This window comes from Flavobacterium sp. C3NV, assembly GCF_046825355.2.
In the GTDB taxonomy this organism is placed as follows: domain Bacteria; phylum Bacteroidota; class Bacteroidia; order Flavobacteriales; family Flavobacteriaceae; genus Flavobacterium.
The window spans coordinates 57,672-115,342 of record NZ_JBKQBJ020000001.1 but is presented as its reverse complement, the minus strand read 5'-3'; the positions used below and the strand labels follow the sequence as shown (position 1 = coordinate 115,342).

Here is a 57,671-nt window from a genome sequence, read left to right as displayed (position 1 = left end):
CAACAATACCTAACGCACCTGCCCCACCTAATGGTCTGATATGTCTAATTGTACCATCGGCATTAACTTGATAAACAAGTCCAGTTTCTGTTTCTTCCCATTCCCTTGGCTCTAAAGAAAACCAAAGTTTAGATAAAAAACCTTTTTTTTCTTCTAAAACTTTTTTCCCTTTCGGCGGGTCTTGACTAGTATTTGCATCAGCACTACTATTCCCATCTACGGTATTTCCGTCATTATCGATAGTCTCACTTGTATTACTTGAAAAGGTACCATTACCATTATTAGTATATGTAGTACCACTAGCAGAATTAATTATTTTATCCATAAATCCTTGAGAAAGCATCCCGTCTGGGTCAAGAAAGTAAACTGGATTATTCATTGCATAATTGTAAGGAGACCATCTTCGCCCTTCCTCTGCCAATGGGTCAATATTCATCCAGCGACCAATTGCGGGGTCATAATTTCTTGCCACGTAGTCGTAGAAGTTAAGCCCCAGCTCGTCTTGGAGCTCGTTTTCGTTGTACTTATAATTAAAATTGTATGTTTCAAAAATTGTTGTCTACTCCATTGGTGGCAAAGAATAATAAGAATTAAAAATAAAGTTCTTCGATGTAACTTCCAGAACATTCCAAGTGAACAATCCATAAAAATAGATATTTGTTTCATAATTTTTGGTATCGTCTAAACTTCTCATTTTAATCTTATTTTTCCCAAAAGTAAGATTAACACTTTTAGAGTACGAAGTGGGAATGTTAACATTCAGCGTATCTATGTTATTTCCATTTAAACACAATACAAAATCACTTTTATATTTATTTAACTCCCCACCTCTCACTACTAAATGAGAATTAGCCTGAAAACTGATGAAATAATATCCCTCGTAGAATAATCCTAATAATATAATAGTATATATAAAATATTTGATTTTATTTTTCATTTGTATATTTTTCAATTTTATTTTCTTTTTTTTGCCCTACCATTGGTATTAGTCATCATCAATTCTTCTGAAGGAATAATCCCCGAATTTGGAAGTCCATAAATTGTTGCATTAGTGCCATAATTGAGCTTGCCAGCTTTATAACTTTTTATAATTGTTCCAAACTGTGTGTCTGTCAAATTTGTTCCAGCTCCACCACCTTGCATCAACCCCCCCATTTCATGTTCTAGTCCAAATAAGTGACCAAATTCGTGTGCTGCGGTTCTTTCTCCTTGGTTGCCAATATATTTATCATAAAAACCTGTGAAATAATCAGCATCAACAAAAGCCACTTTACCTCCAAAAAAATTACTTATTCCAAAAGGCTCGCCTGTCATTTGTCCATTTTTATCAAATTGGGGTTTTATTTTTTCAGTTAAAACCAGCAAATGGTCACTATCTTTGACATCATTCATAGAATTTGCGACAGAAAAATTTGCAGTTGCTTTGACTTTAGCATCACCAAAGGCTCCACTAAATGATTTTTCTAATGATGTTGTAATATCAGAAACAGCCTTATCCATATCAACATTATTATCTGAAAAATTTATTACTTTTCCAGTAATAGTAATATTTACATTTGTTAATGTTCTATTACCATCTTTATCTCTAATTTCCTTTCCATTCTTATCTTTTTTGTATATTAAGCTAATATCAATTTCTTTTCCATCAGGGTCAATAAAATAAACAGGATTATTAACAGCATAAGTGTAAGGGGAAAAATTAAAAGTTTTCTCAGCTAGAGGGTCAATGTTCATCCATCTTCCTAAAGCAGAGTCATAATTTCTTGCTCCATAGTCGTAAAAGTTAAGCCCCAGCTCGTCTTGAAGCTCCTTTCCATTGTACTTATACTTATTAGCAGCTGCATTTCCTAAAGAATTTACTACATTATTATTGTCAGTTTGTTTTAAACCAAAAGGATAGTAATTGTTTTCCTCTACAATGTTTAAGTTCTTGTTATAGCTTAAACGAACATTCCCCAAATGATCTTTATATTGGTAAATATACTCAAAAACTCCGTTATTATTGCTTACATATCCTTCTGGCTGAGGAAAAAACTGTAATAGATTGTTTTCGTACTGGAAACCGGTTGAATAATCAGTTGTAATGGTTCCGACAATTTTGCGTTGTTTTATCCCTGTAGCATCATACACATAACTAATTGTACCACCCGGAAGGGTTATTTGAGTCGGAAGATTTAAATAATTATAAGCTATATTTGTATTAATGCCTTTGTTTGCATCGGTTTTCATGTTACCATTATCATCATACGAATATTCAACAGGAAGATTGGCGCCATTTTTGAAACCTTCAGAAGAATCTGCACTGTCTTCTACCTTAATAAGCTTATTACCTTGGTCATAGGTATAAGTTAAATTATCTAAGATTTGCATCACTTTTTTAGATGATCCTGTATTTTTAGGTCTTATTCCTGTTCTATACATGCTCATTATGTTTCCATTTTTATCATATGATGCTAATTCTTGCTGATCATCTGACTCCCCAATTGCATATATTAATCTATTCAGTTCATCATAGCCATATGTATAGCTTTTTAAACTTGTATCGATATTTGCTGTTTTCCAAAATGTCTCGCTAATGTTTCCATTAAATAATGGAGTCGACACATCATTGTTAGTAATATTATTGTAATTAATTTGAAAGGCAAACAAATCGTTTCCTATTGCATTGATGTCGTTAATACTTTTAAGCCAACCTCGAATGTTATATTTATAATTAACTGTTTGTAGGCTTGCAACCGTACCACCAACATCTTTAATGTTTAACTGTCCAAGATTATCATAAGTGTTAGCAGAAATTGTTTCCTGAGTTTGCCCGTTTATTTTTTGTTTTTGCGAGATCAATCTGCCAGCATGGTCGTAGGCAAATGTATCAGTAATTATAATAGCACTTCCGGAACTTTTCTGATGTGTTGAAGTGGTCTCAAGTACTTTACCGACAAAATCAAGCTGTTTTTTGACTGTATTGATCGCAGTTAAGTAATTGTTTTTACTATATGTATATATTTCTCTTCCTTTATTGTCATAGTAATTTACATTAGTTGTCCAAAGTGATGTTTCTAAAATTCTAATTTTAGATGCAACGGTTAGCCCTTTAGCGTTAGTAATAGGTGTAATGTCATATGATACAGCTGTTGTACCTCCGTCTAGATCAATATTATTATAATCGTCATAATAAGTAATGGTAAATGGTGTGATACTACTTTTCGGAAAAGCATTATTAGTATAATTAATAGCAATGTCACCAATAGTTAACGACTGTACAGCACGATTTTCAAACAATGTTGATTCACTAGCCAACATCTGGATAGCCGCGCGGCTTGTTTCTGTAGTATTTACATATTCCCCGGTATAAACTGGTCTGCTAAAAGTATCATATTTTGTAAAAATCCATTTATTCTGCTCTCTCAAATTAGAATCCTGTGTAAGAACAGGTCTGTCAAGTTGATCATACACAATAAATTCCCATTCTTTACCGGGTATTTTTTTCTCTACTAATCTGTTTCTTGAGTCATATCTATATTGGTAACATAAATTACTTAAAACAGAAGCATCTATAGCGCCATCTGCTTTTGGGGGTAATACATAAGTTAAATTACCATAAATATCGTAAACATAGTAGGTGTCGTGAACCACACTCTCAGCATTGTTATTTACAATAGAAGTACCATATGTTCTTTTTAAAATTATACGACCATCTTTGTTTTTAAATTCTTCTGTTGTATTTTCATTTCTACTGATCCAGTTTTCATCTTTTGTAACTGTTTTGTATAATGTTCCTGCACCATAAAACGTAGTTCCTGTTGCATTTTCTAACTCAATTTGAAATATACCTCTTACAGAATCCCAAGTATTTATTGCTGTAAAAAACTTTACCTCATTAGCAACATTGGTTTGATAATCCATTTTTATTTCATGTCCTGAATTCAATGCCCAAGCACTTCCGGGAGCTGCTTGCAACATAATACGATTTAAAGGAGAATCATCAAACTTTTTTTGAGAATATGGGTTAGGAGTGGCACTGTTAATATCATTAGAATAATGAGTTACATAATAATTATTGGTATTTGTCTCTGCATCTGTTCTATAACTAGCTATAGCCCCAGTTTCAGCTAAATAGGGGAGATAGTCTTTGTCTTGCCTGCCAAAATCATCATAATCTATATGGGTTACAATATCCTGTTTAGATGGGGAAGCTTTTATAGCTATGTTTTGCATAGGTCTGCCCAGCCCATCAAAATAACTTATAGATTCATTTACATCGGCATTAGTGGCTATATCTGAAGGATTCGCCATTTCTTTTTGAAACGAGCGCGTAAAAATGTAATTCTGATTGCTCAGGGTTGTTGGAATATAGGCATCGGCACTTATTCTGGCGATAAAAGTACTTCCGGATTTTATCCATGTATTGGGTTTTAGTATAATACTTTGGGAGGCAACAAGGGTCTCTGATTGTGTTACAATGTAATCAAGATTAGGGCTTTCTGGTTTTGTTATTAGAGTCGGCGTTTGGGCAAATAAATTTGTACTTATAAAAACCAGAAATAAGGAAATATGTTTGAAGATATTTTTCATCGTATGATTTAATTTTTGTAGTGATATTGATTTTCAGAAAGAAGATTTCCTTTAGCGTCTTTAATAAATTGAAGCCTTCCAAAAGAATCATATGTATATCTTATTTGGTCTCCTTTAGGATCTGTAATAGTACTTACTCCAATAAGTGGAATATAAGTATATGTACTTACCATTGCATTTGTTAAGGAACTTCTCAATGCGTTTAAAGCATCGATCAAATCAACTTCAGTTCCTGTATTAGAACGATTTTGAAGGTTTTGCACATAAGAAGAAATCTGGTCATAAGTGGCATTTTCTATTTTCGCAATTGGATATTCATTATTATAGCCCCAAATATATACTATATGAGTGCCTGCCGAGGTAGATAATTCTTTCACTTTCCCATCCAAATAATAGCTATGATATTGAATACGATTTTCTAATGGGCTTATACTTTTTGCAGCTTGAATAAATTCCGGAAGAACAATATTATTTGTCCAGGTTTTAAAATTAGTTCTTTGTGTGTTTTTTAATGATTTAGATCCGTCAGGATTTCTTATAAATGTTTCTGTTTGGATAGGTATAGAAACAATGTTTTTGTCTATTAAGTTATTAATTGTTTGACTTTGAAAAGTATCTAAACCAGTTATTGATCCCTTATTATTGGGATAATATGTTTTAGTGGTTACAAGCTGGTTTTCACTATTAAGAGAACTGACTTCTGTTGGGTAGCCTGTCTGTTCATCATATATATATGAAGTAACATTTTCAGTAGTTCCATTTTTTTCTTTAGTAGTTGTACTATTATAATTTAACTGAAAATCTCTTGCTGTATGTTTTATTGATTGTATTGCAAAATCACTTGGTCTGCTAAATTTCAGGACAGTTCCATACTTATCCATAGCAATTGATTCCATTGGGTATCTTAAAATCTGGCAGTCAAAAACATAATTTGAAGGATTAATTTCTGTATCGTTGTATGCATATTCAAGTGTTTGTTTGCTAGTAAAAGCCCCGGAATTATTTTCTAGCAAGTTTTGCTTAAGAATTTTTCCCAATCTAAATTCAATATCAGGATAAAGATCTAAAAATGGTTGAAAAGATTGTTTAATGTAATTGGTATAGTAATTTTCTGTTTTACCAATACTTTCATCATTATTAATAATATCTACCTGAGAATAAAAAATATGACTTCCTAAAAAAGACAACGGAGTGATAGGTCTTAAATTAAAGGTAGTTTCATAGTGCGTTTGATAGGAAAATGCTCCACCATCATTTTGCATGAGTATATTTCCGTTAGGTAATTCCATAACGGTTGTGGCAACGTAAACATCTTTACGAATCATAGCACTTTTGAATCTTGGACTTGGTTCTACAAGAAAACCACTTGATATCAAAGGGTTTAAAGAATATGAGTTATCAATATATTGATACTTTTTAGTAACACAATTCCCAGATTCGTGATTAGGGCAATCTTTTGTCTGTGCTATTCTAATTCCTCCCACTTCAATATTTGAAGAGGAAGGATCATCTACATAAGGAGTCGTTCGGTATTCAATAGTTGTTTTCGCATTATGGTTACCGCTTTCTACACCTATCTCGCATAAGTGTGTTCTTAATCTATAGTTACCTGGTTCTAAATATCTAAAATATTCTTCGCTATAATATTTTGGTCCTGTATTTACTTCGTTATTTTGATATAATCTATAAAATTCCTGACCATTGCTATCTAGAAATGAGCTCGTGGCAGAACTTTTTCCTGCAGTTACATCAACTTCAAGTGTAATTTTGACTGTTTGACCGTACGGAATGTTTACAACTTTTTCGTTTTGGTCGCAGTCAAATCCATTGTTTTCAGAAGATAATGACACAAATTCTAATGCATTATATTTAGGATTTGAAGATTCGTAATCTCCTCCAACTCTCTTAATTTGATTAGGTTCATAAGTAATTTCTGTAGTTCCTTTGGTTGGATAGGTTATCTTTTTTAGTGCTCCTATTATTCCCTTACTAAATGAAGGGCTTAAAGAATAATTTACATTATATTCAGAGAAAGGGATTCCACTATAAAATCCCCATAAATCAGTCATATTATTTGTAATTTTATGAGTTGGTACCTCTTGTAAATTTTCGTAGTCAAAATTGTAGTAGTCAATTATACTACCATTACTATCTTCCTTTTTAATAGAGGTCAGGTAGTAGTAATAACCACTATCATAATAATCAAAGTTAAATTTTTCAATTAATTTGTTTTTTAAATTATACACACTAACAGATCGTAATTTGACCTGATAAGTGCCTTCTACACTTGTAGGATCAGGAAGTCCGGAATATGCAGGTCTGTAAAAAATATTTTGATCAAAAAGTATGTATCCATTCGGGAAATCAATTCGTTTTATGATTTTTGACTCTGTAGTTTCTAAACTAAAGTTAGATGAATAACCACCACCATTCGCAGGCGGTTCTATACCTAATTGTGTATGTACTGTTTTTGTATTAGTTGTATATCTATGAATGGAATTATAATTATCGTATTGAAAATTAAGCTCCTTATTGGAGTTGGGTAATGTTATTTTACTAAGCATAAAAGAACTCATATAATCAGTTTCATCACTGGACCATGTCCAGTCCATAATCATAGTATGTTCAAGATCGTTAAATTGGTATAAAATTCCCTTATCATCTTTAATACTGATGAATCCATTAAAAGTTGCTTTATAATTTTTCTGTTCTGAAAATACAGATGTTTTATCATATTTGAATCTGAAACTTCCATTAATGGTTGCTGTGTTTAATATAAATTTGTCCGGACGCGTATCATGACCATAATCAGTTGCATTTTTTAAAGCTTCAACTTTTTCTGCGACAGAAAGATTATCTAAGTTTTCATATTTACTACCTCGAACAAAATAACCAATATAAGGATCTTCATCTTCAACTCCCTTCATTTGCCTTGCTACAACACCACTAAAATTTGCTGTCCATCCCATTCCTACCATTGTAGGATCGGTTTCTGGTTTAAAACCATTATAATTATATGATAGCGTTAAGGGATATTCAAAATCTCCTGATTTTATTGTATAAATTGGTATAGTATAATTGATTTGTCCTGTAGATAAATTAACAGGAACTCCTCCATATTGCCCAAGACTTGCAGCTTCTGGAGATGCAGAAATAATCTTTGGGAGAGATGGAGATGTATTATTTTGGCCCAATACAAAAAAGGAGCTTATCATAAACAAGATTATAAACTTAATTTTCATTGTTAAATAATTTTTTTAAGGTTTAGTTAGTTTTTTGCTTTCTTAAATTAGAATTTCATCTGCTATTTTAAATTTAGAACAATAATAGTAAAATTTTTCTTATTATTTTAAATAATTATTAACAAATTATTTCTCATAATTTTGATTGTTGTTTTTTCAATAAAAAAGATATATTTGTAAAAATTAATTTATATTTTGCTTTGAAAAAAAATCTGCTAAAAAAAATGCCTTCTTTCAACCTTCAGGAAATGTTGATTGTTCTCGCTATTATAGGAATCTTACTTTTAATTGCACTGCCTAACTTAATGCCGCTAATTACTAAAGCTAAAAGCGTCGAGGCTCAAGTACAGTTAAAAGCTATTTATAATGCTGAAAAGCAATATTATTTTATGTATTCTAAGTACAGTCCTAATTTTACCGAAATTGATTTTGAAGCTCCAAAAACGACAAAAGAAAATGGGAGCGCTAATTATGTTTATGAAATTATTCAGTCTACTAATAATGAATTTAAAGTAAAAGCAACAGCAATTACTGACTTTAACGGAAATGGCGTTTTTAACGTTTGGGAAATTGATCAGAATGGAGTTCCAAAGCAAATTATAAACGACTAAATGTGGTATTTAAAACTTCTGTTAATTAGTGTATTTGCAATTGTTCTTTATCAGGATTTTAAGGACCGTTTGGTATACTGGTTTTTATATCCTATTATAGGCGTTTTGTCTTTTGTGATTCAGTTGTATAATGTACCAACAACAATTGCATTCTTTAATTTAGGAGTAAATTTATTATTTATAACCCTAATTTTAGGGATTAGTTTTTTATATACACGATTTCGCAATTTAAATTTTGCAAACGCAATTGGGATAGGTGATATCTTATTTTTTGTTTTTGTTTCAGGTACATTTTCCATAGTTTCTTTTTTTGTTCTGTTTGTTTTTGCATTACTTTTTTCTATCATTTTACAGCAGGTATTAATTAATAAGGAAAAAGATCAAACAGTACCTTTAGCAGGTTATATGTCACTCTTTTTTGGAGTGGTGTATGCAATGACTTTTTTATCTAACAGCACTTTTTTATACGCCTACTAAATATGAATAGTTTCGATATTCCGATAGAGTTTCAGCAACTTGTAAAATCAGAACAGGCTTATTACTACAGAATCATTCCTATTGGGAAAAATGATAATACGGTTCTGTTAAAAACAGATGCTCCTGATATTCTGGGATTGCAAAATGAGCTTGGGATTTTATTAAGTTTTAAAGTAGCATTAGAAAATGATTCTACAGAAAATATTAACCGCTATTTAAGTACCAATTATAGAAAAACCTCAAATAATAGCGTTTCAGAAATTCATTATACAGCTGATTTCTTAGAGAAAATTGTATTAAACGCTAAAGAAATAGGCAGTAGTGATATTCATTTTGAACCTTACGAAAAAAACGCCAGAGTTCGTTTTCGTTTAGATGGAAAATTAAAAGAGCAATTTCATATTTCGGTTGAAGAATATCCTATTATAGTCAATAAAATAAAGATCAGGGCACAGCTCGATATTTCTGAGAAACGTTTACCGCAAGACGGCCGTATTACCATGGTAACAGATTATCAGGATTTTGATGTTCGTGTATCTGTATTACCAACTCTGCATGGAGAAAAAGTAGTTTTACGTATTTTGAGTAAAGATACCAGTCATATTGATATTAATTCTCTTGGTTTTACAGAGGGAGAATTAAAGTCTTATTTAGAAAATATAAAGCGGCCTAATGGTATAGTTCTTATTTCCGGACCAACAGGATCGGGAAAAACGACTACTTTGTATGCTACTTTAAAAAAATTAAATGTTCCTAATACTAACATTTTAACAGTAGAAGATCCTATAGAATACACTCTGGAAGGCATTAATCAGGTACAGCTTAGAGAAAATATAGGACTGGATTTCGCTACTACACTGCGAACCTTTTTACGACAGGACCCTGACATTATTATGGTAGGAGAGATTCGTGACGTAAATACAGCCAATATGGCAATTCGTGCTGCTTTAACCGGGCATCTTGTTTTATCAACGATTCATACCAACTCAGCGTGGGCAACGGTTTCAAGATTGATTGATATGGGAATTCCTTCCTTTTTAATTGCGAGCACCTTAAATATTAGTGTTGCGCAACGGTTGGTTCGTAAATTATGTGAGAGCTGTAAAGTCGAAGAAAGTATTACTCCATCAATTTTCCCAAGCGGATTTGAAATACCAAAAGGTTTAGATTCACATCATATAGCTGTAGGTTGTGAAAATTGCTATCATACAGGCTATTTAGGACGAAAAGCAATTTATGAAATTTTACCTATTAACAGTGAATTATCTAATTTAATAAAGAACAACCAGCTCGATATTAATGACTATCTGGAAGAAAATGACATTTTTACACTAAAACGCAATGCATTGTTATTAATAAAAGAGGGAATTACTTCTGTTGATGAAGTTTTTTCATTACTCTTGTAATAAAATACATATATAAAGTTTGCAATTGAAATAAATTCATGAAAAAAATAATTACGCTTTTTTTAATATTCATTTTTCAAGTTTCATTTTCGCAGGAAAATAGAATATTACAGCTTAAAAATCATATCGAATCAATTACTGCTGATGCACCGGGTTTAAATGAAAAAATTAATGTAAACATTAAAGAAGCTTCCTTATCCAGTTTTTTATTGGCAGTTTCTCAAGTTCATAAACTAAACATTAGTGTTGCTCCTAATTTGGGCCAGATCAATATTGTAAATAATTTTTCTGACGTAACTGTAGGTGACTTGCTTATATTTTTATGTAAAGAATATAATCTTACTATTGATTTTACAGGAAATATACTTTCTATAAAATCATTTGTGAAACCAGTTGAAATTCCTGCTTTGAAATCGATAGATGTAAGCTATGATTTAGCGAATGATTTGTTATCATTAAATTTAAAAGATGATAAGCTATATGACGTTTTTAGAAAGATAATGGACGAAAGTGCCAAAAATTTAGTTTTTGCGCCTGGTCTCGAAAATCAACTTTTGACTGTATATATAAAAAGTATGCCTTTTGATGCTGCTCTAAATAAACTTGCATTTGCTAATAACCTAACAGTTACAAAGTCGAGAGATAACTTTTATATTTTCGACAAAATCGAAGGTAATTTTGTAGCAGAAGGAACGCAGGATCCTAATGGAGCTATAAGACAAAATAAGCCACAAAGACCAAGAAAATCTAACTTTTTCTTTAAGGTTATTGATTCCGATAAAAAATTACTTGATGTAGATTTCGAAAATACGCCAATCTCCAGTATTGTATACGATATAGGTCATGAGCTGGATATAGATATGTTTATTTCAAGTCCGCTGGAGAGTGCGGGTAATGCAACAGTAAAAGCTAAGAATATTACTTTTGATGCTCTTTTGGTTAAAATATTTGAGACCAGGAATGAAAGTAATCCTTCAAACAATTCTCAGCAATTTAATAGCAATTCAGTCGCTGCTGCGCCATCATCTTCAGGAGGTTCTTATACTTTTATGAAAAATGGTTCGATTTATTATTTTGGTACAAAAGACCAGTTAGTAGTGAGAACGATTAAATCGATTGCTTTAATGCATCGTTCTATTGAGATTTTGAGCGACCCGTCAAAAGAAGGAAGAAGTGCGGGGAGATTAAATAATGCCAATAATTATACCAATTACAGTTCAAATTATAATTCGAACTATAATTCAAATAATAACTCCTTAGATAATAGGAGTAATTCTAATTACCAAAATCAAAATCAAAATAGCAATTATAATAATTCAGGCAGTTCTTCATCTTCATCCTATAGCAGCAACCCTTCAGAATCGATTTTAACGATTATTCCCGATGAAATAAAAAGAGATCTCGATATCAAGGTTGATAAAGAATTAAATAGCTTTTTAGTTAATGGTCCGGCTGCTAATATTGAACGATTTGAGTCTTTTATACAATATATCGATAAAGCCGTTCCGGTAATTTTGATAGAAGTGATGCTTCTGGAAGTAAATAGAAGCGCTACTGTCGAAACAGGAATCAAAGCTGGTATTGGAGACAAACCGGTTACAACCACAGGTAAAGTATTTCCTACGGCAGATATAAATTTAGGAGCGCAAACGATTAATAATATTATTGACGGTTTTAGCGGCTTTGGTTCTTTAAACATTGGGAAAGTGGTACCTAATTTTTATTTAAGTTTAAAAGCGATGGAAACCAACGGAAATTTGAAAGTACGTTCTTCCCCTAGATTATCTACCCTAAACGGACATAAAGCCTATTTGTCTATAGGAGAAACTACCTACTATGTTGTGACCAATCAAAACTATTATGGATCACAGATTCCACAAGCCTCAGAGGTGAAAAATTATCAGCCTATTGATGCTGAATTATCTGTAACCATTATGCCTTTGGTTTCCGGTAATGGGCAAATTACAATGGATATAAAAGTAATTCAATCTAGTTTTAATGGTCAGAAAGTCGATAAAGATGCACCTCCGGGAATCAATTCAAGAGAATTTACATCGATTATCAGAGTAAAAGATCAGGATCTTATTGTATTGGGCGGACTTGAGGAATCGGTAAAAAATGATTCAGGAACTGGAGTACCTTTATTGTCCAGAATTCCTATTATTAAATGGCTATTCAGTTCACGTAAAAGAGAAGATTCAAAGAAAAAATTAAGCGTTTTAATTAAACCTACTGTTATTTACTAATGACCTTACCATCAATAACTAACCTTTTGCTTGGCAAACAATTTATAGGCATTGAACACTTCACTTTAAATAATGAAGACAGGGTAGCATTGTTGTTAGTTGAAAAAAGAAAAGAAGGATTAGTAATTGCCAAAAAAGACAGGGTTACTTATAACGGAAAAATAGCAGAAAAATGGGATCCTAAATTGCCTTTTTTCATAATTATCAATACCAATCAGGTTATTCAGAAGGAAGTATCAGGAAGTGATCCTTCTGACGAAAAGCTACTGCACAAAGCATTTCCAAATACAAATTGGGAGGACTTTTATTTTGAAATCTGGAGACTAAAAACAAAATCAATAATTGCCATAACAAGGAAATCGTATTTAAATGAGATTATTTTAAATTATGAAAATCAAAAAATAGCCATTGCCGGAATCAGTCTTGGTATTTGTTCTATCGTTGAAATTATTAATTATACCGAAGAAACGGAGCTTTTGACGAATTGTCAGACAGTTTCAATGCTAGAGCAAAATCAGATAATTTCATTCGTTTCTCAAGAATCAGCTATAGCTTATAATATAAATGATCTCCAGATAGAAAACAGACAATTATTGGCCTTTTCAGGAATTCTGAGATTGATTATGAATGCAACTTTAAATACTGGTTCGATTATATTTTATAGTGAAGAGTTATATGACAGATACAATCAAAAAGAATTTTTTAGTAAAGGGATAAAAATCATGGTTGGAATACTTCTGGCTATTTTAGTGATTAATTTCCTTTTCTTTTCTCACTATTACAAGTTGGCTCAGGAAACCTCCGAAACCTTATTGGTAAACAAATCGTCTATTGAGGATGTAACTAAAATAAAGCAAAGAATTCTTGTAAAAGAGGAGAAAGTAAAAAATATTATTGGAAAGGCCGTTTCACAAAGTTCACTTATTATTAATGAAATTGCCAATAAAGTTCCATCTTCTATTTTACTAACAGAGTTAACTTTTAATCCGCTAGAGAAAAAAGTAAAATTAGATGAGCCAATACTAGCTCAGGAAAAAACGATAACAATTTCTGGTACTACAATCGCAAATGAGGCATTCACAAATTGGGTAGAAGCGATCGAAAAACTAAGTTGGGTAGATAAGGTTTTGATAACTCATTTTGGAAAAAATGAAGCTAATGAAACAGCATTTTCAATAAAATTAACTTTGAAATAAGATGAAGTTAGATAAAAAAAACAAACTGCTTTTGGTTGGGTTTCTTTTAGTACTCTATATATGCTATTCGTTTGCAATATCAAATACGATAAATTATTACAATGAATATAAGGCAAAACAGGAACAGATAGCTGCAGATAGTAATATGCCTAAACTAGTAGGGCAGCTTGTTCAGAAAGAAAAACAATTAGATCAGGCGCTGTCTTTGTATGATATAAACATTTCAGAATCGTTTCAGAATGATTTATTAAAACAACTCACTTCCTATAGTGATACTTACAAACTTAAAATCGTAGATTTTCAGGAACCCCATTCAGTATCACAAAAAGGATTTACTGTAACAAGTTATATTTTTTCACTAGAGGGTTCTTTTAATGGTTGTTTAGCAGTACTTAATAAAGTTGAAAATAATCCTTCTCTTGGGATTATCAAGCATTTAAACTTTGTCAAAAAGAAAAACTATAAAACCAATACAGATCAGTTATTTGTAGAGGTTATTATGCAAAAAAATAAGGGAGTTTAAGTTAAACTCATTTTCAAGAAGCAAAATATAAAAAGAAATTATGAAAAAGACTATTTTATTAGTTGTGGCATTTGCCGCACAGATCAATTTTGCCCAAAGTGTTTTTCCTATAGATGGAGGGAATGTGGGAATTGGAACAACTAATCCAAAAAGCAAATTAGAAATTACTGACTGGACTACAGCATTGACTATTGGCTCGAAGAAAAATACCGAAGCAATGGTAGACAATGAAGTGCTTTGTAGTATTGATTTTTACAAACATTATAATATAGGATATGCAGGTGCTATAAAATTATTGCAGGCTGGAGCTGGACATCAATATTCTCAGGCACATCTTGCTTTCTATACAACTAGTAGGGAAAATGTTTATACAACAGCTCCAGATGAGAGAATGAGAATTACATCTTTAGGCAATGTTGGTATTGGAACGGAAACGCCTGATTCAAAATTATCTGTAAACGGAACAATCCATTCAAAAGAAGTAAAAGTTGATATGAAAGGCTGGTCCGATTTTGTCTTTAAAAAAGAATACAACTTACCAACTTTAGAACAAGTCGAAAAACATATTACTGAAAAAGGACATTTAGAAAATATTCCAAATGAAGAAGAAGTAGTAAAAAACGGAATCAATTTAGGCGAGATGAATGCAAAGTTGTTACAGAAAATTGAAGAATTGACATTGTATGTGATTGAAATAAAGAAAGAAAATGCAGAGATGAAAAAAAGCATAGAACAAATTAAAAATAAGTAGCATTATGAAAAAGACTATTTTATTAGTGGTGATATTTGCCGCACAGATCAACTTTGCTCAAAATATTTTTCCTACTGATGGTAATGTAGGTATTGGTACCAATATGCCAACAAATATATTAACTATAAGAAAAACTCCAGATCAAAATTTTGCTCACATATATTTTGGAGAACCAATAGCAATCTCTGGTCAGCCTTCTGCTAGTCTTTGTTTTGGAGGATCCGGAATACAGAATTCAGGATTTACATGGTTACCCAATAATATTGATGATGGTAAATTACATCTTTCATTTGGCGGACAGGATAATGGAATTAAAAATCCAATAAAAATGACTTTTCAATCTAATGGGAATGTTGGGATTGGGACTACTGCTCCAGGTCAAAAATTAACAATTGTAGGTGATCAAACACTAATAGATCAAGGTGCTCCAGCTACTGGAAAGAATTCTACAGCAATTTTAAGACTCCAATCTTCTTCAGGAGGAGCAGGAGAAGTTTTGGACTTTGGAATGAATATAAAAAGTTATGGATGGATTCAGCCGCAAGATTTTAATGATCCTAATGCTTTTTATGATTTAATTCTGAACGCTAAAGGAGGTAATGTAGGTATTGGAACAGCTTCACCAGATTCTAAATTGGCTGTAAACGGAACAATCCATTCAAAAGAAGTCAAAGTTGACATGACAGGCTGGTCCGATTTTGTCTTTAAAAAAGAATACAACTTGCCAACTTTAGAACAAGTCGAAAAACATATTATTGAAAAAGGCCATTTAGAAAATATTCCGAGTGAAAAAGAAGTTTTAGAAAACGGAATCAATCTAGGTGAAATGAATGCTAAACTTTTGCAAAAAATTGAGGAGCTAACTCTTTATATGATTGAGATGAAGAAGGAAAATATGGAGATGAAAAATGAGAATATTGAAATGAAGAAAGAGATAAAAAAAATAATGAAAAAAATAGATAAAAAATAATATTATGATGAGAAAAATCATTTTAATACTTATTGTATTTGTGGCGCACACTTGTTTTGCCCAAAATGTATTTCCTACTGTTGGAAATGTGGGAATTGGTACACTTAATCCTGTAAATAATTTGGATGTTAATGGTAATATCCAAATATCAAACTCTTCAATCCCCATGGGGATAATAACAGAAGTAGGAGGTACTACTCCTCTAATGAATATGAGTTTAAATTTTAGAGAACCTAATAAAAATTTGAATTATATTGGAGCAGGTTTCAGAATTGATTCTAGAGATAACTTACCTCTTTTTCAATGGTTAAAAAGAGAGCCAAATACAGAAACTGAGCAAGTTCTAATGTCTATTAATCGAATTGGTAATGTTGGTATTGGTACAATTAATCCTGATGCTAAACTTGCCGTAAATGGCACCATTCATTCAAAAGAAGTAAAAGTTGACATGACAGGCTGGTCTGATTTTGTTTTTAAAAAAGAATATAACTTGCCAACTTTAGAACAAGTCGAAAAGCATATTATTGAAAAAGGCCATTTAGAAAATATTCCAAATGAACAAGAGGTTTTAAAAAATGGAATCAATTTAGGCGAAATGAATGCCAAGCTTTTGCAGAAAATGGAAGAAATGATGCTTTATATTATTGAGGTTAATAAAAAAGTTGCAGAAATTCAAGAAGAGAATAAGTCGTTAGTTAAAAAGGTTGAGACTATTGAAAAAAGAAAATAATATTTCCTCTAAACAAAAAAGGGCAACTCAAATGAGTTGCCCTTTTTTGTTTAGAACTTATGATTCGAATATGTCGAGTTAAAAAGAACTTATTTAAGATGTAATGGAAATTAAATTTTGTTTTTATTGTTAAGTAATATCTTATATTTGTTTGCAATAATCAATTAAAATATTATATGAAGCTTTTTTCTATTCATTTCTTTCTGTTTTTTCTTTGGAATGTTTCTCAATCACAAACTGCAGTATTAGGAACTAATCCTAGTACGCAACTAAAACTATTTGAATATTATAATCATACAAACGAATCTAAATGGATAAAACTGTTTCGGATTAAAAATTACAATGCATCAGCTGGATTTTGGGGAAAGAGTGGTGTTTCAGGAACTGTGTATTACGTAGATTACCAAGGAGAAGGTGGCGCTAAAGTAGATTTTGTTTTTCCACAAGCTTTAACTGCAAATCAAAAACCCAATATTATAAAAGCAGGAAATGCTAGTAATGATTTTTCATGGTATATTTTAAAGAACAATGATGTTTCTGGTAAGGAATTTTATGATGTATATGTTAAGACTTCCCCAGCGCATCTTGGACTTACTTTTTTGGTTAGAGGAGCTGACTATGAGGAATACTTTATTGAAGAAGCTCCTCTAAGTCAAAATTGGGCTTGGAACTCTATTAGTAATCCTGAAAGTGTAATTTCCTTTATGGGAAATGGAAATATTGGATTTGGAGTTAATAATGCGATAAACAAACTAGATGTAAACGGAACAATCCATTCAAAAGAAGTAAAAGTCGATATGACAGGCTGGTCCGATTTTGTCTTTAAAAAAGAATATAACTTGCCAACTTTAGAACAAGTCGAAAAACATATTGTTAAGAATGGACATTTAGAAAATATTCCGAGTGAAAAAGAAGTTTTAGAAAATGGAATTAATTTAGGTGAAATGAATGCCAAGCTTTTGCAGAAAATTGAGGAGCTGACACTTTATATGATTGAAATAAAAAAGGAGAATATGGAGATGAAAAAGGAGACAGTTTCGGTAAAAAATGAAAACGATTTAATGAGAAAGAATCAAATTGAGCTAGAAAAAAGAATTTTGAAAATTGAAAATAAATAGAATTATGAAGAGAATTATTTTAATGTTAATATTTTTTACATCGCAAATTAGTTTTGCTCAAAATACATTACCAGTTGGAACTTTTCAGATTACTAATGATGGGCTACACAATACAATAATAAATAGTGCAGGAGTTGCACATATGTCGATGGGATTTGATGGAGCAAAAGGATACATAAGTTTTGGAGCGCATACAGGAGGAGGCCAACGTGGAGATATTCTTTATATGAGGGGAAGTGATGGAAATGTAGGTGTTGGTACTGCAAATCCACTTGCTAAATTAGAAATTAGAGGTGGAAATATATTGGTTAGAAATTCCGCAAATGTAGATAATGAATCTTCTATTATGATTGCACATTCAATTAATATAACTAATTATGATACTTTCGGAACTTCAGTTCGAACCATTACTCAAAGTGCTGGTAATAATACTTATGGCATGCAATTTTTTACTCAGGAATCTTATTTGACAGGTCAAACGGAAAAACTAAGGATTCAAGGCAATGGGAATATTGGTATAGGAACTACAAACCCACTAAATAAACTTGACGTAAATGGCACCATTCATTCAAAAGAAGTCAAAGTTGACATGACAGGCTGGTCCGATTTTGTCTTTAAAAAAGAATACAACTTGCCAACTTTAGAACAAGTCGAAAAACATATTATTGAAAAAGGCCATTTAGAAAATATTCCAAATGAAGAAGAAGTATTAAAAAATGGAATCAATTTAGGTGAAATGAATACTAAACTTTTGCAAAAAATTGAGGAGATGACACTTTATATGATTGAAATAAAAAAGGAGAATATGGAGATGAAAAAGGAGAATATGGAGATGAAAAAAAGAATAGAAAAAATTGAAAAAAAACAGTAATATGAAAAAGATAATTTTGCTTCTTGCTGTATTTACTATACAGGTAAATTTTGCTCAGAATACCTCACCATTCCCAGTTTCAGGAAATGTTGGTATTGGAACTACTAATCCATTATACAGACTCCATTTGTCTGGTAATCACTATGATTCTCAGATTTTGTTACATTCTGTTGGAGGAGGTGTTGAAGATCGCCAAGCAGATTTAATGCTTTGGGCAAGTGAACCGGAAGTAAGCTATTCCGGAGTTGGAATTGGCAATAATGTAGCGGTATCTGCATCAAAGGGCTTACATTTATTAAATCTAATAAGAGGAGGGTCCTATCTTAGATTATTAGATAATTCTATGTCATTTGGTATTGTTTCATCTTTGGGTGTAAATAAGCAGCCTCTAATTATAGATACTGAAGGAAATTTAGGGGTTGGCACAAACAATCCTATAAGTAAATTGTCGCTTGAAGGTTCATTAACTATAAACGGAGGACTTACAAATACTTTATCAAGACCAGTTATTTCTGTTGGTACTTTAGTAAGTGGAGAAATTAGAGGTTATAGTAATGGCGGTAAATATTACGATGACGGTTTTTTAAGATTATCTGCAGGTGGAGGAACAAATGCAGGTATTAGGTCATATATTGATGTGTCGGGTTATTCTACCGTACCGGATATGAATGGAAATATTGTTTTCGGGACTTATGGGGTTGAACGAATGCGCATTGATAGAAATGGTTATATAGGTATTGGTATAGCAAATCCAGATTCTAAATTAGCTGTAAACGGAACAATTCATTCAAAAGAAGTAAAAGTGGATATGACAGGCTGGTCAGATTTTGTCTTTAAAAAAGAATATAACCTACCAACTTTAGAAGAAGTGGAAAAGTACATCGCAGAAAAAGGACATTTAGAAAATATTCCGAGTGAAAAAGATGTTTTAGAAAACGGAATCAATTTGGGTGAAATGAATGCGAAGCTACTACAGAAAATTGAGGAGTTGACACTTTATATGATTGAACAAGAAAACAAAAACAATCTACAATCTGCAGAAATAAATATATTAAAAAAAGAAAACCAAAAATTTCAATCTATTCTTGAAAGAGTAGAAAAATTGGAAAATAAATCAAAATAAAATTGCAATTTTATGAAAAACAGAATAGCCCTCATTTTAATTATAACTTTTTCATTATCCATTAATGCTCAAATTTATACACCAGTAGGAGGAATTCAAGGGACATCCATTGATAATAATGTTGGGATTGGCACAAATAATACAGTTGCAAAACTTACTATTCAAGCAGGGCCAGATAATTATCCTACACCGCTAAAAGCAATTAGTATTTGGGGGCCAAATTCACCTGCAAATTCAAATTCGGCTCAGGATTTAAGTTGGGATTTCGCTGCCGCGGGATCAACAGTTATTAGAAGTTATAGAGGTTCGAACTGGGATACTTACTTACAATTTATGACTAATAATATTTTAGGAGGAAATGCTCCACAGGTTCGTATGCATATTAGTGAAAATGGGAATGTAGGAGTTGGAACAACAAATCCACAACAAAAATTTGTAGTTTCTAATAACGGGGCAGAAGGTTTTGAACTTTACTTGAATCAACCATCTGATGTTGTTGGATTGCAATCTTATAATAGAAGTTCAAATGTTTATTCGAAAATGCAATTAGATGCCAGTCAATTTTCATTTATGTATGGTAATGTAGGTATAGGAACTACAAACCCAACAAATAAACTAGATGTAAACGGAACTGTACATTCTCAGGAAGTAAAGGTTGATATGCTGGGTTGGTCAGATTTTGTATTTAAAAAAGAATATAACTTACCTACCCTTGAAGAAGTTGAAAAACATATCGCTGAAAAAGGTCATTTAGAAAATATTCCGAGTGAAAAGGAGGTTTTAGAAAACGGAATCAATTTAGGTGAAATGAATGCGAAGCTTTTGCAAAAAATTGAGGAAATGACTTTGTATTTGATTGAGATGAAAAAAGATATTAATATTCTTAAAGAAGAAAATAAGATTTTGAAAGGTAATAAATAAAATTATTATGAAAAAATACTTAGTGATACAGATGTTCTTTATTGCATTAATTACTAATGCACAGAACTATAATAATATAGTGAATTATTCCATAAGTGGAACTCCGGCTTATGGTGTTAAAATTAAAACAAACATGCCATTTATTCCAATGAGTCAAATGCCAACAATAACAATAACGGGTTATAATTACAATACTTCAGAACCAATAAATTTAACGCTTGTTTATTATATATATTTTAATGGTTCTGAATCAGATCCTTCGGGCTATTATTTTCATTTTCCAAAAGTATCTTCTTCCGGAAGTTACACTCCTCAAATTTATTTATCTAATGAAAATGGTAAAGTGGTTATTTTTATAAATGATAAAGTTTATTATCAAAGATTTACAGTAAGTACTTATGCAAAAGGAATGGGAGAAACCAATGATTGGTTTCAGGGCTGGACTGCTGTTGACGAACCTATGACAGGAACTCAAACAATTGAAGTTCCATATCAGAACAGATTTAAAGGCAATATTTTTTTGTCAGGAAACAGTATCTGGAATGCAGATGGAAATGTTGGTATTGGTACAACTTCTCCTGATGCTAAATTAGCAGTAAACGGAACAATCCATTCTAAAGAAGTAAAAGTAGATTCGAGTGTTCCCGCACCAGATTATGTTTTTGCTAATAATTATAAGTTAAGAACACTACAAGAAGTAGAAAGCTATATAAGTAAACACAGCCATTTACCTGAAATTCCTTCAGCAAAAGAATTCGATAAAAATGGAATTTACTTAGCTGAAATGAACATGGCATTGTTGAAAAAAGTTGAAGAATTAACTTTGTATGCAATAGATCAAAATAAGCGTTTAGAAGCAATTGAAAAAGAGAATAAGTCTTTAAAAAATGAAATAAGGTCAATTAAAAAGAAATAAACCTGAACAATAAATATTTTTAAACTAATATATGGAATATTTTAAATTCTCTTTACCTCCGGCTGGCGCGAGCATCTTGCTCGTGAACACAAAGAATTTTTATTAATTATCTTGATCATGATATTCAAAGATGTAATGAGAAAATACTTTGCGTTAGCTTCTTACGGAGATCCCTCGTTCCTCCGATGACAAGATTGCGTAATCAAAACTTACCATTAAAAATCCGCAACAATCCTTGTTTTCGCGATAGCGAATCTGTGTTATCCACGTGCCATTTCACAAATTACTATATGATACATTGATGTTATTTAATTATTAGATATTCTTTTGGCATTGGTTCACAAAGTTGTTTTTTTATTTTATTCAGGAATATTACCTATAAAAATATAATACTCATCCTTATCGATTAATTTAACATAAATACTATCTTTATTTACCCTTTGAATATTGTAGATTTTATTAAAAAAAGTAATCTGATTCCGTGTCTTTGATATTAATAGTTGTTTAACTTCTTCATCTTCCTTTGAATATTTTTCATTTTTTTCAAAGTCATCTGTATAAAGACCTTCTGATGCGCAACCTTGATAAGCAATCAATTTCCCATCATAGTATTTTCTAATATAATCAATTACAAAATAATTTTTATCTTCAAATTTAACAATGCAAGGCCATTTGTTTTCAGACAGATGATATTTTATTACTTCAAAAGTACCCTGATATTTGCTACTGCAAGAATTAAAGGTAATAATTAAAAAAAATAGTATTAGCAGGCGCAACTGTCGGTGTTTTTGGTACATTTTCTCTAGGTTGTATAATTATATTAACGTTCACTCTGGCGCGAGCATCTTGCTAGTGAACGGAAAGCAATATTTTCAAATTTAATATAATTTCTTTTTAAGATGAGTTTTTAAATGATCTGATTCTATTATATTTTATACCTTAAAATATCATTGCTTCTATATACAATCAACAAATAATCCATTATCTTTGATAGAGAACTAAAGAAAATTAAACATTGTAAAAAGTAATTTATTTACCCGTTATCAATGCATTGATTCAATAAAACTTAAGAACCAAATCTAACGAAATCTTAAGTTTTAAAATGATTTTTAAAAACAAATAGTATGGAAAATTTAAAGAAAGCGTATATAGCCGGAGGATGTTTTTGGGGTATGGAAGACCTTTTTCGTGTTCGTCCAGGTGTAATCGATACTGAAGTGGGTTACATTGGCGGGGAAAATGATAATCCCACTTATCAAAATCATCCCGGACATGCAGAAGGAATGGAGATTACGTATGATGCCAATACAACATCTTTTAAGGAATTGTTAGATTACTTTTTCAGAATGCACGATCCAACAACAGTCGACAGGCAGGGTAATGACAAAGGATCAAGTTACAGGTCGGCTATATTTATTCAGAATGAAGAAGAGGAAGAGGCTGCAAAAGAAGTGATTCAGCTTGTTGATGATTCTAAGAAATGGCCGGGAAAAGTGGTTACGACATTGGAACCGATTAGTAAGTTTTGGGTTGCCGAAGATTATCATCAGGATTATCTGGTCAAAAATCCAAATGGATATACTTGTCATTTTGAACGATTTAATACTTCGTTTTTATAATTGTTACGAAGATTCGTTGAAACGTTAAAAATAGAAACCTCTAAAGTCATTGATTTTAGAGGTTTTTTTATGCTAAAGATTTAATGATCTTATCTTATATAGGATAGACATTAAATGTTGTTGAGAAAAAAAATAAACTCATTAACTATTTTTTACCACAGAGAATACAAAGATTTTTATCTAAGGATACTTTTAAAAACACAAAGTTCACAAAGCTAATTCAACATGTAGCTTTGTGAACTTTGTGTTTTTTATAAAAGAGAAAGATAAAAAAAACTTAGTGTTCTCTGTGGTAATTTTTTTTCTCCATAGTTTTTTGAATTAATATCAGAATGATAAAATCATATCATTTTGATAGGAATATCATTTGATCAGATTTTTATGTTTTGCGCTTAAGTTGTTGATATATTGGTTTTAATAATTGAAATAAAAGAGACTTTAGAGAATTGGTATATTAATTGAAAATTCTGTTTCGTATTTCCAAATGCATAATAGATTGTAGTATTAATAAAATAGGGAATACATCAAACTACATATGAAAACCCTACAACGTACCATAGATTTTTTCGGCAAAGATTTTCCGGAACCTGATCCGTTCCCCAACAAACAAATCATATTACACAATAGTCAGATTGCTGAAGAAATACCGAATTTTACGGTTGAAGTCGCCAACGCCAAACATGTTTTTTGGACAAAAGAAATTTGCGACGTCACATTATCATCTGCCATAGCCCGCGGAACGGGTATTTCAGGCCGTTCTCGTGAATTGCTGGAATCAAAAATAAAAAAAGGCGAAGCTATTATCGCTTTTACACAAGAGGGAAAATGGGCAGGATTCTCTTTTATATCTTCCTGGGAAGATGGACGATATGTTTCTAATTCCGGATTAATTGTAGCACCTGAATTCAGACACACAGGTTTAGCAAAAACAATTAAAAGAAAAATCTTCGAATTGAGCCGTCAAAAATATCCTGATGCAAAAATATTCAGTCTGACGACTGGTTTGGCCGTTATGAAAATGAATCATGAATTGGGTTTCGAACCCGTCACATATTCAGAATTAACGACCGATGAGGTTTTCTGGGAGAATTGTAAATCCTGTGTCAATTGCCCCATATTACTGAGTAAAGAAAGAAAAAACTGTTTGTGTACAGCCATGCTTTACGATCCTAAACATAACGAATCCTTAAATATTAAAATAAAAAAAATCAAATCATTTTGAAAATATAGAAGTAAATAATACCCGATATTTGCAACATAAAAAATACTTCAATTTTTATGATAAAGATTAACGAAAAATATGCATACGCATTCAAAGAGGTGCTTTTTACATTTGCCCTGGCTTCTGAAGCAGCCGAAGTGTTTAAAGATCATACGGCACTTATTACCGGAATTGGAAAAGTCAATGCTGCCTACGAATTAACTAAAGCGATACAATTAAAAAGACCTTCGGTAATTGTAAATCTGGGTTCGGCGGGAAGTACTCATTTTAAGAAAGGTGATGTAGTTTGCTGTACAAAATTTGTTCAAAGAGATATGGATGTTAGAGGATTGGGTTTTGCTCTGTACGAAACACCTTTGTCCGGTTTGCCGCCAGTTTTAGAATATGGTCTGGAAATGAACGGACTGCCTGTAGGTATTTGCGGTACAGGAGATAGTTTCGAAATGCAGCATTCTGAAACGATTTATGATGTCGTAGATATGGAATCTTACGCGTTGGCTATGATTGCTATGAAAGAAAATATTCCGTTTTTGTGTTTAAAATACATATCCGATGGCGCCGATGATAATGCAGCCGAAGACTGGAGTGTTCAGGTTCATAAAGCCGCTGTTGCTTATGGCAGTATTTTAAAATTGAATATAAACGAAGCTGCAGCGAATTCTTAGAGAATAATGAATAAGATTTTTTCTCTCGCAGATTCAGCAGATTTTTTGATAAAGTCTGACAAAAAAAATCTGCTAAATCTGCCAAATCTGCGAGAGTGATATCAGTGTATTTTTCAAAATCATTTTAATCCCATAATCTGTGGCAGAATAAAACTTTGCCCCTGGGACTTTACAATAAAAAAAGGCTGCCTGAATAGATTTCAGACAGCCTCTTATAACTGCAGTTTTTATGTACTAATTCAAAAGTTTACGACCAATTAGTTACTTTAAGATTAGTTTATTCCACCTCCTAAAGCTTTGTACAATAAAACCTGTGACTCTGCATTTTTTAATTGAATGTCAACAAAATCCAGTTCGGCCTGCAGTTTATTTTTTTGAGCATTAATGATTTCCAGGTAATTGGCATAACCGCTCAAATACAAATCATTCGAAACGTTTACGGCAATTTCGAGATGTTCAATTTCCTTCGATTTGTATTTTAAAACTCCAACAAAAGATTCTGTTCTGTGCAGTAAAGCACTCAGCTCATTATACGCTGTTGTAATTGTATTTTGATATTGCAGAAAAGAAATTTGCTGTCTTCTATTAGATACAAAAAACTCCTGTTTAATCTGACCTTTATTAAATACCGGAGCTGTTAAACCGCCAAGCAATTGCCAGGCAAACGATCCGCTATCAAAAAAAGTGGAGAAAGAAAACGAATTAAAACCAGCATAACCTCCCAAATTTAAAGTCGGGAAGAAAGCCGCACGTGCTGCTTTTGCATCAGCATTTGTGGCACGCAGTTCATGATAGGCTTCAGCGACATCCGGTCTTTTATGAATGATGGAATCTACGCTTATTTTTTGATTTAAAACCTCCAGATGACCGGAAAGGAAATCAGCACTTCTTTCGATTTTTCCGCCGTATTCTCCTAAAAGATTTAATAACGCTTTTTCGGTTTGATCAATACTTAAATTAAGTTGTTCGGCTTCCGCCAAAATATTATTGTTCTGTGCATTAAACTGCTGAACAGCCAATTCTGTCGCTTTACCCACAGATCGCTGCGCCGAAATAATATCAAGCGCTTTCTGCTGCGTTTTAAGGTTCTTTTTGTAAATCTCAGCCTGTTTGTCCAGCGCAATTAGTTTATAATACAAATCGGCAACATCACTTAACAATCGGGTTTGCAGTAAACGCATTCCTTGTTGAGAAGCAAAAAAACGTTCGCGAGCGGCTTTTTTACGATTGCTCAGTTTTCCCCAGATATCAGCTTCCCAGGAAACTTTTCCACCTAAAAAAAGGTTAGGAGAAACACTTTCATTTATCCTTTGTTTTTCATTAATGTTTTGGGAAAAATTGGTATCAAAATTCCCTACACCATCCATAGTATATTTCCCGTAATGTGTTCCAGAGACATCTGCAACAAGATCTAAAGATGGGAGCAAAGCCAGTTTTGCTACTTTTAGGTGAGAATTAGCAATTAAAATCCTTTCCTGCACAATTAAATAATCAGGATTTTGAGCAATAGCTTTCTTTAAAAGATTTTCCAGTTTGGCATCTTTAAAATACGTTTCTGTTTTTAAAGGAATAAAATTTTGCAGACTATCAGTTGCTTTTTTTCTTTTCAGGTCAAAATTTTCCGGCAGCTGTTTCGCTGCCAGATTATCATTGATTTTTGGAGCGGAGCAAGCTGTAAGAAGCAAAACACCGCCAAAGATTATATATCGATTTATTTGTTGTTTCATGTTTTATTTTTTATTCATTGCTTTTTCTAATTTGGCAAACAAGATGTAAAGTCCCGGAATTATTACCAGTCCAAAAACGGTTCCTATAAGCATTCCTCCGGCGGCCGCGGTACCAATAGAACGGTTACCAACAGCTCCGGCTCCGGTTGCAATACACAACGGAATCAATCCGGATATAAAAGCAAATGAGGTCATAAGAATTGGCCTGAAACGAAGTCTCGCTCCTTCGATTGCTGCCTGGGTAATTTCGCGTCCTAACTTATTTTGAGCCATGGCAAATTCGACAATTAAAATGGCATTTTTGGCGAGCAGACCAATCAGCATGACGAGTGCGACCTGAGCATAAATGTTGTTATCTAAACCAACCATTAAAAGCGCGAGATAAGAACCAAATACTCCTACCGGCAAACTTAAAAGTACCGGAAACGGCAATAATAAACTTTCGTACTGCGCGGCAAGAAGCAGATAAACAAACAAAATACATAAAGCAAAAATGTAGATGGTTTGATTTCCGGACAGGATTTCCTCGCGTGTCATACCAGACCATTGCAGTTCAAAACGGCTCGGGAGTTTTTCTGCTGCAATTTTCTCAACTGCTGCAATGGCTTCTCCTGAACTATAACCTTCGGCAGGTTCACCGTTGATCATCGCCGACATGTACATATTATATCGCGTTAGAACCTCCGGACCATACACACGTTCCAGTTTTATGAAGGTAGAAAACGGAACCATTTCGCCGGCATCATTTTTTAGATACATATCGAGGATACTTTCCGGATTTTTTCTAAACTGCGGACTGGCCTGAACCATTACTTTGTACATTTGAGAAAAACGAATAAAGTTGGTCGCATAAAATGAACCCAGCATCGTCTGCAAAGTTGCCATGGCATTATCTACTGAAATTCCTTTTTTGGCGGCCAGATCATAATCAACATGAATTAGATATTGAGGAAAAGTCGCATCGAAACTGGTAAACGAATTCTGGATTTCAGGCGAAGCATTTAACTCTTTTATAAAGTTTTTAGTGACTTCATCTGTATTGCTTATCGTTCCTCCGGATTTATCCAGTAAACGCATTTCAAAACCGCTCGTATTTCCAAATCCCGGAACTGTTGGCGGAGCAAAAATTTCGATCTGTGCATCTGTAATGCCTTTTGTTTTCTCAGTTAGTAGCGCAATAAATTCATTCACAGAAATATCACGTTCCTTCCAGTCTTTCAAATTAATCATTCCCATTCCGTAAGAAGCTCCGGCGATTTCAGTTACAATGCTGTATCCCGCAAGTGTAGTAACGTTGTCGACACCCTTTATTCCTTTGGCAAGTCGGGTTACTTCATCAAGCGCTTTTTCGGTACGTTCTACCGTTGCTCCCTGAGGTGTCGTTACATTTACATACACCATTCCCTGATCTTCAGAAGGAATAAATCCGGAAGGTAAAAACTTGCTTGTTCCCCAGGTTAAGAAACAAAACAAAACCAGTAAACCAACGGTAACTACCGTACGATCTGCAAATTTTACAAGTACTTTAATGTATCGTGAGGTAATGTTGTCAAACCATTTGTTGAATCGGTTAAAAAAGCGATCCAGTAAAGAAGTTTTCTTTTTATTAGGATCATGCGCCTTAAGCATAATGGCGCATAAAGCCGGTGTAAGTGTAAGAGCGTTAATACCTGAAATAACAATACTAATCGCCATAGTTAAGGAGAATTGCCTATAGAAAACCCCAACCGGACCGCTCAGGAAAGCTACGGGAATAAATACGGCAGCCATAACAATGGTAATGGCAATAACGGCTCCGGTAATTTCTTTCATAGCGCTAATGGTCGCGGGCAGCGGATCCATATGTTCTTCGGAAATTTTTACGTGCACGGCCTCGACGACGACAATCGCGTTATCGACCACAATTCCGATAGAAAGAACCAAAGCAAAAAGCGTTAGCAAGTTGATAGAGAATCCCATCATCGACATAAAGGTAAACGAACCAATAAGTGCTACAGGCACAGCGAGAACAGGAATTAAAGTAGAACGCCAATCCTGAAGAAAAATGAAAACAACAAAAGCAACCAGAATAAAGGCTTCGATTAGCGTTTTTATAACTTCATCGATGGAGGCATCAAGAAAACGGGATACATCATATGCAATGTTAAAATTCATTCCCGGAGGAAAAGAAGTACCTTTAAGTTCGGCCATTTTTTCTTTTACGCTGGCAATAACTTCAGATGCATTCGAACCCGGACGTTGTTTCAACATGATGGAAGCTGAGGGTTTTCCGTCGGTTTTAGAAACCATTCCGTAACTCATCGAACCGAATTCAATATTCGAAATATCTTTTAATCTTAAAATTGTTCCGTCAGAATTTGCTCTAAGCGGAATCTCTTCATATTGTTTAGGCTCGAAAAATTTCCCGCCGTATTTTATAACGTATTGAAGTTCATTGTTTAATTGTCCTGATCCTTCACCAACTTTACCCGGAGCAGCAGAAATGTTTTGTTTTTGAAGTGAACCAATAACCTCATTTGCCGAAATATTATACGAAAGCATTTTTTGAGGATCCAGCCATACACGCATCGAATATTCTTTCTGCCCCATGATTTCGGCACGGCCAACACCATCAATACGTTTTAGTTCCTGTAGAATATTAATATCAGTAAAATTGAAGATAAATTGTTCATCCTGAGTTTCATCTGTACTGGTAATATTCAGGTACATCAACATACTGTTTACCTCTTTTTCTGTGGTAACTCCGGCCCTGATTACCTCTTCAGGAAGTTCGTCGAGTATGGTCGTTACACGGTTCTGCACGTTTACGGCCGCTAAATCAGGATCGGTTCCTACTTCAAAAAATACCTGAATAAGTGTTAAACCATCATTCGAAGTTACGGTCGACATATACGTCATTCCCGGTACACCGTTTATGGCACGTTCTAACGGAAGCGCCACGGCATCGGCAGAAACTTCGGCATTTGCTCCTGTATATTTAGCCGTTACAGTTACAGAAGGCGGAACAATATCAGGAAATTGAGTTATAGGAAGCTGGAATAAAGCTAATATTCCAAGCAGTACTATCATAACCGAGATGATTAATGATAATATTTTTCTTTTAATAAACATTTCGATCATTTTGAAATCTTTTTATGATGTATAATAATTACAGGTTTACACTTTGAGTTTGTTGAATGTTGATTTTATCGCCATCTCGTAAGGATTGAATTCCTTCCTGAACAATTAAATCATTGTTTTTTAAACCTTTATTTAAAATATATACATCATCAAGAGTACTCCCAATGGTTACGTTTGTCATTTTAATAATCCCTTCTTTATTCACAACAAATACAAATTGTTTGTCCTGAATAGAAAAAACGGCTTTTTGCGGAATTACGATCACATTCGTTCTTGGTTCAGAAATAATAAGTTTTCCTGATGTACCATGCTTGATAAAACCTTGCGGATTATGAAACTTAGCTTTATATTGAATAGATCCTGTTTGTCTGTCGATATCTCCATCGGCAGTTTTTAATTCTCCTTTTTGGTCGTAAACCATTCCATTTGGTAATACTAGTTTAATATCGCCTTGTGTATGAAGGGTTTTGTCTTCCATCATCTGGAAATAAGTATTTTCAGGTATAGAGAAATAGGCATATACATCGTCTAACTGCGACACCGTTGTAAGCAGCGATCCGTTTTCGACCAGACTTCCTTCTTTAAACGGAATTCGGTCAACTGTACCATCAAACGGCGCACGTATCGTGGTAAAAATAATCTGCTGATTGATCGCTTTTTTTTCCGCGGAAGCGTGAGCTACTTTAGCAGAAGCCGCATCATGTTTTGCCTTAGATAATTCTAATTCTTTATCGGCAATTACTTTTTTATTGAAAAGTGTTTGAGCTTGTTCCAGCTCTACGGTTGCGATTCTTAAATCGGCCATACTGCTTTTGTAAACAGCCTGGGCTTTTAAGAGTTGTATTTGAAGTTCTACATCGCTTATTTTAAATAAAAGCTGGCCTTTTTTTACTTTTTGGCCTTCGCTTACATATACTTTGTCGAGTAATCCGGGAATACGAACGTGAATTTCTACATTGTTTTTGGCATGCACATCGGCAACAAACCGATTGGAAACTATGGTATCTTTTGAAGTTACCTTATAAACAGGAAATGTTTTTACTTTGTTTGAATTCTTTTGGGTTTTATCTCCACACGAGACTAAAACGAATAGCGATAAAATGGCGATAAAAAATGAACTGTTTTTAATTTTCATGATTAATTTTTAAAAAAAATAGTGTATAAATAGGTTCTCTCCCTGATCATTAATAGACAGGAAGACAAGGAAATATGTTTGGAAAATAATGGATGTGCCGGCAGAAGCCCTAAGAGCTGTGCCGTGTTTTTTGAGAAATATTTTTATAAGTAATGTGCCCTTTATAAAAAATAAAAGACAATCGAACAGCAGTTCTTTACATCAAAAAATAAATTAAAATCTAGAAAAGTTGGTATAAGTGCAGGTGACTATGACACTGAATTTGATAAAACGTAGTGACACTGTAAATTAGTTTATTTACTAAAATTTTAAAATGTAAAAGCTTAGAAAAAAAAGGCGTTTTTAGTATCGTGCTATCTGAAGTTGTAGCCCTGTGTTTTATTTTATTTTTTACTATGAAATGAATTTCCAGATTTTTAGATAATGAAAAATCTGAAGATAGAAAATACGGAATTTCATCGGCAGAAACAGTATCCAGAGTACAAGAATCAATAAGTTCTGGCTGATATCTATTAGGCTCTGTGCTTCTTATAAAAGAAAGCGAGAGTAATAAAACAAGACAAAAAAACTTAAAGTGTTTCATGAACAATATTCTGCGACCCCTGAAAGGATTCATTAAAAAAGACAGGAAATAAATTTGATGGTGCGCCAAATATACTAATTTGAAAAATAAGCAATTCTTAATTTTTTCTAAAAACGGTAAAAATTTAAGTTTTAATAACATTGAATGGAAGATAATTATTAGTCTGATTCTAATTTTAAGATCCCGTATTGATTTAAGAATTCTACTTAGGGTTCGCTTTAAATCTTTAGAAAAAAAACAGTAAATATTTGATCTTAAATCAGATATTAGCATTTGAAATTTGAAGAAGCGCTATCGAAAAACTAAAAAAAACAGGATAATAAATTATGCAGCAAAACTATTATCCAATTCTGGAATAAATTGGTAAAAGAGGAGTGATAGCGCAGGTTTTTTCGATTTAAAAGTTCATTTTAAAAATAAATAGCAGGCCAAATAATGTAAATAAAAGAATAAACTTACATAAAAAGAATTGGGGAAGTTGATTTTCTCTAAACATCAATTTTATTTAGGATTTTCTGGATGGGTTTTAATGCGTAATAAAAGCACTAAAATTATTCTTTTATAATTGGGAAACTAAAATTCTTAAAAAAGTTTACGAAGATTAATTAAATTTCTGTTCTTTGCCAATTAAAGTTTTTATCAAAAAAAAGTAACGAAATCCAAGTCTTAGCGACCAACTGAAAGCACAATATTATCAGGTATTTTAAGTTAAGATTAATCATCGTATTTACGTTTATGGACAACAGGAAGTTTATATTAAGTTTAAAAAAAGGTAATGAGGCTTCTTTCAAAGAAGTTTACCTGACTTATTATGATAAACTGATAAACATTGCCAGACGTTTCGATTTTACAGTGCTGACTCCGCAGGATTTTGTTCAGGAAACTTTTTTAAGATTGTACAACAAAAGAGAATTACTAAACGAAGAGGTTTTATTCGATAAACAATTGTTTACAATCTGCAAGAATATCATTCTCAATCATGTTAACAGGGAAAACAGAATAATTCAGCTTGATCCTGAGTTCGAAAAAATGGAACCTGAGGATACAGAAACCATAATTTTTGAAGAAAGGAGAGAAAAACTACATAATTTCATCAATCTTCTTCCGGAACAGCAACAAAAAATATTTACTTTACATAAACTGGAAAACCTTAGCTATAAGGAGATTGCGGCAATTACAGACCTTTCTGAAAAGACAATTGCCAATCATATTTATCTTGCCAGTAAATTTATTCGAAAAAAAATCGAAGAGCATTAGGAACTTTTGTGTTCTCGTTTGTTATACTATTAAACGGAAACATAAAATGCATATCGAATCTTATAAAACAGATGTTACAACCAAAGAAGATGCAAGCTTTATTGTAGTGCTTCTGCAGTTTATCATTTCTGATTGTATCATGAAATTCGACTTAGAAAATAATAATCATATTCTAAGAATCGAAACCAACAGGGATATCAAGGAAATGGTTTACGGTGTTTTTAATAAACAAGGATTTTATTGTCAAAAAATATAACGCCCCAAGCAATGGATGAAAAAAAATTAGAAGAAGAATTAAAAAAAATCTGGGACGAAACCCCCATTTCACATTCTGATAGTGAGAAAGAGGCTTCGTGGGCAGAATTTCAATCGAAAGCCTTTCCTTCAAAAAAGAAGAAAAATAACTCGTGGCGTCATTATGCAGCAGCGGCAGCGATTTTACTTTTTATTTTGATAGGAACTGGAATTTATTTTAATGGTCCTTCTTTAATAAACAGTACGAGTTTAAATGTGGCCGGAAATACGATCGAAAATACAACTTCGATCATCAAAATTATTGCCTTACCGGATAGTTCAAGAGTAGAGTTGAGTCCGAATTCTAAAATTGTTTATGCTGATAATTTTGCTGTAAACAGAAAACTGGAAGTTTTTGGAGAAGCGTATTTTAAAGTAAAAAAAGATAAAAAACATCCTTTTCAGGTAGTTTGCAACGAAACGACAACTACAGTTTTAGGAACCTCTTTTACAGTTACAGGATACAACAAAAATAGAGTAGAGGTTGCCCTTTACGAAGGAAGTGTACAAATGAATGTAAAAAATCAGGACAAGAAGTGGATCCTGAAACCAGGCGAAAAATTTACCTACGGAAACGAAACCGTTTCTATAGTTGATTTTGAAAGATTTAAGGATTTTGATGATCAAAAACTAACTGATGTTGCTTCTTATATTGAGTCGAATTATGGCTACAAAGTAATACTTCCGGCAGAATATACGAATCAGAAGATTACAGTACGCATCAATAAAAAAGAAGAATTAAAAACGATTCTCGAATTACTATCAGAAATGTATAACCTAAACTTTGAAATAAATGAAGATTTAAAACAGATTACTTTTCAATAGAAAAGAAAAGGATGCACTAGCCGCGAAACTAAACATCCTCCTCATTGTCAAGATAGTATGAAGCTATCCTATTTAATAATATTCAAAAATACAAAATTTCATGAAGCATATAATTTCAGCATGCTTTTTTTTATTCAGTTGGTGTATGTTTTCCCAAAACGTAACCGTAACGGTAGACCAGACTGTAACATTAAAAGAATTTTTTAAGCAGATAGAAAATCAAACCGATTTTAAATTTGCCTTTACAGATCAAATTAATACAAGTCAAAAATATTTTACCCAAAAACGTACGTTTACCAATACCGATATAAAAGAATTGATCAACGAACTGAATAAGAGTGCATCAATTCAATTTTCGATCGTAGGCAATAATATTTTCGTAAAGCAAAAAACGACGAAATCAGCTTCAGCTAAAAAAAAAAACAAGCTAACCGGTCAGGTTCTTGACGATAACAGAGAGCCGGTTATTGGTGCTAATGTTTATGTAAGAGAAGCTGGTACTGGTGCTACAACTGATGCAAATGGGTATTTTTCTATAGAACTAGACAACGGCAGTTATACTGTTGAGATTAGTTATGTGGGTTTGAAAAATAAAGAAAAGCGTATTACGATTTCTGATGATGAAAGAATGAAATTTAACATGGAATCAGACAGTCAGCAATTAGAGCAGGTGGTCATTACAACAAGCAAGGCAGTTGATGTAAAGAATACCCAAATGAGTGTGAATAAACTTTCGATGGCCGAGATCAAAAGACTTCCGACTGCGATGGGCGAGCCGGATCCTTTAAAATCATTATTGACTTTGCCGGGTGTTACCAATGCCGGCGAAGCTTCATCAGGGTTTAATGTTCGTGGTGGTGCCGCTGACCAGAATTTGATTCTTTTGGATGGGGCTCCGGTATATGGAGATTCTCATATGTTTGGTTTCTTTTCTATTTTTAATGCAGATATTGTAAACGGATTAGATTTATACAAAGGAGGAATTCCTTCTAAATTTGGAGGACGTGTTTCATCAGTTCTTGATGTAACTCAGCAAACCGGAGACCTTAATGATTATAAAGTAAATGGAGGTATTGGTCTTATCTCAAGTAGACTTTTAGTGCAGGGTCCTCTAAAAAAAGATGTGGGTTCGTTTATTATTGCAGGACGTGCTTCTTATGCGCATTTATTTTTAAAACTTACTGACATCAAGAGTTCTGTAATGTTTTATGATATTAATGCTAAGCTTAATTATCGTTTGGGAGCCAATAATACAATTGCTTTTTCCGGTTATATGGGAAATGATTTATTTGATATTAATAACTTTTTTGCCAGTACTTATGGTAATACTATGGGAACGGTTAGCTGGAAACATAAATTTTCGGACAATCTAAATACGAACCTTTCTGTTTTTTACAGTGATTATAAATTTAATCTTCAAATACCTTTTCAAAAATTTGAATGGGATAGTAAAATTACCAACTACGGACTTAAATACAATTGGAATCACACGATATCAGACAATTTTAAACTGAATTATGGTATCGATGGTTTGTATTATGATTTTAATCCGGGAACTGTACAGCCTTATGGTGTCGATTCGCAGTTTAATTACAGTCAGTTAGATAAAAAATATGCTTTAGAGACTTCTGCTTTTCTTGATGTCGAAAATCAGGTTACAGAAAAACTGAATCTTCGTTATGGTCTTCGCTACAGTACATTTTTGCGTTTAGGCGGAGAAACTATCAGTACTTATGAAAATGGACAATCAGTAGTATACAATCCGTTGTATCATATTTACGAAGAAGCAGATCCAATAGGAAGTAAATATTACGGAAAAGGAAAAACCATCAGTAAGTTTGATAACCTTGAACCGCGATTGGCTTTGTCTTATGCTTTTAATGATGAAACTTCGGTAAAAGCGAGTTATAACAGAATGGCGCAATACATTCATATGTTGTCGAATACCCGCGCTCCGTTGCCTATGACGATCTGGACACCAAGCGGACCTTTTACAAAACCGCAAATGCTGGATCAGTATGCAGTAGGATATTTCAAGAATTTTAAGGAACGCGAATATTCATTTGAAGGAGAATTATTTTATAAAAAAATAAAAAACCGTATCGATTATATTGATGGTGCAAATTTATTGGGTAACAACAATATCGAACAGGATATCCTGAACGGAGAAGCGAGATCATACGGTATGGAGTTATTGTTCAGAAAAAATACAGGTCGTTTTACAGGATGGGTTGCGTATACTTTGTCTAAAGCTGAACAAAGAACGCCGGGAAGAACGCCCGAAGAACCGGGTATTGCCAATGGCGGCTGGTATTTATCAGGTTACGACAAATTGCATAATCTGAATATTACTGCCAATTACGAATTCAATCCTAAATGGTCGTTTAATGCTAATTTTACGTTACAATCAGGTCAGCCTGTAACGTACCCAAACGGTTATTATGAATTTGGTGGAAGAAATGTACCTAATTATACCTTGAGAAATTCAGACAGACTTCCTGCATATCATCACCTGGATATTGGCGCAACTTATACGCCTAAACCAGATAAAAAACAAGGATGGCAAAGCTACTGGGTATTTAGTATTTATAATCTTTATAACAGACAAAATGCTGCATCGATTACGTTTTCTCAAAATGATACTACGGGAGGGAATGAATCCAAACAGCTGTCTATTTATGGTTTAGTACCTGGAGTTTCTTATAATTTTAAATTTTAATAGTATGTTACGATTAAAAAAATACAACTTAAAAAGTAAAGCATTTACTTTATTTAGTCTTCTTTTTGTTTTACTTCTTTCGTCCTGCGACAAGGTAGTTGAACTTGATCTGGAAACAGGAGATCCTAAAATCGTGATCGATGCCGAGATCATTTGGGAAAAAGGAACAAGCGGAAACGAACAGTCGATAAAAATAACCAGAATGGCTTCGTACTACAGTCCAACGACACCGAAGGTTTCTGGAGCACAGGTAAGAGTTGAAAATAGTAATGGAGATATTTTTACATTTAATGAAGCTGAACCGGGTTTATATAAGTGTACTAATTTTGTTCCTGCAATTGATATGGAGTATAAATTATTTGTACAAGTTGATGGACAAACCCTAACCGCTACCGAAAAATTAGTTTCTGTGCCGAAAGTTGAAAGAATAGACCAGGAATTTATGGCCGATGTAACAGGAGAAGATCTTATTGTGGTAACATTTTATTATAAAGATCCAGCCGATCAGGTCAATTATTATCTGACAGATTATAAAACGGATATTTTGCCTTATCCGGAATACTCATCGACAAGTGATGAATTTTTGAACGGAAATGAAATCAATGAAAAATTTACAGATGAAGATTTAAAGCCGGGGAAAGTTCTTGATATCACACATCGTGGTATTTCTAAAAACTTTTATAATTACATGAATTTGATTTTAGAAGTAACAAATTCAAACCCTTTCGCTGCAGTACCGGGCAATATCAGAGGAAATATAATTAATACTACTGACGCTAACAATTTTGCTTTAGGCTACTTCAGGCTTTGTGAAGCAAACCGTATGTCGTATACAGTAAAATAAGAATTTAATTGGAGGTTGATTTGTAAATACATCTGGCATATAAATAATTATGTCAGGTGTATATTTTTTTATATAAAATTGGATTTTACTCCTTCTTCAAATTCCTAATCTCCTCAGCAGAAACCTTTATCACTGTACCATGTCGCGTTCCCGATGGAAAACTAACCTTGTCTGAAATATCCTGCCAGCCTTTTGAAGTTTGTTGTACAGCACCGTATTTTTTCAATGTATACTTATCAAAATAAACCGTCCATTGATTATCGATCTGAATTGCTGTTGGTCCTTCGGCCCAATAATTTCCCGTAATTGGTTCGCTTGCTTTACTATAAGGACCCGTCAGGTTTTTACTGATGGCGATTTTTAAATTTTTCTGTACCGGATTACGCGTTTCATCTTTAAGGTACATTACATATCCCTGATCCTGTTTTACAATCGAAGCATCGATAACATTAAAGCCCGGTTCGTACAATAATTTTGTTTTTTCAAACTTTTTAAAATCCTTCGTAGTGGTATAATAAATGCGGTGATTGTATCCTTTTTCTTCATCCGATTTTGTTTCAGGAAACTTCCCGTCAATTGTCGAAGCCCAATAAATCATATAGGTTTTATTTTTTTCGTCGAAAGTAATTTCGGGAGCCCACGTATTTCTGGCTTTTTCCTCATGCGCCATTACCGGAATAAATTCCTGTTTCGACCAATGAATTAAATCTTTTGATGAAGCATAACCAATCCCTTTATCCGTCCAGCTCACTGTCCAAACCATATGATACAATCCGTCGCCGCCTTTTATCACACAAGGATCTCTCATCAGTTTGTCTTTGCCTACTTCGGGAGTCAAAAAGGATTTGTCATTTTTTAAAGTATTCCATTGGTAACCATCTTCGCTATACGCCATATGAAGGCCGTCTTCGCCATTTCCTTTAAAATAAGTAAACACATATCCCTCAGGTTTCAGAATATAATTGTTAGCAGCAAGCCATTTCTCACAGTCTTTTGGCCATGATGCATTCGTTCCTTTTACGCCCAAACCAAAACCGTGACCGCCATCTTCATACAAATGCATTTCTGCAGATACCTTTTCTTTTTTTAAAGCCAGATAATAATCGATGCTGTTTTCAACCGGAACCGCTTTGTCGTCTGTAGCATGAACCAAAAAAGCTCGGGGAGTTGCCGCATTGATCTGTTTTTCAGTAGAATATTTATCGATGGCTTCGCGACCAGCATTTTTGCCTAATAAATTATCCCTTGAACCTTCATGAGTGATTCCGTTTTGCATGGAAATAACAGGATAAATTAAAAGAGAAAAATCAGGTTTAGCACTTGTTGTATCAATTGGCGTGTACACTTTATCATTATAATGCGTACTTAATGTTGCCGCCAGATGTCCTCCGGCAGAAAATCCCATAATCCCAATTTTGTTCGGGTTTAGTTTCCATTTCACGGCATTTCTACGTACCAATCGAACCGCTTCCTGAGCATCCTGCAAAGGCCCAACTGTTTTGTTTTTCATGATCAGATCACTTGGTAATCTGTATTTTAAAACAAAAGCATTGATACCTAAACTATTGAACCATTCGGCTACTTTATAACCTTCTTTATTAATCGCCAGCATGCCGTAACCACCACCGGGACAAATGATAACCGAAGTTCCGTTTGATTTTTCAGCATCGGCAAAATAAGCAGTAAGAGTAGGTAAAGTGACTTGTCGGACTCCTTCGGAAATATCGCCTTTGCGGTCTGTTATTTCTGAATAAGTTGTCGATTGAATCTCATCAGGAATTTTATCCCATAACGGAATTTCTTTTTTTTGTGCAAATGATGGAGTGAACATCCAAAAGGATATAAAAAAGAATAAGGCTTTTAGCGGTTTCAAATTATTTGATTTTTTCATAAAATTCTATTTCAACAATACGTAATTGTCCGGTTGCATCTACTGATGTTTTATCTTTATATAAATCTAGTTCTTTTGTGGCATCTACTTCAACAATTTTAGCAAAACCGTCTTTTTCCTTGCTTGATCCGATCAATTCAATGGTGATTTTTTCGGCAAGAACAGGCTCTAGAGCGATAGTAATATAACCTAAACTTTGAGTTGTATTACCTTTAAAAACTTCTTTTCCGTCGGCCAAAATACGAATAGGATAAATTTTGGTTCTCCAGCCCGTCATCTTTACCACGCATTCGTTTACTATTGAAGGTTTCGAAAGCGTGTACGTTATCGATCCGGTATTAAGGTTTCCGTCATTTCGCCATTCTGTCAATTCATTGTCATCGTAACTTTTATAAGTATCATTATTATTCGATGGCGATACAGCGTTCAGGATATTTACAGCAATTCTTTTTTGTGTATAAGAAGGCGTTCTTGGCGTTGGGCCGCGTTCTAAATTCGAAGGAAGATCTATTCCTGGCAATTCTTTCGAAATGCCGTTTACAACCGTTACAGGCTTTGTTTCAAAACTGATTTCGGCTTCTTTTAGTCCTTTCGCGGAAGCGGTAACCTTTATTTTTCCGGCTTTCGCCAAAGATTGAATCATGACTCTGTTGATACCATTTTCGACCGGAATTTCCTTTGAAAGAATGTAATTGTTTGGCCCTTGCGCAATTCCTCCAAGCCAGTTCGCCGCACCATCAAGAGTAAAAGTGATCAAATCATTACTGATCGGGCAACGGTTTCCGTTTTTGTCAACCACTTCAACATCAATCAGAGCAAGATCATTACCGTCTGCCAACATTCCTTTAGGTTGAGTGCGTAATTTTAGTTGTATTGCTGCCGGTTCATCAGCCGTGATTTTAGAATCTTCGCTTAAAACAGTTCCTTTTTCATCGTAACCAATTGCTTTAATTGTACCGGATTTCCAGGCTATATTTTCGAAAGTAAATAAGAATTCGTTGCTTTGTTTACCAAAACCCTGTGAAACTCCATTTACAAATAGTTCAACTTTAGAAGCTGTCGAAACTACGTAAATGTTTTTGACAACTTTATCGGTATAATTCCAGTGCCCCATAATATGAGTGCGGTGTTTTTCGATATCGACCCAGCCATCCCATATGACCTGATGCGCCCAATAACCGTCTTTGGGAATGCGCATGGCATCGACTTCGCCGCTTGTTCTGTAATTTTGCTCCCCGCGATGGTGCGTATTCGAGTCGGAAAATATGATATTCACGCCACCGGAATTCACTCGTTTTCCGGTTCCGGGTCTTTCGCGATAATAATCGTGCCAACGCACGATATTTTCGATAGCATGCCGATCCTGATTGTGATTGTAATCCTGAGCAGGATTGCCACGATACAAAGGACCGTCGCCTTCTTTATGAAACGGAGGGGAGAATTCATCCCAATATTTACGCAAACCTTCATCTCTCGAGTATTCAGTCGCCCACAAAGGTTTTCTGGCGCTTTTATTAATATAAAGCATTTCTCCACCATATTCAGCTTCCTGACTGTCCAGCATTTCGCGCGAACCAATCGCACGTCCTCCAAAAGGATCATAAGTATCCCTGAGGCTTTTCATTTCATGCATGTGCGGTTCGCTTATCGATTCGTTGCCGCTTTCATAAAAAATAATACTCGGATTGTTTCGGTTATAGATAATAGCATCGCGCATCAGGTTTACTCTTTGTTTCCATGTATCGCCCTGCGCATCTTTTTCGGCGTCGCCTGCGGGCATTGCCTGTAATAATCCAACTCTGTCGCAGGATTCAATATCTTGTTTCCAGGGCGTTACGTGCATCCATCGGACTAAATTTCCATTGCCTTCAACAATCAATTTATTGCTAAAATCACTCAACCAAGGCGGAACCGACATCCCAATTGCCGGCCATTCATTACTCGTTCTCTGTGCATAACCTTTTACCTGAAGTACCCTGTCATTCAACCAAAATTGTCCTTCTTTAAATTCCGTTTTCCTGAATCCGGTTTTAGTCGAAACTTCATCAATAGTTTTTCCATCTACTTTCAAAATGGTTTTTACTGTATACAAATAACCGTATCCCCAACTCCAGAAATGTAGATTCTGAACCAGATGATTCGCTTTTAAAGTTTTAGTTTCGTTAGGTAAAAGAGTCATTTTTTCACCAGAGAAAGAAGCAATTTGTTTCCCGTCGATATCTTCAATTACTACTTCATATTCAACTGTTTTAGCTGTATTAAATTCATTGCGAATTTGGGTTTCAGCATTTATTACAGCACTCGAAGCGGTAATATCAATTTTAGAAGGATAAATATAAACGCCCGTAGTTTTTAGAAAAGAATAGAGTGGAAGCGTCTGATATAATTTACTAGTAACATGCAAAAAGACGTTTTTAGGAATACCGCCATAATTGGCATTAAAATTAATATTGTTCCATTGATAAGAAGCTCCGGTAGCTTTTTCTTTGTATTTCCAGTCATTATCAATTCGGAGTGCAATAGTATTTTCTGAAGGGAATGGTTTAATTAAATCCGAAATATCAAAGCCAAAAGCCATTACGCCATTTTCATGAAGTCCCACTTTTTGTCCGTTTACATAAATTTCTCCCGCTTGACGGATGCCTTCAAATTCAATGAAAATTTTGCGATCCTTAATTCCTTTAGGCAATTTGAATTTTTTACGATACCAGACAATTCCCGTGGTGAGATGTTCGATGTCTTTTTCAAAAGCTTCTTCCTGATTGTACGCGTGCGGCAAGGTTACTTTTTTCCACGAGTTGTCATTAAAATTTACTGTCGCTGCGTCTTTAAAATCTCCTGTTTTTAGTTTCCAGTCAGCATTAAAATTTAATTTTTCTCTCTTAAATTCCTGAGAGAATAAAACGGAATGAAACAGGAATATAGTAAAGTATATAAAAACTTTTTTCATTGGGATTGTTGATTTATAATAATGTGAATCAGTTGGATTGCTAATTCAAATTCAACTTTTCAAAATCTGAAAAATTATCAAAGTAAAAGTAGCAGCATAGAGTTAAATTGCCATCCTGTAGCATCCTGTTTAGAGAATTAAATACGCAGTAAATTGTAGTCTTTGTTTTTCAATCCGTAATTTTTTATAGAAATAAATAGGAATAGTAAAAAAATAAATAATTATTTTTTTTGATATGATATTTCGGTGTGATCCTGTTTAAATACTGGTTGTAAATCAAGCTGTTGTGTGTTTTTTCTGTTAAGATAAATACAAAAAATAATATAAGATATTGAAAGCTAACAGGATACTACAGGATACAGAGCATGGAGGTTCTCGATAAATTTGGATTAACTAAATAATTAACCAAATTTTAACTTTTATGAAAAACAAGCTTAATTTTTTGCTGATTTTTGCTCTGTTTGCCTTATTGCATACTACAGCTTATTCGCAAAACAAAGTGGTTAAAGGAACGATCACAGATGTATCTGGTTTACCAATACCGGGGGCAAATGTGCTTGTTAAAGGAACCAAGACAGGAACTACCACTGATTTTGATGGCAAGTTTTCTGTAAATGCAACTCAGGGCCAGGTGTTGGTTTTTTCTTCAACAGGTTCTAAAACTCAGGAAATTGCTGTTGGAACAAATTCAGAAATCAACGTAAAACTTGCAGACGATATAGCACAACTTAATGAAGTGGTTGTGGTAGGTTACGGTACACAAAAGAAATCTGATGTAACCGGAGCAGTTGCAAGTGTAAGTGCAGAGCAATTAATGAACAGACCTGTTGCTAATGCACTTGAGGCACTGCAGGGAAAAGCTGCCGGAGTTGATATTACAAGCAACGAGCGTCCGGGTTCTATTGGTACAGTACGTATTCGTGGTACACGTTCGTTAACAGCAAGTAATAATCCTCTTTATGTGGTAGATGGTGTTCCTTTGTTGTCTGATTCGTCTATTGAAACACTGAATCCAAGAGATATTGCGTCTATCGACGTACTTAAAGATGCTTCTGCAACCGCTATTTACGGTTCAAGAGGTGCAAACGGGGTAATCATTGTGACGACGAAACAAGGAAAATCAGGGGTTTTTAGTTTGAACTATGCCGGAACATTAACGGCTTCTCAAATTGTAGATCGTGCTCCTTCAATGAATGCAGCTGATTTTATTCAGTTCAGACGTTGGGCGGCATACAATCTTAATTCTACAACTTATGCGCATCCGGATTCTCCGACTTTTGCAAATGATAAATTGATTTTTGACAGTGCATTAGACGGTCAGACATCAAGAGATAATGTTTTAAAGGGATGGCAAAGCGGTACCTGGGATGCTTCAAAAGTAACCAATACAGACTGGGTTGATCTTGTAACGCAAGCAGGAATTAGTAAAGAACACGTTTTAAGTGCAAGTGGTGGATCTGAAAAAGTAAATGCGTACGGGTCACTTGGATACCTGGATCAGGAAGGTACTCAAAAAGGACAATGGTACAAACGTTATACTGCTAAATTGAGTACAAACATCAATCCGGTAGAATGGTTTAAATTCAATGCTTCGTTAAATGCTTCATGGAGTGAGCAGGATTTTGGTATGTCGACCCTACAAGCACGAAGCGGAACAGCGCCAAATGCAATCTTAGGAGCGGCAAAATCGATTTATAACATTGCAGTTCCTTATGATGCAAACGGTAAATTGATTATTAACCCGGGTGGTGAATCAGCTGTATATACAGTGATGGACGAATGGGATAAAAGCACACAAAGATCACAGACTTTACGTCTTTTAGGTAATTTTTCAGCCACAATTGATTTAGGTAAATTAGTTACTCCTTTGGAAGGACTTAGTTATAAAATCAATTTTGGACCGGATTTTCGTCATTGGAGAGAGGGTGTTTATGTTGATGGAACTTCATCACTTAAAATCAATGCTGATGGAAGTTCGGGCGTAAATTACGCACGTTTGCAAAACCGTAGAGACCTTTCATGGACTTTAGACAATATGATTACTTACGACCGTACTTTTGCGGCTAAGCATAAGATAGGAGCAACCCTGCTTCAGACAGCTTCATCATGGAACGTTGAAAATTCATCGATGAATGCTAATAATATTCCAAACAAATCTTTTTTATGGAATGCAATGGGAACAGTCGATTTGACCAATCCTGCTAATAACGGGCGTATGAGTTCAGGTCTTACAGAACGTCAGTTAAGTTCTTATATGATCCGTGCGAACTATGGTTACGACAATCGTTATTTATTGACAATGTCAGGTCGTTGGGATGGAGCTTCGCAATTGGCAGAAGGATACAAATGGGATTTCTTTCCTTCAGCTGCTTTAGCATGGAGAATTAACAATGAAGAATTCCTAAAAGGTGTAAACTGGATTGAAAATCTTAAACTTCGTTTAGGATTTGGTACAACGGGTAACTCATCTGTAGATCCTTATAAAACAAAAGGGCTTGTATCTTCTATCTATCTTCCGTTCAATGGTATGAGCAACCAGATTGGTTATACTACCAATGAGCCTTATTATACAGATACTCAGTTATCATTGGCTAATAAAGCACTTGGATGGGAAAAAACAACACAATACAATCTCGGTATCGATTTTAGCTTCTTTAAAAACAGAGTAAGTGGTGCTATCGATGTTTATCAATCCTATACAAACGATTTATTAATGGCGGTAAAAATCCCTACGCTAACAGGTTTTCCTTCGACTTTTGCGAATGTTGGTAAAACAAGTAATCGTGGTGTCGAGGTTACGCTTAATTTAATTCCGATTCAGACAACCGGCGGATTTACCTGGGAAACAAATTTAAATGCGGCATGGCAGAAAGATGAAATTGAAGAATTAGCCTACGGTAAAAACGATATGCCGGATAATACATGGTTTATTGGCGAGCAAATTGCTGTTCGTTACGGTTATGATAATTTAGGTTTATGGCAAAATACGCCGGAAGATCTTGCTGAAATGGCAAAATGGGGTGCGAGTTACAATTTTACTCCTGGAAATGTACGTCCGAAAGATCAAAATGGTGACTACAAAATGGATGCTGCAGACCGTGTAGTATTGGGTAACAGCAATCCAACCTGGACAATGGGATGGAACAATAACTTTACATACAAAGGAATTGAGTTAGGAATCAATATTTACGGACGTGCGGGTTACTTAACCGAGAAAGTCGAAGAAGCGCTAACAGCACACGGTAACCAAAGAGAAATTGATTATTGGAGACCGGACAACACAGATGCTCAGTATCAAAAACCTATTTTGGGTCAGGCGTCATCAGGATCAGCAGATAAATTTTCCGGACTTCTTGGTTTTCCAAAAGCATCTTTTGTAAAAATCCGTAATATTTCATTAGGATATAACTTCTCGAGAGATTTTACAAAAAATATTGGTTTATCAAACTTTAAACTTTATGTGCAGGCAGTAAATCCGGGTAATATTTACCAATCATTAGACTTTTATGACTTAGATACAAATTCAACCTATTCTAATAGAAGTTTCGTTATGGGTCTTGAAGTTGGATTTTAAAAATAATGTGTTGTAACGAACTAAGTATAACAAAAAAAGTAAAAAAATGAATAATATAAAAAATATAGGAATAGGACTTTTGGTAATGATAGGATTATCGATTTCCTCTTGTTCGAAAGACTTTCTTGACGAAGAACAGAATAGCCAGTATTCGACTGATTATTTCGAAACATCAGAAGGTCTTCAAGCCCTGACAGTATCACTTTATGGAAATATAAGATGGCATTTTGGGTTCGAATGGTCATATGCCAATACCTTGTACGGTACAGATGAGTTTACGAATGCAAACGATCTGACCAACGAAATGTGGAACACTTACGACAATCGTTTTGGACCAATTGGTGCTACAGCAGCTACAGGAGCAGCAAACGGAAACGCAACAAATCCTGCAGCACTTTGGGATGAAATGTATTACGGAATTGCTTCTTGTAATACCATTATTGCCAATGCAGAAAAAATCGATGATATAGCTATCCGTAACCGTTGCCTTGCACATGCTTATTTTTTACGTGGCTATAACTATTATCGTCTTACTGCTCAATACGGTGGTGTTGTATTGCAAACTGTACCTGCAACAGGTGTTGTTCGTAATTTTACACGTTCTACAGAAGAGCAATGCTGGGAACAGGTAATATCAGATTTACGTAATTCTTATAATCTTTTTGCAGGTGAGGTTTTTACTTATGGAAAAGGAATTACATGGACAAAAGCTACTGCAGCGCATTTCCTTGCAAAAGCACTATTATTCCGTGCTTCAGAACGTAATGATAAATGGAATTCAGCTTACAAAGCAAAAGATCTTGATGAAGCAATTCAGGCTTGTAGTTATGCTATTTCTGCCCGCGGACCATTAACGAATAACTACAGTGATCTTTATGCCAACTGGACAGGAATTGACTGCCCGAATGAGCAATTAAGCGAAATCTTAATGGCGGCAGGACATAACGGAGATGCCGCTACGGTAGGTCGTTTCGGAAACCGTACTTACAGCTATTTTGCCCCGCAATTTTCAAGTTTCTCAGGCGGATGGGTAAAACGTGGTGTCTGGATTGGAAGTATGGATTTTCAACGTTGCCGTCCAACTGAATATGCTTATGCAGTTTACGATCACGTAAATGATGCCCGTATGTGGAAAACGTTTAGAACTGTTTACGGAGCCAATACAGTAGTTACTGCCAATGCAGGAGTGAAAATTGGAGATCCGGGTATTGTAATGATATTAAATACTAAAGATGATAATACCTATAACGGAGCTAAATTTGGAGCAAGCGTTCAGGCGCCAACCTGGACAGATGCAAACGGCCGTTTACCAGAATGGACAACTGGAAAAAGACAAACTGCTACAGCAGGAACTCTGTCAGCTGTTAAAGGACAATATGTTCCTAACTCATCAGTTTTGTACCAAAACGGAACTTACGTAGCGCCTACATTCAAAAATCAGCCAATTTGTAATTTCTTTGCCGGAATCAACAAAACGGAAGATGGTACAAGAACCGCAGAAAGGGGAGATGCACACCGTGATGTCATCATGGCACGTCTTGCCGAAACGTATCTTGTTCGTGCAGAATGTTATGCACGTTTACAGCAATATGGTAATGCAATGCAGGATATCAACGTGATCAGAGCAAGAGCACAATGGAAAAGCGGTGAAAACAGATCGTATTATAACGACGGTTCTCAGGCGTTTAAAACAAATGCGTTGAATACAGGAACTGCAGCGACAAATTTTACAGCTTCAAACTTAGATATGAACACATATTATTTATCTAATCCAACAATACCGGTTACAACTGCAGCATCAGATTTAAGATTAACGTCATTTCCTGCTAATTTACCTGCAGAAGATGAAGCTATTATTGCTAAAGTTGGAGCCGGAAGTGACTACGAACGTGCATTAAACTTTATCCTTAACGAATATACACGTGAGTTATTAGGAGAATGGCAGCGTTGGGAAACACTTTCCCGTACAGGAATGTTAATCAAACGTGCCAAAGCATTCAATGCAGAAGCAGCAGCTAATATCACTGCAAACAAGCACGAACTTCGTCCTATTCCTCAGTCATTCATTGATGGATTGCTGAATGATGATGGTTCGAATTTATCAGATGCCCAAAAGAAAGAGTGGCAGAATCCTGGATATTAATATCTTTTAAATTTTTGTTTTTGAAACCGTCTCAAAAAAGAGACGGTTTTTTTAGGATTTTACCTTTTTGTAATTCTTTAAGCAGGGAAGCACAGGATGCCAATATCGTCTTAGTGTTTTAATTTTAAAGTCAACCTTTTAATGTTATTTTTTTATTTTTAATATATTGAATTACAATATATATAAAGCGAATTACTTCAACTTATAGTATAGTATCTGGTATTCGATAAAAAAGAATAAAATGGTCACATTTAATTGAAAATTAAATAAAAAAAATGTCAAGAATCTACCTGAAATATTTTTTAGTGAACTTTGTAATACTGCTTTTTTCTCTTCCTGTTTTCTCTCAAAAAGACATAAAAAAAGAGAAATCTCATATTGCAGCAAAGCCTTTATATCGCGATCCTGTTTTTGACGGAGCCGCCGATCCAACGATTATTTGGAACAATAAAGAAAAAAAATGGTTCATGTTCTACACCAATCGACGAGCAAAAGATACTACAGCCAAAGGAATAACCTGGGTGCACGGAACCCGAATTGGCATTGCTGAATCTACAGATGGTGCAAATTGGAAATACAGAGATACTTGCAATATCAATTATAAAATTAAAGACGTAACACATTGGGCACCGGATGTAATTCAATATAAAAACTTGTATCACATGTATTTGACAATTGTTCCTGGGATTTTTAACGATTGGTACCATCCACGATCTATAATTCATTTGACCAGTAAAAATTTAATCGACTGGAAATTTGAATCCGAATTGAAACTGGCTTCGGACAGATGTATTGATGCTGCTGTGTTTAAATTGCCAAATGGTTCATGGAGAATGTTTTATAACAACGAAAACGACGGGAAGTCAATTTATTATGCAGATAGTAAAGACCTTTATAATTGGGTTGACAGCGGAAAGAAAATTATAAAAGACAGGGGCGAAGGTCCAAAAGTATTTCAATGGAAAGGCAAAAACTGGATGATTTCGGATTCATGGAGAGGGTTGAATGTATATTCTTCAGAGGATTTACTGAACTGGAACCGACAAGAAAAAAACATTCTCCAAGTTCCTGGAACCGGAGAAGATGATAAAGTAATTGGGGGACATCCGGATATTATTGTGAATAACGATCGAGCCTATATTTTTTACTTTACACATCCCGGAAGAACACCTGAAAATAAAGGTATCGATAGTTACGAAACCAAAAGAAGTTCGATACAGGTTGCCGAGTTAGAGTATGTAAATGGAGAAATTATCTGCAATCGCGATCAACAAGTTTTTATTAATCTAAAACATTAACTAAAGTTTTTTAAATATCTTATTTTTAATTATTTATAAATTAACTATAGAAAATATCTGTTGAGTGGAATTAGCAAAAATAGCTTGAAAATTTACTTTCATATTAACAAAAAACAACTACCATGAATTATAACCTAACCAAAATTATAACCGTTTTCGCTATCGGAATTTGTACCAATATAAATGCCCAGACAAATGACGTAACGGCACCATTGCATTTAATGAAACCCGATTATATAACGCCATATGTTATTCCCGAAAAAAGCAATATCGAAAACGTATTAAGCAGAGTTTATACTTTTCTGGAAGAAAACACAGCTTCAAAAGCGATTTATGTAAGCGATAATTCAGAAGTAAAAGATTTCAAAAAAGCAAAAGGAAAGATCGCATTTTCTGCCGGAGCTTTTAGATTAACAAGTTACGAATGGGGCGTTACCTATGCCGGAATGCTTTTGGCAGGCGATGCGACAGGAAAAAAAGAATATGCAGCATATGCCAATAAACGTTTAAAATTGATCGCAGAAATCGCAGCCAATTATAAAACCGAAAATATAAAAGATTCTCCCGTGCATACGGTTTTACAACCAAAAGCTTTAGACGATGCAGGCGCATTATGTGCAGCATTTATAAAAGCAAAAAAGAACGACCCAAATGCAGCTTACGATCCTGTAATTAATAATTTCATCAAATACATAAGCGAAAAAGAACATCGCTTAAAAGATGGAACACTGGCAAGAAACAGACCGCAGGACAATTCGCTTTGGTTAGATGATATGTTTATGAGCGTTCCCGCTTTGGCACAAATGGGCAATTATACCGGTGATGTCAAATATTTTGATGATGCTGTAAAACAAGTCAATCAGTTTTCTGAAAGAATGTTCAATGCTCAAAAAGGACTTTATATGCACGGTTGGGTTGAGTCGATGCAGGTACATCCTCAGTTTCATTGGGCAAGGGCAAATGGCTGGGCAGTAATGACAATGGTAGAATTATTAGAAGTATTACCTAAAGGTCATCCGGGCTACTCTCAGGTCTTGTCTCAACTGCAAAAACACATTGCCGGATTATTACAATATCAGGACGGAACCGGATTTTGGCATCAGTTAATAGATCGAAATGACACTTATTTAGAAACTTCGGCAACAGCCATTTATGCCTATTCAATTGCCAGAGCCATCAATCGCGGCTATGTCGACAAACTGGCTTATACACCCGCAGTTTTATTAGCGTGGAATGCAGTAGCTTCAAAAGTAAATGCAAAAGGTCAGGTCGAAGGAACCTGCGTAGGCACGGGAATGGGTTTTGATCCCGCTTTCTATTATTATCGCCCCATAAATCTGTATGCTGCACACGGTTACGGTCCTGTTTTATTGGCTGGAGCCGAAATGATTTTGTTACTGAAAAACAATCAGTTCGAAATCAATGACAGTTCGATACAATTGAAGGTTAAGAGTTAATGAGTTATGGGTTGTGGGTTATGAATTATGAGTTATGAGTTAGAAGTTAAAACTTTGTGTACTTTTTATTTCGCGCAAAGGCGCAGAGGCGCAAAGGAATATTAAAAAACTATACTATAAAACTTTGCGTCTTTGCTCCCGATAGCTATCGGGATTGCGCGATTAATCGACAAAGTGTAGACACGAAACTTAGCGACTTAGTGTCTTCGTGGCAAATTCACAAAAAAAAAACAGCATATGAAATTAAAACCAACAATAAACACACTTTTTCTGTTATGCACAATAACAGCTTTCAGTCAGATTGGGAGAAGATTTCCTTCTGAAAAAAAGATCATCAAAGACCCCGTTACGGGTCAGGAATTAATTTTTTTGACCACAACATCAGCGGGAGATTCTAAAACCTATCCAACACATCCACAATGGACATCTGATGGTGAATGGCTTATTTTTAGAACCAAAAGAGCCAATGGAGAAGCCGTCGCAGTTAATGAAAAAACAGGTGTAATGGTTCAGGTAACAGAAGGCGGTTATACGGGAACATTATGCATGGCCCAAAAGTCAATGAAATTGTATTTTATGCGTAAAGCACCAGAAGATAAAATGCAGATTATAGAAGTCAATCTAGCCGATGTTTTTAAAGACAGTCAGACCGGAAAAATGAAAACCATTGCAGCTTACGAACGTGTTTGCGGTACGGCTAATCCTGAAATGGGCGCTTCGGGAGATATGGCTTTGGATGCTGATGAAGAAATAGTATATTTTAGAATTGGAAAAGAAGAAGCAGCAAAACACTTAGATCCGAATATTAAAATCGAAAAGAGTTTTGGCCCAAGAAATATGGGTGCAGGACCAGGCGGAATAAGCAGTATGAATTTGAAAACAGGAGAATTCAAACATGTTGTTTCAGTTCCGTTTCAGGTGGGACATATTCAATCGAATATATGGAATCCCGGCGAACTGGTTTTTTGTTGGGAAACAGGCGGAAAATCACCTCAAAGAACCTGGACCGTTATGGCCGACGGTTCCGGTTTAAGACCTTTGTATCCCGAATCAGATTATGAATGGGTAACGCATGAAGCTGTAATTTCTAAAGATGAGGTGGCAATGGCGATTATGGGGCATCGCAAAATCGACATTCATAAAGAAAAACCGGTAGAAGTTACAACTAGTACTGAAGTACGCGATCCTGAAAATCCCGGACAGGAAAGCAATTGGGGAAATTCAGGAACGCGCGAAAAACCAACAGGCCTGGCGATTGTAAACCTTAGAACCAGAGAAATGATTATTGCAGGACAAACTAAAAGCGGCAGCGGTTTATGGCACGTACACGGTTCATCTGACGGAAGATGGGCGGTAGGAGATGATTTCTCAAGAAGTTTGTATTTAATAGACCGAAAAACAAACGAAATGATAATGCTCACCACAGGACACAAAGAAACCGCAGCAGACCATATTCATCCCACTTTCAATAGAGACGGAACGAAAATTCAGATTCAGTCGGCAATGCTTTCTAAAGACAATCGCACGATGAATATTTGTATTGTAAATGTGCCTAAAGAGTGGTTAAAACGTGGTTTTTGAGGTTCAGAGGAGCAAAGGGACAAAGCAACAAAGGCTCAAAGATTGGATTGTAGAGACGCACAGCAGTGCGTCTTCGGGTAATGAATAAATAATCTCGCAAAGGCGCAGAGTCGCAAAGTTTTTAATAACGGTGAGAATAAAATCACAAAATGATTTAATGTATTTCAAATAAAAAACTTTGTCACTTAGCATTTTGCAAAGCTCAAAATAAAAAAGCTTTGCGACTCTGCGCCTTTGCGAGATTAATTAACCCAATAAGAAAAAAAAATTTGTGCCTTAGCGCCTTAGCGGCAAAAAAAACAGCGTAAATCCGTAAAAATCCGTTCCATCCGTGAGCCATTTTAAAATAATTCAAAATGAAGAAAATAGCAGTATTAATTTTTACTATTTCCACTTTAGCTTCCTACAGTCAAAGTAAATTAGGCTATTACGTTTATAGTGATAAAAGTAACAATGCCATTTATTCCGGAGTTCCCTGGCTGGATCAAAACGGAAATATAGTAAGTGCACATGGAGCAAATATTATAAAAGAGAAAGATACATTTTATCTTTTTGGAGAAGCACACACAGATACCAGCAACGCTTTTGTTGGATTTAATTGTTATTCCTCGAAAGACCTTTATAACTGGAAATTTGAAAGTGTTGCACTTCCTGTACAAAAATCCGGTAAATTGGGTCCTAACAGAGTTGGAGAAAGGGTTAAAGTAATGAAAAGCCCAAAAACAGGAGAATACGTTATGTACATGCACGCCGATACTTTGACTTATAAAGATCAGTTCGTAGGGTATGCGGTTTCAAAAAAGATAAAAGGACCTTACGAATTCAAAGGCCCGCTTTTGTTTCAGGAAAAACCCATAAAAAAATGGGATATGGGTACGTTTCAGGATGATGATGGTTCAGGTTATGTTTTAGTTCATGGCGGTGAAATTTATAAATTAAGTGATGATTATAAATCGGTCACAGAAAAGGTAAACGAAAATATTACAACAGGTTTTGAATCACCTACAATGCTTAAAAAAGATGGTTTGTATTATTTTATAGGTTCGCATCTTACAAGCTGGGAGAAAAACGATAACTATTATTATACCTCAAATTCACTAAAAGGCCCTTGGACATCCAGAGGATTAATCGCACCGGAAGGAACATTAACATGGAACTCACAATCGACCTTTGTTTTACCAATTCAGGGTACAAAAGATACGACGTATATGTTTATGGGCGATCGCTGGTCTTATCCTAAACAAGGATCTGCAGCGACTTATGTCTGGCAGCCGCTTGTAATTTCGGGAACATCAGTTTCAATGCCAAAGTATCAGGAAGCATGGCAAATTAATCTTTCAACTGGAATAGCTTCTGCTTTAGAAAATAAAGAAATAGTACTGAAAAACACTGACAAACAAATTCAATACAAAGGAAATTGGAAACACACCGAATCTGAAGGTAAATCAGATGAAAAAGAAGCTTCTTTTTCGATCAAATTTAACGGACGACAGATTACATTGTATAGCTTTTCAGGGCCTGAAAATGGTTATGCAAAAGTAGTTTTAGCAGATGAAAATGAACGTAACATACTAACAAATACGATCGATATGTACAGTAAATTTTCAATTAAAGGACCGGTATTTCGATCTCCGATTTTAAAAAAAGGAAATTACATTTTAACCGTTTATAATACAGGAGAAAGACCCAATTGGTCCGATAAAAAGAAAACAAATTATGGAAGTACAGGGAATTATATTTCTGTAAGTCAAATAAGTATTGAGGGAGGTTCAAAGTGACAAAGCAACAAAGGTTCAAAGATTGGATTGTAGAGACGCACAGCAGTGCGTCTTCTGGTAAGGAATAATAATCTCGCAAAGGCGCAGAGTCGCAAAGTTTTTAATAACGGTGAGAATAAAATCACAAAATGATTTAATGTATTTCAAATAAAAAACTTTGTCACTTAGCATTTTGCAAAGGTCAAAATAAAAAAGCTTTGCGACTCTGCGCCTTTGCGAGATTAAGTAATCCAATAAGAAAAAAAACTTTGTGCCTTAGCGCCTTAGCGGCAAAAAAACAGCGTAAATCCGTAAAAATCCGTTCCATCCGTGGGCCATTTTAAAATAATTAAAAATGAAGAAAATAGCAGTATTAATTTTCACAATCTCAACTTTAAGTTCTTATGGTCAAAATAAGAATCTAAGCGACTTTTCTATTGCAGATTCTAATAAAGTAACGTCCATTTATATCGATAAAAATACCGATCCTTTGATTATTTGGGCGGTAAATGAATTGGCGGATGATGTAAAAGATATTACCGGAAAACGACCTGAGATTATTCAAACGAATACCATTTCTAAAAAAGGTATTTATATTGGGCAATTTTCGTCTTCATTATTTAAATCGAAAGCAACTCAGAAAGAGCTTTTAAATCAATGGGAAAAATTCTCCATCCAAAAAGAAAAAGACAATCTTTTAATCGCAGGATCAGATGTTCGGGGAACAGTATATGCTATTTTTGAAATAACAGAACGACTCGGTGTTTCACCTTGGAAATGGTGGGCAGATGTTCATTCGATCAAAAAAGAAAATCTGGCATTACAACTTCCCCGAAAGGGAATTATAACATCGCCATCTGTACAATATCGCGGTATTTTTTTAAACGATGAAGATTGGGGATTACAGCCGTGGGCCGCTAAAACTTTCGAAAAAGAAACAGGTGATATTGGCCCCAAAACGTACGAGAAAATATTTCAATTGTTGCTGAGATTAAAAGCCAATACCATTTGGCCGGCAATGCATCCGTCTACAAAAGGTTTTTTTACTATTGCGGGAAATAAGGAAATGGCGCAAAAATACCATATCGTTATCGGATCATCGCATGCAGAACCGATGCTTCGTAACAATGTTGACGAATGGAAACCAAAAATTCATGGCGATTATAATTATTTTACGAATAAAACACAGGTCGATAAATACTGGCAGGATCGTTTGGATGAGTTGAAACTGGCTCAGAACGAAACTATTATGACATTGGGTATGCGAGGCGTTCATGATAGTAAAATGGAAGGCGCAAAAGATTTAGCAGAAACGATTGCTATGGTTGAAAAAATCATTGTAAATCAGCGTGAAATGCTTGCGAATACTTTCAAAAAGCCTTTGGCAGATATTCCGCAAGCTTTTGTTCCGTACAAAGAAGTTTTAGAATTATACGATAACGGACTTAAAATTCCTGATGATATAACTTTGGTCTGGCCGGATGATAATTATGGTTATATACGTCGTTTGAGCAATCCTGGAGAGCAAAAAAGATCGGGTGGAAGTGGCGTGTATTATCATATAAGTTATTGGGGAAGACCTCACGATTATCTTTGGCTGAGCACCACACAACCCGGTCTGATTTGGTATGAAATGACGAAAGCGTATGAAAACGGTGCAAAAAAAATGTGGATTGTGAATGTGGGCGATATAAAACCTGCAGAATATGACACCGAACTTTTTCTGGATTTGGCATGGAATATCAACAGTATAAAATCAGACGGACTTAACCAGTATTTGAAAGATTGGATTTCAAGGGAATTTACGCCTGAAATTGCATCTGATTTGAGTGTTGTTTTTGAGGAATATTACCGATTGGCTTCACTGAGAAAACCGGAATATATGGGATGGAGCCAAACGGAACCGACAACGCCCATAAAACTTTCTGATTTTACAAGGGAAGAATCTCTGAACAGAATAAAAGCCTATGATGATCTAATAAAAAAAGTAGATAGTTTGTCGGCTTTTGTTCCGGCAGAAAGAAAAGCTGCATGGTTTCAGTTGGTGGAATATCCGGTAAAAGGAGCCGCTTATATGAATCATAAGTTTTTGTATTGGAATTTAGAAGCCACAACTTCAGATGAAAATCAGAAAAATAAATATGAATTGTTAGCTTCGGAATCCTATCAGAAGATCAGGGAATTAACGGATTTTTACAATACCAAATTAAGTGATGGAAAATGGAATCATATGATGTCTATGCATCCGAGAAATCTGCCCGTTTTTGATTCGGTTAAAAAGAATACTTTTTCGAAAGAAATGGCTATTAAAACAACGAATCGAATCGATATTCAGGCGAATAAATTCAGTGGTAAACAAGATGCAAAAGAATACAAGTGGAAACCAATTAACGGTTTGGGATACAGTAATAATGCGATTACTTTATTTCCGTTTGATCAGCATATTTTTAAAAATGAAAAACCTGCTGTTTCTTATGAATTTGAAATTGATCAACAAGATAATTACACCATCGAAGTTCGTTTATTGCCCACACACGCAAATAATTTCGATCATGAAATAGGAATTCAACTAGACGGAAATGCAGTACAATTTTTTAAAACCAATACAAAAGACAGAGATAATACCTGGAAAGAAAATGTATTGCGAAATAGTGCGATTGTAAAACTTCCGGTTTCTAATGTTTCAAGAGGAAAGCATACCGTTACAATACAAGTCAACCAAACCGGAATTGTGCTGGATCAATTGGCGGTTTATAAGACAGGGGAGTAGTTATGAGTTGTGAGTTATGGGTTATGAGTTATGGGTTTGAAATGAGAATTTAACCGCAGAGAGCGCAAAGGTTTTTTCTAGCTGGGTTTTTATAAAAACACAAAGTTCGCAAAGCTATATCAATATAAAGCTTTGCGAACTTTTTTTTGAAACAAACTCAAGGAAAAAAAACTTAGCGACCTTTGCGTAAACCTTTGCGTTCTCTGCGGTTAAATTCTCATTTCAACTTGAAACCTGAAACAAGAAAAACTCTTTTCTAATTGTTTCTAAAATCAAACCATAAATTCATTTTAATCCCATCGTCACCGCTTTTAATACGAATGTTGGTTGGCTGACTTTGTGGGCCTTGTTGCTCTAAAGGTTTGAAATCTCTCATCGCCGGAATTTCGTACATGAAAGAAATATCACCTTCGGGAAATGCGGGTTGTGGGTAACTTCCTGTGAAAGCATTTTTAGGCAAATCGGGAGTAAATAATCTTAAAAATAAATTATCAGATTCGCTAAAAACTTTAAACGATGAAGCTCCGGCTTTAAGGTTGGCGCCTAATAAATTGGCGTGATATCCTT

The 57,671-nt window shown here is 34.5% G+C and carries 40 protein-coding genes and 1 pseudogene (2 of these 41 cut by a window edge); 29 read left to right on the top strand and 12 right to left on the bottom strand.

Annotated elements, in window-relative coordinates; translation table 11 throughout:
* The 5 genes and pseudogenes from ACIDC4_RS00475 to ACIDC4_RS00455 all read right to left on the bottom strand — a co-directional run.
* Window positions 1–379: the 5' portion of a hypothetical protein gene (locus ACIDC4_RS00475; protein WP_412043884.1), read on the bottom strand. The gene continues 326 nt to the left of window position 1, outside the view; only the first 379 of its 705 coding nucleotides appear in the window; it begins with the start codon at window positions 377–379; its stop codon lies beyond the left edge, outside the window.
* A gap of 21 nt (window positions 380–400) precedes the next feature.
* Window positions 401–496 (bottom strand): annotated as a pseudogene (locus ACIDC4_RS00470) (hypothetical protein); the annotation flags it as partial.
* A gap of 63 nt (window positions 497–559) precedes the next feature.
* Entirely contained in the window at window positions 560–937 is a 378-nt protein-coding gene (locus ACIDC4_RS00465; protein ID WP_412043883.1) for a hypothetical protein, read from the bottom strand.
* A 17-nt stretch (window positions 938–954) separates the two neighbouring features.
* A complete protein-coding gene (locus ACIDC4_RS00460; RefSeq protein ID WP_412043882.1) occupies window positions 955–4,572 on the bottom strand; it encodes a DUF6443 domain-containing protein in 3,618 nt (1,205 codons plus the stop codon).
* A gap of 8 nt (window positions 4,573–4,580) precedes the next feature.
* A complete protein-coding gene (locus ACIDC4_RS00455) occupies window positions 4,581–7,787 on the bottom strand; it encodes an RHS repeat protein (RefSeq protein ID WP_412043881.1) in 3,207 nt (1,068 codons plus the stop codon).
* 251 nt (window positions 7,788–8,038) lie between these two features.
* On the opposite strand from ACIDC4_RS00455, the gene ACIDC4_RS00450 reads away from it, so the two are divergent.
* The 14 genes from ACIDC4_RS00450 to ACIDC4_RS00385 all read left to right on the top strand — a co-directional run bounded on the left by ACIDC4_RS00450 (window position 8,039) and on the right by ACIDC4_RS00385 (window position 21,673).
* The gene (locus ACIDC4_RS00450) at window positions 8,039–8,425 is read left to right on the top strand and encodes a type IV pilin protein (protein ID WP_412043880.1); all 387 of its coding nucleotides are present in this window, start codon (window positions 8,039–8,041) and stop codon (window positions 8,423–8,425) included.
* Window positions 8,426–8,902, top strand: coding sequence for a hypothetical protein (locus tag ACIDC4_RS00445; RefSeq protein WP_412043879.1), 477 nt, complete (start codon window positions 8,426–8,428; stop codon window positions 8,900–8,902).
* 2 nt (window positions 8,903–8,904) lie between these two features.
* The gene (locus ACIDC4_RS00440) at window positions 8,905–10,308 is read left to right on the top strand and encodes a GspE/PulE family protein (protein ID WP_412043878.1); all 1,404 of its coding nucleotides are present in this window, start codon (window positions 8,905–8,907) and stop codon (window positions 10,306–10,308) included.
* A 38-nt stretch (window positions 10,309–10,346) separates the two neighbouring features.
* Window positions 10,347–12,554 (top strand): type II secretion system protein GspD, encoded by a 2,208-nt coding sequence (locus ACIDC4_RS00435; RefSeq protein ID WP_412043877.1) that lies wholly within the window; start codon window positions 10,347–10,349, stop codon window positions 12,552–12,554.
* Window positions 12,554–13,750: a hypothetical protein gene (locus tag ACIDC4_RS00430; RefSeq protein WP_412043876.1), complete on the top strand. Its 1,197-nt coding sequence runs from the start codon at window positions 12,554–12,556 to the stop codon at window positions 13,748–13,750. The genes ACIDC4_RS00435 and ACIDC4_RS00430 overlap by 1 nt, the downstream gene beginning before the upstream one ends.
* 1 nt (window position 13,751) lies before the next feature.
* Window positions 13,752–14,273, top strand: a complete 522-nt coding sequence (locus ACIDC4_RS00425; RefSeq protein ID WP_412043875.1) for a hypothetical protein — start codon at window positions 13,752–13,754, stop codon at window positions 14,271–14,273.
* A gap of 40 nt (window positions 14,274–14,313) precedes the next feature.
* On the top strand, window positions 14,314–15,024 hold the full coding sequence (locus tag ACIDC4_RS00420) for a hypothetical protein (RefSeq protein WP_412043874.1): 711 nt from the start codon (window positions 14,314–14,316) through the stop codon (window positions 15,022–15,024).
* A gap of 4 nt (window positions 15,025–15,028) precedes the next feature.
* On the top strand, window positions 15,029–15,994 hold the full coding sequence (locus ACIDC4_RS00415; protein WP_412043873.1) for a hypothetical protein: 966 nt from the start codon (window positions 15,029–15,031) through the stop codon (window positions 15,992–15,994).
* 4 nt (window positions 15,995–15,998) lie between these two features.
* Window positions 15,999–16,724 carry a hypothetical protein gene (locus tag ACIDC4_RS00410; protein WP_412043872.1) on the top strand — a complete coding sequence of 242 codons (726 nt, stop codon included), beginning with the start codon at window positions 15,999–16,001 and terminating at the stop codon, window positions 16,722–16,724.
* Between the two features lie 176 nt (window positions 16,725–16,900).
* Window positions 16,901–17,842, top strand: coding sequence for a hypothetical protein (locus ACIDC4_RS00405; RefSeq protein WP_412043871.1), 942 nt, complete (start codon window positions 16,901–16,903; stop codon window positions 17,840–17,842).
* A gap of 4 nt (window positions 17,843–17,846) precedes the next feature.
* The gene (locus ACIDC4_RS00400; protein WP_412043870.1) at window positions 17,847–18,713 is read left to right on the top strand and encodes a hypothetical protein; all 867 of its coding nucleotides are present in this window, start codon (window positions 17,847–17,849) and stop codon (window positions 18,711–18,713) included.
* Between the two features lies 1 nt (window position 18,714).
* On the top strand, window positions 18,715–19,836 hold the full coding sequence (locus ACIDC4_RS00395; protein WP_412043869.1) for a hypothetical protein: 1,122 nt from the start codon (window positions 18,715–18,717) through the stop codon (window positions 19,834–19,836).
* A 12-nt stretch (window positions 19,837–19,848) separates the two neighbouring features.
* Window positions 19,849–20,757: a hypothetical protein gene (locus tag ACIDC4_RS00390; RefSeq protein ID WP_412043868.1), complete on the top strand. Its 909-nt coding sequence runs from the start codon at window positions 19,849–19,851 to the stop codon at window positions 20,755–20,757.
* Window positions 20,758–20,764: 7 nt separating this feature from the next.
* Window positions 20,765–21,673 carry a hypothetical protein gene (locus ACIDC4_RS00385; RefSeq protein WP_412043867.1) on the top strand — a complete coding sequence of 303 codons (909 nt, stop codon included), beginning with the start codon at window positions 20,765–20,767 and terminating at the stop codon, window positions 21,671–21,673.
* A 359-nt stretch (window positions 21,674–22,032) separates the two neighbouring features.
* Here ACIDC4_RS00385 and ACIDC4_RS00380 read toward each other — a convergent pair whose 3' ends face one another.
* Window positions 22,033–22,470, bottom strand: coding sequence for a hypothetical protein (locus tag ACIDC4_RS00380; protein WP_412043866.1), 438 nt, complete (start codon window positions 22,468–22,470; stop codon window positions 22,033–22,035).
* Between the two features lie 327 nt (window positions 22,471–22,797).
* On the opposite strand from ACIDC4_RS00380, the gene msrA reads away from it, so the two are divergent.
* From msrA to ACIDC4_RS00365, 3 genes are all read left to right on the top strand, one after another.
* Window positions 22,798–23,292 carry a peptide-methionine (S)-S-oxide reductase MsrA gene (gene msrA, locus ACIDC4_RS00375; RefSeq protein ID WP_412043865.1) on the top strand — a complete coding sequence of 165 codons (495 nt, stop codon included), beginning with the start codon at window positions 22,798–22,800 and terminating at the stop codon, window positions 23,290–23,292.
* Between the two features lie 535 nt (window positions 23,293–23,827).
* Complete coding sequence (locus tag ACIDC4_RS00370) at window positions 23,828–24,514, top strand: GNAT family protein (RefSeq protein WP_412043864.1); 687 nt, start codon at window positions 23,828–23,830, stop codon at window positions 24,512–24,514.
* A 56-nt stretch (window positions 24,515–24,570) separates the two neighbouring features.
* Window positions 24,571–25,179 (top strand): 5'-methylthioadenosine/S-adenosylhomocysteine nucleosidase family protein, encoded by a 609-nt coding sequence (locus ACIDC4_RS00365; protein WP_412043863.1) that lies wholly within the window; start codon window positions 24,571–24,573, stop codon window positions 25,177–25,179.
* Window positions 25,180–25,451: 272 nt separating this feature from the next.
* Here ACIDC4_RS00365 and ACIDC4_RS00360 read toward each other — a convergent pair whose 3' ends face one another.
* From ACIDC4_RS00360 to ACIDC4_RS00350, 3 genes are read right to left on the bottom strand one after another with little or no spacing between them, the layout of a single operon-like run.
* Window positions 25,452–26,906, bottom strand: a complete 1,455-nt coding sequence (locus tag ACIDC4_RS00360; RefSeq protein ID WP_412043862.1) for a TolC family protein — start codon at window positions 26,904–26,906, stop codon at window positions 25,452–25,454.
* A gap of 3 nt (window positions 26,907–26,909) precedes the next feature.
* Complete coding sequence (locus ACIDC4_RS00355; RefSeq protein WP_412043861.1) at window positions 26,910–30,026, bottom strand: efflux RND transporter permease subunit; 3,117 nt, start codon at window positions 30,024–30,026, stop codon at window positions 26,910–26,912.
* 28 nt (window positions 30,027–30,054) lie between these two features.
* Entirely contained in the window at window positions 30,055–31,161 is a 1,107-nt protein-coding gene (locus ACIDC4_RS00350) for an efflux RND transporter periplasmic adaptor subunit (RefSeq protein WP_412043860.1), read from the bottom strand.
* 1,318 nt (window positions 31,162–32,479) lie between these two features.
* Between ACIDC4_RS00350 and ACIDC4_RS00345 the strand changes: the two genes are divergently transcribed.
* The 5 genes from ACIDC4_RS00345 (at window position 32,480) to ACIDC4_RS00325 (ending at window position 37,683) form a co-directional block, all read left to right on the top strand.
* Complete coding sequence (locus ACIDC4_RS00345) at window positions 32,480–33,001, top strand: RNA polymerase sigma factor (RefSeq protein ID WP_412043859.1); 522 nt, start codon at window positions 32,480–32,482, stop codon at window positions 32,999–33,001.
* Between the two features lie 46 nt (window positions 33,002–33,047).
* Entirely contained in the window at window positions 33,048–33,257 is a 210-nt protein-coding gene (locus tag ACIDC4_RS00340) for a hypothetical protein (protein WP_194614862.1), read from the top strand.
* A gap of 11 nt (window positions 33,258–33,268) precedes the next feature.
* Window positions 33,269–34,120, top strand: coding sequence for a FecR family protein (locus ACIDC4_RS00335; protein WP_412043858.1), 852 nt, complete (start codon window positions 33,269–33,271; stop codon window positions 34,118–34,120).
* Window positions 34,121–34,220: 100 nt separating this feature from the next.
* Window positions 34,221–36,839 carry a TonB-dependent receptor gene (locus ACIDC4_RS00330; protein ID WP_412043857.1) on the top strand — a complete coding sequence of 873 codons (2,619 nt, stop codon included), beginning with the start codon at window positions 34,221–34,223 and terminating at the stop codon, window positions 36,837–36,839.
* A 4-nt stretch (window positions 36,840–36,843) separates the two neighbouring features.
* Window positions 36,844–37,683, top strand: coding sequence for a DUF4249 domain-containing protein (locus ACIDC4_RS00325; RefSeq protein ID WP_412043856.1), 840 nt, complete (start codon window positions 36,844–36,846; stop codon window positions 37,681–37,683).
* An 85-nt stretch (window positions 37,684–37,768) separates the two neighbouring features.
* On the opposite strand, the gene ACIDC4_RS00320 is transcribed toward ACIDC4_RS00325, so the two are convergent.
* The gene (locus ACIDC4_RS00320) at window positions 37,769–39,574 is read right to left on the bottom strand and encodes a prolyl oligopeptidase family serine peptidase (RefSeq protein ID WP_412043855.1); all 1,806 of its coding nucleotides are present in this window, start codon (window positions 39,572–39,574) and stop codon (window positions 37,769–37,771) included.
* The gene (locus tag ACIDC4_RS00315; protein ID WP_412043854.1) at window positions 39,558–42,524 is read right to left on the bottom strand and encodes a glycoside hydrolase family 2 protein; all 2,967 of its coding nucleotides are present in this window, start codon (window positions 42,522–42,524) and stop codon (window positions 39,558–39,560) included. Before ACIDC4_RS00315 ends, ACIDC4_RS00320 begins: the two co-directional genes overlap by 17 nt.
* A 421-nt stretch (window positions 42,525–42,945) precedes the next feature.
* Between ACIDC4_RS00315 and ACIDC4_RS00310 the strand changes: the two genes are divergently transcribed.
* From ACIDC4_RS00310 to ACIDC4_RS00280, 7 genes are all read left to right on the top strand, one after another.
* Window positions 42,946–46,098 carry a SusC/RagA family TonB-linked outer membrane protein gene (locus tag ACIDC4_RS00310; protein WP_412043853.1) on the top strand — a complete coding sequence of 1,051 codons (3,153 nt, stop codon included), beginning with the start codon at window positions 42,946–42,948 and terminating at the stop codon, window positions 46,096–46,098.
* Between the two features lie 46 nt (window positions 46,099–46,144).
* Window positions 46,145–48,241, top strand: coding sequence for a RagB/SusD family nutrient uptake outer membrane protein (locus ACIDC4_RS00305; RefSeq protein ID WP_412043852.1), 2,097 nt, complete (start codon window positions 46,145–46,147; stop codon window positions 48,239–48,241).
* Between the two features lie 275 nt (window positions 48,242–48,516).
* Entirely contained in the window at window positions 48,517–49,539 is a 1,023-nt protein-coding gene (locus ACIDC4_RS00300) for a family 43 glycosylhydrolase (RefSeq protein WP_412043851.1), read from the top strand.
* A gap of 122 nt (window positions 49,540–49,661) precedes the next feature.
* Window positions 49,662–50,996, top strand: coding sequence for a glycoside hydrolase family 88/105 protein (locus ACIDC4_RS00295; RefSeq protein ID WP_412043850.1), 1,335 nt, complete (start codon window positions 49,662–49,664; stop codon window positions 50,994–50,996).
* 237 nt (window positions 50,997–51,233) lie between these two features.
* The gene (locus ACIDC4_RS00290; protein WP_412043849.1) at window positions 51,234–52,577 is read left to right on the top strand and encodes a TolB-like translocation protein; all 1,344 of its coding nucleotides are present in this window, start codon (window positions 51,234–51,236) and stop codon (window positions 52,575–52,577) included.
* A gap of 356 nt (window positions 52,578–52,933) precedes the next feature.
* On the top strand, window positions 52,934–54,355 hold the full coding sequence (locus tag ACIDC4_RS00285; RefSeq protein WP_412043848.1) for a family 43 glycosylhydrolase: 1,422 nt from the start codon (window positions 52,934–52,936) through the stop codon (window positions 54,353–54,355).
* A 334-nt stretch (window positions 54,356–54,689) separates the two neighbouring features.
* Window positions 54,690–57,104: a glycosyl hydrolase 115 family protein gene (locus ACIDC4_RS00280; RefSeq protein WP_412043847.1), complete on the top strand. Its 2,415-nt coding sequence runs from the start codon at window positions 54,690–54,692 to the stop codon at window positions 57,102–57,104.
* Window positions 57,105–57,360: 256 nt separating this feature from the next.
* On the opposite strand, the gene ACIDC4_RS00275 is transcribed toward ACIDC4_RS00280, so the two are convergent.
* Window positions 57,361–57,671: the final stretch of a glycoside hydrolase family 2 protein gene (locus ACIDC4_RS00275; protein ID WP_412043846.1), read on the bottom strand. 2,548 nt of this gene lie beyond the right edge of the window; 311 of the gene's 2,859 nt are visible here — the last part of the coding sequence; its start codon lies off the right edge, out of view; it ends in the stop codon at window positions 57,361–57,363.

Bases quoted from the DNA above. Each gene is read 5' to 3' on its own strand.
- ACIDC4_RS00295 (WP_412043850.1), top strand. From the start codon at position 49,662: ATGAATTATAACCTAACCAAAATTATAACCGTTTTCGCTATCGGAATT.
- ACIDC4_RS00310 (WP_412043853.1), top strand. From the start codon at position 42,946: ATGAAAAACAAGCTTAATTTTTTGCTGATTTTTGCTCTGTTTGCCTTA.
- ACIDC4_RS00385 (WP_412043867.1), top strand. From the start codon at position 20,765: ATGAAAAAATACTTAGTGATACAGATGTTCTTTATTGCATTAATTACT.
- ACIDC4_RS00465 (WP_412043883.1), bottom strand. From the start codon at position 937: ATGAAAAATAAAATCAAATATTTTATATATACTATTATATTATTAGGA.
- ACIDC4_RS00395 (WP_412043869.1), top strand. From the start codon at position 18,715: ATGAAAAAGATAATTTTGCTTCTTGCTGTATTTACTATACAGGTAAAT.
- ACIDC4_RS00355 (WP_412043861.1), bottom strand. From the start codon at position 30,026: ATGATCGAAATGTTTATTAAAAGAAAAATATTATCATTAATCATCTCG.
- ACIDC4_RS00450 (WP_412043880.1), top strand. From the start codon at position 8,039: ATGCCTTCTTTCAACCTTCAGGAAATGTTGATTGTTCTCGCTATTATA.
- ACIDC4_RS00315 (WP_412043854.1), bottom strand. From the start codon at position 42,524: ATGAAAAAAGTTTTTATATACTTTACTATATTCCTGTTTCATTCCGTT.
- ACIDC4_RS00345 (WP_412043859.1), top strand. From the start codon at position 32,480: ATGGACAACAGGAAGTTTATATTAAGTTTAAAAAAAGGTAATGAGGCT.
- ACIDC4_RS00340 (WP_194614862.1), top strand. From the start codon at position 33,048: ATGCATATCGAATCTTATAAAACAGATGTTACAACCAAAGAAGATGCA.
- msrA (WP_412043865.1), top strand. From the start codon at position 22,798: ATGGAAAATTTAAAGAAAGCGTATATAGCCGGAGGATGTTTTTGGGGT.
- ACIDC4_RS00330 (WP_412043857.1), top strand. From the start codon at position 34,221: ATGAAGCATATAATTTCAGCATGCTTTTTTTTATTCAGTTGGTGTATG.
- ACIDC4_RS00420 (WP_412043874.1), top strand. From the start codon at position 14,314: ATGAAAAAGACTATTTTATTAGTTGTGGCATTTGCCGCACAGATCAAT.
- ACIDC4_RS00305 (WP_412043852.1), top strand. From the start codon at position 46,145: ATGAATAATATAAAAAATATAGGAATAGGACTTTTGGTAATGATAGGA.
- ACIDC4_RS00445 (WP_412043879.1), top strand. From the start codon at position 8,426: ATGTGGTATTTAAAACTTCTGTTAATTAGTGTATTTGCAATTGTTCTT.
- ACIDC4_RS00425 (WP_412043875.1), top strand. From the start codon at position 13,752: ATGAAGTTAGATAAAAAAAACAAACTGCTTTTGGTTGGGTTTCTTTTA.
- ACIDC4_RS00280 (WP_412043847.1), top strand. From the start codon at position 54,690: ATGAAGAAAATAGCAGTATTAATTTTCACAATCTCAACTTTAAGTTCT.
- ACIDC4_RS00370 (WP_412043864.1), top strand. From the start codon at position 23,828: ATGAAAACCCTACAACGTACCATAGATTTTTTCGGCAAAGATTTTCCG.
- ACIDC4_RS00410 (WP_412043872.1), top strand. From the start codon at position 15,999: ATGATGAGAAAAATCATTTTAATACTTATTGTATTTGTGGCGCACACT.
- ACIDC4_RS00335 (WP_412043858.1), top strand. From the start codon at position 33,269: ATGGATGAAAAAAAATTAGAAGAAGAATTAAAAAAAATCTGGGACGAA.
- ACIDC4_RS00320 (WP_412043855.1), bottom strand. From the start codon at position 39,574: ATGAAAAAATCAAATAATTTGAAACCGCTAAAAGCCTTATTCTTTTTT.
- ACIDC4_RS00455 (WP_412043881.1), bottom strand. From the start codon at position 7,787: ATGATAAGCTCCTTTTTTGTATTGGGCCAAAATAATACATCTCCATCT.
- ACIDC4_RS00430 (WP_412043876.1), top strand. From the start codon at position 12,554: ATGACCTTACCATCAATAACTAACCTTTTGCTTGGCAAACAATTTATA.
- ACIDC4_RS00290 (WP_412043849.1), top strand. From the start codon at position 51,234: ATGAAATTAAAACCAACAATAAACACACTTTTTCTGTTATGCACAATA.
- ACIDC4_RS00325 (WP_412043856.1), top strand. From the start codon at position 36,844: ATGTTACGATTAAAAAAATACAACTTAAAAAGTAAAGCATTTACTTTA.
- ACIDC4_RS00365 (WP_412043863.1), top strand. From the start codon at position 24,571: ATGATAAAGATTAACGAAAAATATGCATACGCATTCAAAGAGGTGCTT.
- ACIDC4_RS00440 (WP_412043878.1), top strand. From the start codon at position 8,905: ATGAATAGTTTCGATATTCCGATAGAGTTTCAGCAACTTGTAAAATCA.
- ACIDC4_RS00460 (WP_412043882.1), bottom strand. From the start codon at position 4,572: ATGAAAAATATCTTCAAACATATTTCCTTATTTCTGGTTTTTATAAGT.
- ACIDC4_RS00390 (WP_412043868.1), top strand. From the start codon at position 19,849: ATGAAAAACAGAATAGCCCTCATTTTAATTATAACTTTTTCATTATCC.
- ACIDC4_RS00360 (WP_412043862.1), bottom strand. From the start codon at position 26,906: ATGAAACAACAAATAAATCGATATATAATCTTTGGCGGTGTTTTGCTT.
- ACIDC4_RS00300 (WP_412043851.1), top strand. From the start codon at position 48,517: ATGTCAAGAATCTACCTGAAATATTTTTTAGTGAACTTTGTAATACTG.
- ACIDC4_RS00285 (WP_412043848.1), top strand. From the start codon at position 52,934: ATGAAGAAAATAGCAGTATTAATTTTTACTATTTCCACTTTAGCTTCC.
- ACIDC4_RS00350 (WP_412043860.1), bottom strand. From the start codon at position 31,161: ATGAAAATTAAAAACAGTTCATTTTTTATCGCCATTTTATCGCTATTC.
- ACIDC4_RS00415 (WP_412043873.1), top strand. From the start codon at position 15,029: ATGAAAAAGACTATTTTATTAGTGGTGATATTTGCCGCACAGATCAAC.
- ACIDC4_RS00405 (WP_412043871.1), top strand. From the start codon at position 16,901: ATGAAGCTTTTTTCTATTCATTTCTTTCTGTTTTTTCTTTGGAATGTT.
- ACIDC4_RS00400 (WP_412043870.1), top strand. From the start codon at position 17,847: ATGAAGAGAATTATTTTAATGTTAATATTTTTTACATCGCAAATTAGT.
- ACIDC4_RS00380 (WP_412043866.1), bottom strand. From the start codon at position 22,470: ATGTACCAAAAACACCGACAGTTGCGCCTGCTAATACTATTTTTTTTA.
- ACIDC4_RS00435 (WP_412043877.1), top strand. From the start codon at position 10,347: ATGAAAAAAATAATTACGCTTTTTTTAATATTCATTTTTCAAGTTTCA.